Raw genomic sequence first — 55164 nt, 5'->3', positions numbered from 1 at the left:
CGGCTCCAACCTTGACGAGTTTTATACGGTGCGTGTCGCGGGCCTGCGTGGTTTGGTGCGCGCGGGCGTGGTCAAGCCAAGTGCCGATGGCCTGACCCCGGCAGAACAGCTTGCCCGCATTGACCGCACCGCGCGCGAATTGATGGCCGAACAGCAGGTCATCTGGACCGCTCTGCAAAAGGAGTTGCGCAAGGAGCGGTTTGAAATCGTCGGGCCGGAGGATTTGACCGGTGCGGATCGCGGGCGGCTTGCGGATGTGTTCATGGAGCAGGTCTTTCCCGTTTTGACGCCGCTTGCGATTGATCCCGCGCATCCGTTTCCGTTCATCCCCAACACCGGCTTTGCCATGGCGATCAAGCTGCGGCGGCGCGAGGATGGGGCACCCCTTGAGGCGCTGTTGCCCGTGCCAAATCAGGTCAGCCGCTTTATCAAACTTGATGGCGGGCGGCCCGGTGTGCAGCGGTATCTGCCGCTTGAAGGGCTGTTGGAAGTCTTTCTCAAACAGCTTTTCCCCGGATATGAGACCATGGGGCTTTTGACCTTCCGGGTGCTGCGAGACAGCGACCTGGAAGTGGAGGAAGAAGCCGAAGACCTCGTGCGGGAATTCGAGATCGCGCTCAAACGCCGCCGCCGAGGGGAAGTTATCCGCATGACCGTCTCTGCCGGTGCGCCGGAGGATTTGCGCGATATGGTGGTGGAGGAGGTCGGCTCCTCCCGCGATGAGATATTCGAGATTGACGGCATGATCGGCATGGCCGCGTTGAGCGAATTGATCGACGACAGCAGGCCGGACCTTTTGTGGCCGGCCTACAAACCGCGCGTGCCCGAGCGGGTGCAGGATTTTGAGGGCGATATCTTTGCCGCGATCCGGCAAAAGGACATGCTGCTGCACCACCCCTATGAGACGTTCGACATCGTCGTGCGCTTCCTGCAACAGGCCGCGCGTGACCCGAATGTGGTGGCCATCAAACAGACGCTTTATCGCACGTCCAAAAACTCGCCCATTGTCGCTGCTCTCTGTGAGGCGGCGGAGGACGGGAAATCCGTCACGGCGCTTGTCGAGTTGAAGGCGCGTTTTGACGAGGCCGCCAATATCCGCCAGTCCCGCGCGCTGGAGCGGGCCGGGGCGCAGGTCGTTTATGGCTTCATCGATTGGAAAACCCACGCCAAGATTTCCACCGTGGTGCGGCGTGAGGGCAGCGAGCTTGTCACCTATTCTCATTTCGGCACCGGCAATTATCACCCGGTCACGGCCAGCTTTTACACCGATCTGAGCCTGTTCACCTGTGACAAGGCGCTGGGCCGGGATGCGACGCGGGTGTTCAACTACGTCTCCGGCTATGCCAAGCCCGAAGGGTTGGAAAACCTCAAGATCAGCCCGCTGACCCTGAAATCCACGATCCTCGAATGCCTTGAAGAAGAGGCCGCCCATGCGCGTGCGGGCCGCCCTGCGGCCGTCTGGGTCAAGGTAAATTCCCTGATCGAGCCGGAGGTGATCGACGCGTTATATGCTGCGTCTCAGGCCGGGGTGAAGATCGACATGATCGTGCGCGGCATCTGTGGCGTTCGGCCGGGCGTGCAGGGATTGTCCGAAAATATCCGGGTGAAATCCATCGTCGGGCGGTTCTTGGAACATTCGCGGATTGCCTGCTTTGGCAATGGCCATGGCCTGCCATCGGCGGGCGCGCGGGTGTTCATGTCCTCCGCTGATTGGATGGGCCGGAACCTGAACCGCCGGATCGAGACGATGGTGGAGATACATAACCCCACCGTCCATGCCCAGATCGTGGAGCAGATCATGGCCGCGAACATGGCTGATGAAGCGCAAAGCTGGGTGCTGCGCCCCGATGGCTCCTTCATCCGCCCTGGTGCGGATCAGGGTGAGGCGTTCAACGCCCACCATTTCTTCATGGAGAACCCGTCGCTATCCGGCCGGGGGCGCGTGGGAACGGGCGATGCCCCGCGTGTGGCCCAAAGACGCGAAGAACCGACCTGATCCCCCGATCAGGCCGGCTCCGCCCCCACCCTCATGGGCTGGTCAGTTCAACTGCCTCAACATGATCTGACCATCTGCTCCGGCGGATCTGATCCAGTCCGCCTTGATTTGTTGGGCTGCATCCCGCAGCGCCTCGACGAGTTGCGGATCAACCCCGCGCATCTGCCCGCCGGACGCATCCGTCATCACCTCACTATCGGTGGTCAGGATTACCATGCCGTTGTCGAACAGCGTCTTGACCGCCTCAACCGCGTCCACCATGGATGAAAGCCAGCCGCGCTCTTCTGCGTTGCGGGCGGCGCGCAGGATGATGTTTTGAGTCTCCCGATCGAGTTTGTTCCACGCGTCGGCATTTACGAACACGATGTTCTTGGGCAGCCACGCCTGAATGTCATAGAACACATCCAGATAATCCCATGCCTGCGTGATGACACCTGTGGTGGCGGAGGTCAGCATCACGTCGATCCGCCCGTCGCGGAAGGCATCGGGGATGTCTTTCACTTCCACTTGCGTTGGCCGCGCGCCGACAGATTGGGCCAATTGGTCCAACATGGCGTTATAGGTCCGGAAGGACGTGCCGCGCAGATTTGCGCCGCTCGTCATCTCGTTGAGGGAATACAGCCCCTGCGGCGGCCATGGCACGGCATAAAGCGGGATCAATCCGCGCTCCCGCATCAGGCGGCTCAGAACGCCGCGCTCTTCTTCCCAAAGCGCGCTCGCCTCGGAATAGGTCGTGGCGACAAAAGGCAGGCTATCTGCGCCAAAGGCAGGATGCATGGAGGACAGGGTGGACAGCAACACCTCCCCGATCTGGGCATCGCCGTCCATCACCGCACGCGGGATATCGCCATGGGGATAGAGTGAGCCCGCCGGGTGCAGCGTGATCGTCACCGCGCCATTCGTCTCACGCGCCACTTCATCGGCAAAGGCCTGCGCGTTTTGGGTCTGGAAATTGCCCGCGCCATAGGGTGTCGGCATGATCCATTCCGCGGCGGATACCGACGATGTGGCCAGCGCGATGACAGCGGCGCACAGGGCTGAGCGGAAGTGAAGTCTCATCACGGCGGTCCTTTCGTTTTTCAAGCAGACATGTACGCCGGGATGGCGGGCGGGGTGGGGCGTGCTTGCGGTCGTTCCCACCCCGCCCCAACCTTCCCCTTTGACAGGGAAGCCGGCAGGGAGTCGGCAAGGAGAAGGATGACGATTCGTTAACAATTTGCAAGTGTAATATTATTAACATGGGAAAATCCTGTCGCGTTGACCCCGCCGCACTCCACTGTCACAACTAGGCAAACACATGATGGGCAGGGCGATCATGGCTGGCAAAAACGGCTTGAAAGACAGCATTCTAAACGGCGGATCGGCGCGCGTCGGCGTGGTCGATGTCGGCTCCAATTCCGTGCGTCTGGTGGTGTTTGACGGCCCGCTGCGCAGCCCCTCTTATTTCTTCAACGAAAAGGTTTTGTGCGGTCTTGGCGCCGGTTTGGGAAAGACCGGGCGCCTTGCCCCCGATGGGCGCGAGCGGGCGCTGGCCGCCATCATGCGCTTTACCCATATCGCGCGGACGATGCAGCTTGATCATCTGATGTGTGTCGCAACCGCCGCCGTGCGGGAGGCAGAAGATGGCGCGGAATTCGCCGCCGAAGTGCTTGCCGAAACCGGGCTGGAACTGCGCGTCGCCAGCGGCGAGGAAGAGGCGCAACTCTCTGCCCAAGGGCTGCTGATGGGCTGGCCAGAGGCCGAAGGGCTGATCGTTGATATTGGGGGCGCGTCGATGGAATTGGCGCGGGTCGCGGGCGGGCGGATCGGCCCGTGTGTGACATCACCGCTGGGGCCGCTTGCACTCAATGACGTGAAGGAAAAGGCCCGCGACAAACATATCGCGGAGGTGCTGACCCGGTTGCGCGCGCAGCTTCCCGGCCCGGTGCCGCGGCTCTACCTTGTTGGCGGATCATGGCGCGCGATCGCGCAGATCGACATGGCAAAGCGCGCCTATCCGCTGCATGTGCTGCATGGCTATCGGATGACGCCCGACGCGCTGAAAGAGACCAGCGCATGGATCGCCAGCCGCACGCCCGAGGAATTGCGCGAGTTCGCCACCAGCAGCATGGCGCGCCTGTCGCTGGTGCCGATGGCCGCGCGGGTGCTTGGCCCGCTCTTGGACGCGTTCACGCCTGATGATGTTGCGATTTCTGCCTATGGTTTGCGGGAAGGGGTGCTGTTTGACTTGATCCCCGACACGATGCGCAATGACGATCCACTCATCCTTGCCGCGCGCGCGACGGAGCAGGGCGCGGCCCGCTTTCCCGGCTTTGGCGACGCGCTCTATGAGTGGTTGCGCCCGATCTTCACGATGGAGGGCAGCGCGTCGCTGCGGCTGATCCATACGGCCTGTCTTCTGCATGACGTGACATGGCGCGCGCACCCGGATGTACGCGCATCTCTCGCATTCGAGACGGCGTGTCGTGCGAATTTTTCCGGTATTGACCATGCTGGGCGCGTGTTTATCGCAATGTCGCTGGCAAAACGGTACAAGAGCAGCGACCTGCCAGAGGCGAATGGCCCCTTGGCCTCCCTGCTAGACGAGCCGCGTATCACGCTTGCCGATCAGGTGGGGCGGGCGATCCGGTTGGGCGCGATGATGACCGGCTCCTGCGCGGAAACGCTGGCTGATACCAAGCTGGAATTCGGGGAGGCTGATACGCTGATGCTCACCCTCGGGCGGGACAGCGCACCCCTGTTTGGGGAGGCCGCGGAGAAGCGGCTCGCACGGCTCGCCAAATCCATGGGGCGCACCCATGTGGTGCAACGTCCAAAAGCGAAAAAGAAGGGGTGAAACGGAAAACGACCTGCCCGAAGGCAGGTCGCTTAGAAGTCTCCCCAGACTTGGGCCGTCTTAGCGGCTGCCTATCTTTTAACCAATGCGCGACCGGTTGTCACCCCCTGCCAACATCATTTTGTTGCGCCGTGAATCGTTGGTCGGGACAGATAGTTGCCCCCGTTTTGAAACTGTACCGTGGTATGCACAGACGCGCCATTGCGCGGACACACCCCTTGGCCTAAACACACAGGCAAAGTTTCCACCCGTTGACCGGAGCGCCGAAAAACATGCGTCTTTCCCGATACTTCCTGCCTGTCCTGAAAGAAAACCCTGCGGAGGCGCAGATCGTCTCTCACCGTTTGATGCTGCGCGCGGGCCTGATCCGGCAGGCGAGCGCCGGGATTTATTCGTGGCTCCCGCTGGGGTTCAAGGTGCTGCGCCGGCTTGAAGAAATCGTGCATGAGGAACAGCAGCGCGCCGGCCATATGCCGATGCTGATGCCGACGATTCAGTCTGCCGAGCTGTGGAAAGAATCAGGTCGTTATGAGGATTACGGGCAGGAGATGCTGCGCATCACCGACCGGCATAAGCGCGACATGCTATATGGCCCGACCAATGAGGAACTGATCACCGATATTTTCCGCAACGCGGTGAACAGCTACAAGGATTTGCCGCTGACGCTCTATCACATCCAGTGGAAATTCCGCGATGAGATCCGCCCCCGCTTCGGCGTGATGCGGGGCCGTGAATTCCTGATGAAGGACGGCTATAATTTTGACCTGACGATGGAGGACGCGCTCCACGCCTATAACCGTCACATGGTCACCTATCTGCGCACCTATGAGCGGATGGGGCTGAAGGCCATTCCGATGCGCGCCGATGGTGGCCCGATTGGCGGGGACTATACGCACGAATTCCTTGTGCTCGCCGAAACCGGCGAAAGCGAGGTGTTCTATGACAGCGCGGTCACGGACCTCACACTCGGGGATCGGGATATCGACTTTGACGATGTCGATCAGTGCCGCGCGATCATGGAGGAGTTCACCACCCCCTATGCCCGCACCGACGAGACCCATGACGAGGCGCTGTTTGGTGCCATCCCGGAGGAGCGCCGCCGCACCGCCCGCGGGATCGAGGTTGGGCAAATCTTCTATTTCGGCACCAAATATTCGGAGCCGATGGGCGCCACCGTCGTGACGGAAAACGCCGAGCGTGTGCCGGTCCATATGGGCAGCCATGGCATCGGCGTCAGCCGCCTTGTCGGCGCGCTTATTGAGGCGAACCATGACGAGAAGGGCATCATCTGGCCCGAGGGCGTTGCCCCCTTTCCGGTCGGGATTGTGAACCTCAAGCAGGGCGATGCCGGGACGGACGACGTGTGCGAAAGCCTTTATGGTCAGTTGATAAAAGCGGGGCTTGATCCGCTATATGACGACCGGAACGAACGGGCCGGATCGAAGTTTGCCACGATGGACCTGATTGGCTGCCCATGGCGCATCACCGTTGGCCCGCGTGGGATCAAGAACGGTGTCGTCGAAGTCACCTCCCGCCGCACCGGCGAGAGCGAGGAAATGAGCGCGGAGGCCGCCATCGCAAAACTCACCACGCTGCTCGCGGACAGGTGACGGATCGTGGCCTGTCGCGTACGGGCCAGCCGGGTTAGGCTGCGGTCATGTTGATCCGCAGCCTTGCCATGGCGATGGGGCTCACCGGGGCGGTGAGCTTCGCGCAATATCCTGAATACGCGCAGCAATATGTGCAGCGTCTGGGCGGTGCGGTGGATGAGCTTGCGGGGATCGCGATCCTGTTTGACGGGGCGGCCTCCGCAGCGGGTGTGACCCGCGCCGAGGCGCTTGCCGAATTGCAGGGCAGCGCGTTTCTTGATCAGCATGGGCGGGATATGGCCCAAACCCTTGCACGCTATGATGCGCTCAAGGCGGATTTGGCGGTTTTGCAGGGTGGCACCGCGCGCCGCCTTGCCCTTTTGCCCACCCGCATGGATACCGATATCGCCGCGCGCACATGGGCGGCGTTCCAACCGGCCGTTCCGGTCACGCCCACGGGCCTTGGATTTGCCGGGGGTGGGTTTGTGGCAGGCTGGGGATTATTTAGCCTGCTGACACTGCCCTTTCGCAGACGGAGACACGCATGACACCGCGCCCTTTCTCAGGTTTTGAATGGCTGATCGCATGGCGCTATCTGCGCGCGCGCCGGTCCGAGGGGGGCGTGAGCGTGATGACGTGGATATCGCTGATCGGCATAGCACTTGCGGTATTCGCGCTGATCGCGACGCTGGCGGTGCGGTCCGGCTTTCGATCCGAATTTACCGGCGTGATCCTTGGCGCGAATGCGCATGTCACGGTTTACGCGCAAACCTATAATGACGAATTTGGCCGCCCCACCCGCGCGATCCGGGATTTCGACGGCGTGGCGGAGCGGCTGCAAGCGGTCGAGGGCGTGACCCGCGCGGCCCCCATGGTGCGCGGTCAGGTCATGCTCGCCGCCAATGGGCGCAACAGCGGGGTGGAAGTGTTCGGCCAGCGCCCGGCGGATGTGCAGACCATCCCCCTCTTGGCAGAGCCAGAGCGCGCGCGTGGGGACATCGCTCGCCTTGCCGACGGCGTCGCCATCGGGCAGGGCGTCGCGCGGGAATTGAATGTCGGCGTGGGGGACAAGGTCACCATGATCTCCCCCAACGGGGTGCAGGGGCCATTTGGCACCACGCCGCGCATTTCGCATTTCGAGGTGGTCTATATCTTTGCCGTGGGGCGCTATGACATTGATCGCACGAGGCTCTATATGCCTCTCTCGGAGGCGCAGACCTTCTTCAACCATCAAGACACGGTGGATGAGATTGAGGTGCTGGTCACACGCCCCGATGACGTGGCCGCAATGATCGCGCCGATCCTAGACGCGACCGGGCCAGACTATTTCACATGGACATGGCGGGACAGTTCGGGCGGCTTTCTGCGCGCGCTGGAGATGGAGGACAATATCATGTTCGTCATCCTGTCCATCCTAGTGCTGATCGCGACGATGAACATCACCTCCGGGCTGATCATGCTGGTCAAGAACAAGGGCCGCGATGTGGGCGTATTGCGCACGATGGGCCTGAGCGAAGGGTCGATCCTGCGCGTGTTCTTCATCTGCGGGGCGAGCATTGGTGTGGCGGGCACGATCATCGGGGTCGTCGCCGGATCGCTGTTCGCCATCTATATCGACCCGGTGTTCGGGTTCGTGAATTGGCTGTTGGGCGGCGGGGTTTGGGACCCGTCTGTCAGGTTCCTGTCGGCACTTCCGGCGGAGTTGCGATGGGAGGATGTGGCAAAGGCCGTAGGTCTGTCGCTGGGCCTGTCGTTCGTCGTTACGATCTTCCCGGCGCGGCGGGCCGCGCGCCTCGATCCGGTGGAGGCGCTGCGCTATGAATGACGCCGTGCTGACCCTCAAGGGGATCGAGAAAACCTACAATATCGGCAAACCCAACGCGGTGCAGGTGCTCCATGGTGTGGACCTGACGTTGCAGCGGGGGGAGATCGTGGGGCTGATCGCGCCCTCCGGGTCCGGCAAATCGACGCTGTTGCATATCGCGGGGCTGCTGGACCGGTTCGATGCGGGGGAGATGATGATTTCCGGGCAGCCCGTTGCGGGGCTGAAGGACCGGGCGCGCACGCAAGTCCGGCGCGATCGCGTCGGGTTCGTCTACCAGTTTCACCACCTGCTGCCGGAGTTTTCCGCGCTGGAGAATATCGTGCTGCCCCAGCGCGCGGCGGGGGTCAGCGACGCGGCGGCAAAGGCGCGCGCGCTGGATCTGCTGTCCTCGGTTGGATTGGCGGCGCGCGCCAGCCACCGCCCTGCCGAATTGTCGGGCGGGGAGGCGCAGCGGGTCGCGGTGTGCCGCGCACTCGCCAACGCGCCGGACCTCCTGCTTGCGGATGAGCCGACCGGGAACCTTGATCCTGGCACATCGGATCAGGTGTTTGACATGCTGATGGCATTGGTGCGCGATACGGGGCTGTCGGCGCTGATCGCGACCCATAACATCGAATTGGCACATCGGATGGACCGGGTGATGCGGCTTGATGCCGGGCGGATCGTGCCGGCTTAACGCAGGATGCCCCGGCAAAGCGCGCGGGTATCGCGCAGCACCTGATCGCTGCCATAGGGCGCGTTGATCAGAACCAGCCCGCTGCCGATCATCCCCTTGCCGCCTTTCAGATCGAACGCGACCTCATCGACCGTTTTGGGCAATTTCAGCCCCTCGACCATCGCGACATGCCGCGCGGCGGGGAGGATCGGATACCAGATCATCACCACCGCCTCGGGCCATTTGGCGACAAGCCGATGGGTAAACTCGGCGACCCCCTCATATTCGCTTTTCACCTCATAGGACGGATCAATCAGCACCAGCCCGCGCCGCGGTTTCGGCGGAGAAAGGGCCAACACTCCCTCATATCCGTCGCGTTTGTGTATCTCGGCGGAGGTGCCGCGCAGGGCGGTGGACAGGGCGCGGTGTTCCTGCGGGTGCAACTCCATCAGGATATGCCGGTCCTGCGGGCGCAGTGCTGCTTGCGTGACCAAAGGGGAGCCGGGATAGGCCGCGTCCCCATGGGCGGTCCTGATCGCCGCGATCGCCTGCCACAGGGGGTGCGATGTGGGGTCAAGCCGGGCGATCCCCTCCGCCGCCTCACCGGTTTTGCGCGCCTCATCGCCCGAAAGATCATAAAGCCCGCGCCCCGAATGCGTCTCCATCACGGTGATCGCGCGCGGCTTGCGCGTCATCAGCGCCAACAGCGCCGCAAGGGTCGCGTGTTTATGAAGGTCAGCCGGGTTTCCGGCGTGATAGGCGTGTTGATAGGATAGCATGCCTCTGCCTTACCGCGACCGGCGCGGAAGGGCCAGCCGGATCAGACCCGCGCCTCGATATGCTGGGAGGCCGGGATCGGCGGGCCGAACAATTCACGCGCCAGCGCCTCCCCCTCAAACTGCCTGAGGGAAAACCGCGCCGCCGGGCCGTAGCATTGCTCGTCATGCTGAAGCTGCGGAAACAGCTCAAGGATTTCGGCGCGCATATATGGCTCCATCGCGTCGAGGCCCACTTGCCCGGGATGGAAACTTTCGGACAGCATCCCATCGGCATAGATCACCTGATGGGTGTCAAAGAGGATGTGGAAATATTCCACCTCCCGCATGCCACGCACCGGCACAATCGTCGTGCCATTGACGAGGAATTTGGCGCAGACCAGCACTTCATCCTGATCGAACAGCATCTGCGCTTCTGGCCCCTGTACGACCACGCGGTGCAGGGGTGACACCATCGTGTCCCGCTGCGGCGTGTTGGGGCCAAGCGCATGGGCGCGGATCAGCACGGGCGCGCGGCGGCTCAGCGCCTTGCCATCGCTTGCGCTGGCAAGCGTGCTGTCGACCCAGCGAATGGGTTGCAGGCCGTTGTCGCGGGTGATCACCAGATCGCCCTTCTTCAACTCTTCAATCGGTTTCGGGCCAGAGGGCGTGCCGATCAGCGTGCCACGGGTAAAGCAGACATCCGTGGTCCCGATCACTTCCACAGTCAGCGTCGTCGTCTTGACGGTGCCGTTCTCGGTGTAAGTGGCAGTGAAGGTTTCGGTGGTTTGCTGATCTCCGGGGGTGATGACGCCCGGATTTCCATCCCCGTCCAAGCTGTCGTAATAGGCTTCTGACCCGGTGAAGAACCAGATGCCGCAATTCAGCATCTCGAACGTATAGCCGCCCCCGCCGCCCACGAATGTGGTGGCAACCCAGACCTGTGCCCCAGGAGAGAGACTGTCAGGATAAACCTGTTCACCATCGAACATCGTGCCGGTGTTTTTGGTCCCGTCCTCGATAACCTGAAGATTTCTTACGCCATCAACACTCATCGTGTGACCTGCCTTTATCCATCACTGGCGGGACGCCCGCCGCCGCGCCGCATTATTACCGCGACTTTAAGGAGGAATTAAGCCCGTATGCGGGCATAAGGTGTTGAAATCTCGCAAATCGTGTCAAAAAGGACGATGTCGCGCCTGTCATTGTAGAGTGAGCGGGGTGTGGATCGCCCTTGGGTTGAGGGGCGGGCGAATTTCTCGCCATGTTCTTGACAGTTGGGGCGATTCCGTGTCTATCGCGCGCACCGCTGCTGTTGGGCAGTGGGTTTTTGGTGTTTGTGGTCCCCGCAAGGGGAGCCCTGTCGCCACTGGGGCACTGGCCCTCGTGGAAAGGAAAACGCCGGTTTTATTTATGAAGACGATCAAGGACGACACACAATGACCAAGCGTACCGCCGCGAAGTATAAACTCGACCGCCGCATGGGCGAAAACATCTGGGGCCGCCCGAAATCCCCGGTGAACCGCCGCGAATACGGCCCCGGCCAGCACGGCCAGCGCCGCAAGCAGAAGCTTTCCGATTTCGGTATCCAGCTGCGCGCCAAGCAGAAGCTCAAGGGCTATTATGGCGACCTGACCGAAAAGCAGTTCCGCCGCATCTATACCGAAGCAGAGCGTCGCCGGGGTGACACGGGTGAAGCGCTGATCGGCCTGTTGGAGCGCCGCCTTGACGCGGTCGTGTACCGCGCGAAATTCGTGCCGACCATTTTTGCCGCGCGTCAGTTCGTGAACCACGGCCATGTGTTGGTGAACGGCAAGCGGGTGAACATCCCCTCTTATCGTGTGTCCGAAGGCGACGTGATCGAAGTGCGTGAGAAGTCCCGCCAGATGGGTCTCGTGCTGGAAGCCGTGCAAAGCTCCGAGCGTGACGTGCCGGAATATCTGGAAGTGGATCACTCCAAGCTGACCGCGAAATTCACGCGCACGCCTGCGCTGTCCGATGTGCCCTATGCTGCACAGATGGAACCGAACCTCGTGGTCGAATTCTACGCGAAGAACTGATCCTTTTTGGGTCACCACAACCTACGGCAGGGCGTCCCATCGGGGCGCCCTGTTTGCATCTGCAAGGGGGCGCTCCCGCACGTCGCCGCCTCATCAAAGATGAGGCGGCACCCCTTGGGCCGTGCAGCGCCTGCGGCGCTGGGGCTTCGCCTGTCATGAGGTGTTTGAGGAACAGGTCTGTTCCTCAAATCACCTGCTCGATTGTGGGTGTCACGATTCGCCCGCGCGTCAAGGCCACTCGTTCCTCGGACCTTGACCCACGGCCGAATCGCGGGACGGTCAGGCGCCCCATGTGGCGCGCAAAACCCTTACCCAGTTGCCATGGCAGAGTTTGGTAATAAGGTCGGCCCCATAGCCCGCGTTTTGCATCGCGTCCCGCAGGGCAGGCAGGCCCGCGACATCCCCGATCCCATCTGGCACCACCGCGCCGTCGAAATCAGAGCCAAGGCCAACGCAATCCTCGCCTGCCTGCGCGATCATATGGTCAAGATGGCGGATCATCGTCTCAATGGGGGTTTGGGCGCGCATTTGCCCATCATCGCGCAGGAAGGCCGTGGCGAAATTCAGGCCGACCAGCCCACCGCTTTCCCCGATCACCCGCAATTGGTCGTCCGTCAAGTTGCGCGCATGGCGGGTGACGCTGACCGCATTGGAGTGGCTGTTGATGATCGGCTTGTCGCTGAGAGCGACCACATCGAAAAACTCCTTCATGTTCATATGCGCGGTATCCACCGCAATGCCGCGCGCAAGGCAGGCGCGGATCAGATCTTTCCCAGCCTCCGTCAGGCCTGGCCCGGTATCGCCGTCCGAGGGAAAGCGGAACGGTGCGCCCGTGCCGAACATGTTGGGCCGGGACCAGACCGGCCCGAGGGAGCGTAGACCAGCGGCATGGAACACGTCAAGCGCATGGAAATCGGGGTCGATCATCTCCGCCCCTTCGATATGCATTACGGCGGCGATCTGCCCATCGGTCATCGCGGCCTCAATCCCCGCAGCGCTGGTACAGATGCGCAGGAGGCCCGCGCGGTCCATGTCGATCAGCAGCGAGGCTTCGGCCAAGGCGCGGGGCAGGGCGCGGGCATGGGGCACTTCGGGCGGGTGCGGGATGTCATAACTCGGCTGAAGCATCGCCTCCATATCGAAGCCAACCTCGGGCGGATTGCTGATATAGATCGCGAACATCCCACCGCCAAAGCCGCCCGCCTTCATCCGGGGCAAATCGAGATGGCCGCTTCCGTTGCCGTTGCGCAACGCCTCCAGCGCCTCCGCGCGGGGGCGATCGACAAGGCGGCTGAGAATGTCGTTATGGCCATCAAAAATGAGCGGCGTCGTGTGCGGCATGGGGATGCTCCTTTATCCTTCGAAAATGGACGGTGCGCCGGAGGATCGGTTCCGTCAAGGAAACGATGCTCACACCACCCGAAGACTCGCCAAGCCCCTGAAACAGGCGTAAGGAACCCGCATGTCCTATTTTACGCCCATATCCGTAGAAGCGGCCAAGCGCCTGCCCGTGTGGCGCCAACCGGTTGCTTTGCTGGTTGTGATGGCCGCCGCGATGCCGCTCGCGTTTTCCACATGGAATGCGCTTTTGAACAATTTCGTCATTGAGGCGGCGCAGTTTGACGGCTCTGATATCGGGTGGTTGCAGACGTTTCGGGAAATTCCGGGGTTTCTCGCGATCGGCGTGATCCTGCTCATCATCCTTATCCGCGAGCAGGTGCTGGCGCTGATCGCGCTGGCTACTTTGGGCATCGGGGTGGCGCTGACCGCGCAATTTCCGACCTTTCAGGGATTGCTGTTCACCACCGTGCTCAGTTCCATCGGGTTTCACTATTACGAGACGGTCAACCAATCGCTACAACTGCAATGGCTTGATAAGGCGCGCGCGCCGCAGATGCTGGGCAATATCGTCGCCGTCGGGTCGGGCGCGTCCCTGCTGGCTTACGGCACGTTGGTGATCGGGTGGCAGGCGTTTGAGTGGTCCTATAACGCGGTCTATATCGCGGGTGGCGGCGCGACGGTGGTGATTGCGGTGGCCGCGTTCCTGCTGTTTCCGCAATTTGAAAGCCCGAACCCCCAGACCAAAAAGATGGTGCTGCGCAAGCGGTACTGGCTCTATTACGCGTTGCAATTCATGTCCGGCGCGCGGCGGCAAATCTTTGTCGTGTTCGCGGCCTTCATGATGGTCGAAAAGTTCGGGATGAAGGTGCATGAGGTCACGGCTCTGTTCCTCATCAACTACCTCGCGAATATGGTGTTTGCGCCGCTCATGGGCCGGTTTGTCGGCAAATTCGGGGAGCGGACGGCGCTGGGCGTGGAATATTCCGGGCTGATCTGCGTGTTTCTGGCCTATGGCGCGCTCTATTTTCTGGATTGGGGATTGGCGGCGTGGGGGCTCGTTATTGCCTGTGCGCTTTATGTGTTGGACCATCTGTTTTTCGCGCTGGCCTTTGCGCTGAAAACCTATTTCCAGAAGATCGCGGATCCAGCGGATATCGCGCCCACGGCGGCGGTGGCCTTCACGATCAATCATATTGCTGCGGTGTTTTTGCCGGCCTCGCTTGGGTATCTGTGGATCGTGTCGCCGGGCATGGTGTTTTGGCTTGCGGCAGGGATGGCGGCGGTGTCTTTTGGGCTGTCGCGCCTGATCCCGCGCCATCCCGAGCCGGGGAATGAGACGATTTTCGCCCGCGCCATTCGTCCGGTCGCGGCGGAATAAGCGTGGCGACCCCGGCGCGGCAGGCGCGTTTCACCACCGGTTCTACCATGCGCCATGTCGTCGTGATGACCCTGACCGGTTCGGTCGGGCTGACCTTCATGTTTCTGGTGGATGCAGCGACGCTGTTTTGGGTGAGCCAGCTTGGCGATCAGACCCTGATGGCGGCGGTTGGCTTTGCCTGGGTGATCCAGTTTTTCACCATCTCCGCCGGGATCGGGTTGGCGATTGCAGGCACGGCGCTGGTTGCGCGCGCCATCGGGCAGAACCGGTGGGAGGATGCGCGGCTTGACGCCACTGGCGCGCTCATCATTGCCTTTACCGTTCAGGCGGCTGTGGCGGCTGTGGTTATCGTGTTTCGCGATCCGATCCTGAGCCTGATCGGGGCAAGTGGTGAGGCGAAGGTCGTCGGCTCCCGCTTCCTCCTTTTGTCCGTGCCGTCGCTGCCGATCATGGCGCTGGGGATGATGGGCGGGGCGATCCTGCGCGCGGCAGGAGATGCGCGGCGGTCGATGCAAGTAACACTCGCGGCAGGCGCGATTGCCATCGTGCTCGACCCGTTTCTGATTTTGGATGTGAACACGCTCTTTGGATTTGACCTTGGCGGGCAGTATGGGCTTGGCCTTGGCGTGGATGGGGCGGCGATTGGCGTGGCGGTGAGCCGGAGCATCACGGGTTTTCTGGGCATCTGGTATGTGGTGCGGGTGCACCAGCTTGCCGCGCGGCCCCGCATTGCTTGCGTCACCCGTGTCGCGCGCCCCTTCGCCAAGATCGCAGGGCCAGCTATTGCCACGCAGATGTCCACGCCCGTGGGCAATTCGATCCTGACTGCGATGATCGCGGGCTATGGCGACAGTGCGGTGGCCGGATGGTCCGTCGTGTCGCGCCTGACGGTGGTGGCCTTTGGCGGCATCTTCGCGCTCTCGGGCGCCATTGGCGGGATCATCGGGCAGAATTACGGGGCCGCCGCGCTGGACCGGGTGCGCTCCACCTATCGCGATGCGCTCTTGTTTTGCACGATCTACACGCTGCTCACTTGGGGATTGATGTTCATCGGCACGGACCTGATCGTCGCCGCCTTCCAGCTTGAGGGGATCGGGGCCGATGTGACCCGCGCCTTTACCCAGATCGCGGCGGGCGTGTTCGTGTTCACGGGCGCGCTGTTCGTCGCGAATGCGGCATTCAACAACCTCAACCGACCCTTATGGTCCACCGGGCTGAACTGGATGCGGGATGCGATCGTGATCTTTCCTTGCGCGTGGCTCTTGGCCCAAGGCTTCGACGCGCCGGGCGTGGTCTACGGTCAGGCGCTGGCCGGGGTGATCGTCGGCACCATCGCGACGGTGATCGGCTGGCGCTATGTCAACTCTTTGTCAGTCCCGGTGGCGCAACCGGCCTGACCCTTGTCCTGACGCGGTAGGCGGCTTACCTCTGATCCAACAGATGCAGGAGGAGCCATCATGCTGTTTGGACTGGGCCGCAACAAATCCGAGATGATCACACCCGAGGCCGCATTGCCGGGCCGGGCAGAGCCGATCCCGACGGCAGACGCGCATTTCCTCAATGGCCGCCCCCTCAAAGGGCCGTATCCCGAGGGGTTGGAGACAGCCATGTTCGGCATGGGCTGTTTCTGGGGCGTGGAGCGGATGTTCTGGAAGCTTGATGGCGTTTATGTCACTGCCGTGGGCTATGCGGGCGGCTATACACCGAACGCGACCTATCATGAGGTCTGCACGGGTCAAACCGGCCATAACGAAGTGGTTTTCGTCGTCTATGATCCGACAAAGATCAGCTATGACGCCTTGTTGCAGGTGTTCTGGGAAGGGCACGACCCGACCCAAGGGATGCGGCAGGGCAATGATCGCGGCACGCAATACCGCTCCGGCATCTATGTCATGAATGCAGAGCAGAAAGCCGCCGCCGAGGCCAGCAAGGCCGCCTTCGCCCCGCGCCTGCGTGAGGCAGGGTATGGCGTGATCACGACGGAGATTGTGGATGCGCCCGAATTCTTCTTTGCGGAGGATTATCACCAGCAATACCTCGCCAAAAATCCGGGCGGCTATTGCGGCATTGGGGGCACCGGCGTGACCTGCCCCATTGGCACAGGTGCCTGATCCGGCTACCCTAAAGCGCGCGAAGGCCGACGCCTTTCGCGCGCTTCATGTGCGGGGTGCTGCGTTCCTGATGCCGAATGCGTGGGACGCGGGCTCTGCCCGGTTGCTGGCCAGTCTGGATTTCCCCGCCATTGCGACCACCAGCGCGGGCTATGCGTTTGCGGTGGGCAAGCGGGATTCGATGGCAGCCCTGAGCCGGGCGGAAATCCTCGACAACGCAGCCGCGATCGTTGCGGCAACGGACCTGCCCGTGTCTGCCGATCTGGAAGGCGGCTTTGGTCCTGCGCCCCAAGATTGCGCGGAGACGATCCGGCAAGCCGCCGGTATCGGGCTTGTCGGCGGCTCCATTGAGGACGCGACCGGTGATCCCGATGATCCGATCTATCCGTTTGAGGAGGCGGTCGCGCGCGTCGCCGCAGCGGCGGAGGCCGCGCGCGACCTTCGCTTTGTACTCACCGCGCGTGCCGAAGGGCATCTTTATACCGATGTCACAGTGGCGGAGACGATCCGCCGCTTGCAAGCCTTTGCCGATGCCGGGGCGGATGTGCTTTATGCACCGGGTTTGCCTGACCTTGACGCGATCCGCATGGTCTGCGCGGAGGTGGACAAGCCCGTGAACATCCTGATGGGCCTGACCGGGCCGCGCTACAGCGTTGCTGCGTTGGCGGAAGCCGGGGCCGCGCGGATCAGTGTTGGCGGGTCGTTCGCGCGCGCGGCATGGGGCGCATTGCGGCGCGCGGCACTCGAGGTGCCCGACGCGGGCACGTTTGACTATGCCGCCGATGCGATGCCGGGGGCAGAGATTGAGGCGCTGATGGCGGACCCCGCAGGCCACACGCGCTGATCCCTTGCGCATGGCCATGGTTTTCCGTATCGGAGCCTGATCCCAACGAAAGGCCCCGCCATGACCACCTGGACCGCCCTCACGACCCTGCGAGACAAAGCCGAAGCGGAGGCGCTGGGCCTTGCCCTCGAAAACATGGAACCAGAGCCGACAGGCGTGGGCGTGTTCGAGGTTGAGGATGGCTCCGGCACATGGGAGGTCGGCGGCTATTTCACCGATAAGCCGGACCTTGCGGGCCTTGCCCTTTTGGAAGCGATGCATGGGGCGCGCCCCTTTGCCGTCTCAAAACTGGATGATGTGGATTGGGTCGCACAGGTGCGCCGCGAATTGACCCCGGTTCCGGCGGGGCGGTTCGTGGTCTATGGCAGTCATGACCGGGACACGATCCCAGCGAACAAGATCGGGTTGGAGATTGAGGCCGCGATGGCCTTTGGCACCGGGCATCACGGCACGACGCAAGGCTGCCTTCTGTCGCTCGATAAGCTGCTGCAAAAAGGGTTTGTCGCGCGCAACGTCGCGGATATTGGCGCGGGCACGGCGGTGCTGGCGATGGCAGCGGTGGCGTCCATGCCGTGCCGGGCGATTGCCTCTGATATTGATCCGGTGGCGACGATGACCGCGCGGGCCAACACGGTGTTCAACGGCTATGGCGCGGATGTGCGCTGCGTGACCGCACCGGGCTTTCGCCATCCCGATCTGATCGCGCGCGCGCCCTATGATCTGGTGTTTGCCAATATCCTCGCCGGGCCGCTGAAACGGCTTGCCCCACAGATCGCCGCGCATACTGCACCCGGGGCCATTGTGATCCTGTCAGGCATCTTGCGCCGTCAGGGACCAGGCGTTGAGGCGATGTTCCGCGCATGGGGATTTGAGGTGGTGGACCGCCGCTATATCGACGCGTGGGTTACGTTTACCCTGCGCCGTCTCTAGCCAAACGCAAAGGGGCCGCCCGAAGGCAGCCCCTGTTCTGGCACTCCCGATGGGGAGATTTGCGCGTGAACGCCTAGCGCGCGGCGCGGCGGGTCATCGCCTTGGCCACCGGCTGAAGATCACCGCGGATCAGGCCAAGATCGGCCAACTCGCGGGTGGACAGGCGGCTCAGGTCATTCACGGTTTCGGTTTCGGCCTGCCATGCGCGCATTGCGCGGATGGGGGTCATGACACCGTCCATGATCCGGGTTGCAATCAGCGCGACAGAGACGCCGGTGGACGGAGAGTGGTGGATCATGGTCATGGCAGGTTTCCTTATATGTGAGCCAGAAAAGTGAACCGCACCTAGACGCGCCAAACCCCACTTACAAATGCTAAAATTGCCGTAGCTAAGTGCATGAAATGCATAGCTCGCCGGTGATGTCGCGGACGTAGGCGTAAGGGGTCGTTTCCAGATCATCCCCATTCGGGACTAGGCTTTGTTCACGCTTCGTGCTAACGATTTCGAAACCATAGAGCAGGAAAAAAATGCGTGTGTTGGGGATTGATCCGGGACTAAGGCGGATGGGCTGGGGCGTGATTGACGTCGCGGGCAACCGGATCACCCATGTCGCCAATGGTGTGTGTCAATCGACTGGCGACGATCTGGCGGAGCGTTTGCTGTCCCTGCACCGCCAATTGCACCGGATTCTGGCCGATCATGGCCCCAGCACCGCCGCCGTTGAGCATACTTTCGTGAACAAAGATGCCGCTGGCACGCTCAAACTGGGACAGGCGCGGGCCATCGCTCTGCTTGTCCCGGCGGAGCGGGGGCTGAGTGTTGCCGAATACGCGCCCAACGCCGTGAAGAAGGTCGTCGTCGGCGTCGGTCACGCGGCAAAACAGCAGGTGGATCACATGGTGCGGATGCAGCTTCCCGGGGTGGAGATCGCGGGGCCAGACGCCGCCGATGCGCTGGCCATCGCGCTGTGTCACGCGCATCACGCGCGATTCTCCGGGCGGCTTGACGCGGCGATTGCGAGGGCGGGCGTATGATCGGCAAAATCTCCGGGCGGCTTGCGTACCGACAGGCGGATCATGTGCTGATCGAAACACCGGGTGGGGTTGGCTACACCGTGCACTGCTCGGACCGCACGCTCGCACAGATGCCGGAGGAGGGCGGTGCCGTGGCACTCTTCACCGAATTGGTGGTGCGAGAGGATCAGTGGCAGCTTTACGGCTTCCTCACCTTGGCAGAGCGGGATTGGCACCGCTTGCTCACCTCCGTTCAGGGTGTGGGGGCAAAGGCCGCGATGGCGATCCTTGGCACATTGGGGCCGGAGGGCGCGGGCCGCGCGATCACGCTCGGGGATGCAGCCGCGATCAAGGCGGCACCGGGCATCGGGCCGAAGATTGCCGCGCGCGTCGTGAATGAACTCAAGGACAAAGCGCCCGCCATTATGGCGCTTGGGGCTGTGGGCGCGAAACCCGCGATGCCGGGCGTTGCGGTTGGCCCATCCTCCGCCCCGGTGGATGAGGTGATCGACACCAGCCCCGCAACAGCGCCCGAGGGCAGCGCCAATACACGGGCGGAGGCGCTGAGCGCGCTGGTCAACCTTGGCTATGGTCAGGGAGAGGCCGCGATGGCGATTGCCGAAGTGGGCGATGAAGCGTCAGACACCGGCACGCTGATCCGGCTTGCCCTGCGCCGTCTCGCGCCGAAGGGGTAAATGATGACCGACCCGATCGACATGACCCCGGCCCCTCGGCCCGAGGATCAGGACCGCGCCCTGCGCCCGCAAACCCTTGCCGATTTCGTGGGTCAGCGGGAGGCGCGCGCCAATCTGCGCGTGTTTATCGAAAGTGCCAAACAGCGCGGGCAGGCGATGGATCACACGCTGTTCTATGGCCCGCCCGGCTTGGGCAAGACGACGCTGGCGCAAATCATGGCTCGGGAGTTGGGCGTGAATTTCCGCATGACCTCTGGCCCGGTGCTGGCCAAGGCGGGCGATCTGGCGGCGATCCTCACAAATCTGGATGAGCGGGACGTGCTGTTCATCGACGAAATTCACCGGCTCAACCCGGTGGTGGAGGAAGTGCTTTATCCCGGTATGGAGGACTTCGCGCTTGACCTTGTGATCGGGGAGGGGCCAGCGGCGCGCACGGTGCGGATTGATTTGCCGCCCTTCACGCTTGTCGGGGCGACCACGCGGCTCGGTCTGTTGACGACACCGCTGCGCGACCGGTTCGGCATTCCGACGCGGTTGGAATTCTACGACGTGGCCGAACTGGTGCAGATCGTCGAACGGGGCGCGCGCCTGATGGGGGCTGCGGCAACGCCTGATGGTGCGCAGGAGATTGCCCGCCGCGCGCGCGGGACGCCGCGTATCGCGGGCCGCCTGCTGCGCCGGGTGGTCGATTTCGCAATCGTCGAGGGCGATGGCCGCGTGACACAGACCCTCGCGGATCGGGCGCTGACCCGGCTTGGCGTGGATCGGCTGGGTCTGGATGGCGCGGATCGGCGCTATCTGCGGCTTTTGGCGGAGCATTACGGCGGTGGGCCAGTGGGGGTGGAGACGATTGCCGCTGCCCTGTCGGAGGCACGCGATGCGATTGAGGAGGTGATCGAGCCGTTCCTCCTTCAGCAAGGTTTGGTCCAGCGCACCCCGCGCGGGCGGATGCTGGGCCAGCGGGCATGGACCCATCTTGGCCTCACGCCACCCAAACCGGCGGGGCAATCTGATCTGTTTGACGAGGGATGATGACACCAGAAGACGTGACAGCATTGTTCACCCGCAGCGATGGCAGCTATGCCTTTGCGCGCTGGGGTCGGCCCATTGTCCCGGTGATCTTCGGGGTTGAGGATGAAACCATCGCGGTGTTTAAGGGCGCGGCGGAGGCGGTCGTGACCCTCGCGGAGCACAAGATGGCCGAGACGGACCCGGAATTGGGCGCCAATCTGATGGTGTTTTTCCTGCGGGATTGGGCCGAGTTGACCGAAACGCCGCATCTGGATCGACTGGTGCCGGAACTTGGGCAATTGGTGCCCCGGCTTGAGGCCGCGGGGGCCAATCAGTACCGCCTGTTCCGCTTTGACGAGAGCGGCGGGATCAAGGCGGCTTTTGTGTTCCTGCGCTATGACGACAACCTCGCGGCAGTGTCGGCGCAGACCCTCGCGCTCAGCCAGATGGTGCAGACGATCCTTTTGTGGTCCGATCGCGCGTTCATGGACCGCTCCCCCCTTGTGGCTGTCGAGGGTGGGGAGCCGATCCTGCGGCGCGAGATCGCGGAGGTGATCCGCGCGGCTTATCAGCCGGTCATGCCGATGGTTGCACAGGATCCAAGCCATGCGCTGCGGCTTGCGGCCCGTGTCGGGCTTGCCGCGTCGAATTAAGCGTCCGCGATACCGCGATCCACGGCATCCATCTGGTTTTGGTTGTCGCGGTAGGCCCGTGCGGCATCGACCACGGCGCGGAACAGGGCGCGCTGACGACGCGCATACAAAAGATGCTCCGGGTGCCACTGGACGCCCATCAGGAACGGATCGCGCCGCCGCTCCACCGCCTGAATCATCCCCTCTTGATCATGTCCGACGGCATGAAGCCCCTCGCCCAGATCCTCGACCGATTGGGAATGAAGCGAGTTGACCTCCATTTCCTGCGGGCCCGCGATGCAGGCAATGCGGCTGTCCTCCACCAGATCGACCTGTTTGAGCGGCAGGATCGTCCATGGCCGCTCCCGGTTGCCATAGGTTTCATAGGCATTCTGGTTTAGATTGCCGCCCAAGGCGACGTTGATCATCTGCGCGCCCCGGCAAATCCCGAACACCGGCTTGCCGATGGCGAAGGCTTCCAGCACCAGCCGTTTTTCCAGCGCGTCGCGGTCTTGATCCAGCCGCGCCTTCGCAACGATGTCGCCGCCATAAAGATCGGGGGAAATGTCATCGCCGCCCCCGACGATCACGCCGTCCACCTTGGTGATGTCCGCATCCCGCCCGGTGACCCATCGCACCGCGCGGCCCCCGGCCAGAAACACGGCAAGCCACATGAGCGGGAAAATCCGCCAGCCGCTGCGTTTCGAGGTGGTGACGCCGATGATCGGGCGTGTCATTGGAATGCTCCCGTGTTGATGTCGTGATCGTCGAGTATGGTCTGAACGTCCTTGGCCCAGTCAGGGCGGATCGTGGTGAGGGCGTCGCGGTGGGCGGTCCATCCCTTGGCGAGGGCATCAAGGGCAGGGCCATTGCCCGCGACCGTCTCGATCACCGCCCATTTCGCGACCTCCCCTGCGATGGTCCATCCCGGCTCTCCGATCCGGCAATCGGGCAGTCGGTAATGATAGGTCGGACGCGCCGCGATCTTTTCCTCTGGCATGGCGGCGCGCACTTGGTCCTCATCGTGGAGCGCCAAAATCGGCAGCATATCAAGTGCGCGGTTCCGCGATGGATCATGGGTCAGATACAGAGCCGTCAAATCGTCAAGGGTCAGAGATGGCGTCTTGGCCAATGCATCGACAAGGCTGCGCGGAAACGGATCCACAAAGGGCAGCGCGCGGCGGCTCGGATCAATCGGATCAATGCCGCGCACCCAATCCTCAATCAGCGCAAATGCGCGAAGGATCGGCGTGATGTCATCGCCGGTCATGCCATGCACTTCCACATTGAGGTGCATGCCGAAGCCTTGAAGAACGCCACCGCCCGTGCCCTCCGCCCCTTTTGCGGCGAGAGCTTCGCAAAGCGTGTCGAGCGCCGTTAATGCCGTGATCGGGATTGGCGGGGCCACAATCTCAACGGGGATCAGCCCGCGCGACAGGTCAAGTGCCGTCTCTGTGAGGTCAGACAAATCATCCTGCTTGGCGAAGGCACTGTCGAGTTCGACCTCAAATGCGCCATGCTCGGCCGTGTCGATTTTGAACAGGTGCGGCCCGGCCTTCTCGACCTGCCCGCCGAACACGCCGGCCACACAATCGGCGGCCGCGCGCTCCGTCATCCCGCCAAATTCGAGCTCGACACCGATTGAGCGCACGTCGCCTTTAGCATTCCGCGGCTGCGGAATGCCCATATGATGATCCGTTGCGGGCATATGTTAGTTGGACAGGTCGCGTGCCGCGTCGGAAATAGCAGCGCCGCCACGGCGAATATCTTCGCCCGCGCCTTCAAGTGTGTTGCATGCGCTCAGCCCGAGTGCAGCAATCAACAAGAGGCCAGTAGCTTTGACAAAGGACATGCGGAACCCTCCGGTGTTAACGTATCTAAATGCTTAACGCAGGAAAGGCCGATCAGTTCCCTTGCGGCGCGTCCTCTTCGCTGAATTCGGCGCGCGCGAAAGTGAGCGCCACACGGTAAAGCCCGCCGGTTTTTTCCACATTCATCTCCGCATCCAATTGCTGGGCAAAGGCTTCGATCAGTTGGGAGCCGAGGCCATCGCTGGTCACGTCCTCCGCATCGTCGGTCCCCGTCGCCACCGGCAGGTTATGCAGGGTGTTGACGATGACGAGCGTGATCTGGTCCTCCGCGTCGAGCGTGAGGGAGATCGACAGGCGCGATGGCGCGTCGATGCTGGTCATGTGTTTGATGGCGTTCGTCGTCGCCTCCGACACCAAGAGTGCGAGCGGCATCGCCTGATCGGGATAGAGCGCGACAGGCTCCAACCGCGTCTCGACATGGATTTGTTGCCGCTTTTCATCGCCCAGCATGGACACCTGATTGACGATCACGTCGATCAGGTGATCCGCGCGGACCTGTGTGAGCGATGCGGCGGTGTAGAGCATCCGGTGCACCGCCGCGAGCGACAGCACACGCTCCTGCACGCGGGACAACGCGGCGCGGGCATCCGCGGTGTGCGCCAGCCGGATCTGCATATTCGTGATCGAGGAGATGAGTTGCAGGTTGTTTTTCACCCGATGGTGCACTTCCTTGAGAAGGACCGATTTTTCGTCCAGCGCACGCTCCCTGTCGGCCTCATCCTGTGCAACCTGCGCGATAAGGGTGCGCAGGCTTTCGCCGAGATTGCGCAATTCGCCGGGCGCGTCGTCCATCTGATTGGCGGGAGGTTCACGATCCCCGTTCGAATAGGCGATCACATAGGCTTCGAGCCGTTTGACATGGCGGATCACCAGACGGTCAACCGCCAGAAACGCCACGACGAGGCTGACGATCCACATGATGAGCGGGAACAGAACCGGCGCGAACCGCGTCGCAAGGATGCGTGCGTCCCCGGCAATGGGCATGCTCGCCAGCCCGGAAATCTGGTCCCCAAAAATCGGGATGATGGCGTAGAGCCGACGCTCCCCTCCCTCATCACGGGCGATGAAGGTTGAAGATCCGGTCCTGTTCCGGTCAAGAACGGAAAGATCGACAGGAAGCGGAAATGGTTCCCCACCAGCGCCACGGGGCGAGGCGAAAAGCCGGTCTTCCCGGTCCAGCAACGCAATTGTGACCATTTCAGAGCGTTCGCTCATTTCATCAAACAGGATTGTCGGAACAGAAATGGACAGATATCCCAAAAACACCCCATTCTCGCGCACCGGGGCGCTGATGATGGTGACAGGACGCCCGGTTTGTGACCCGGCGGCGCGCACGACAGCGCGCACGTCAGCTTCTTCCATGACCGCAGCAAAATTGGGAGAGGCCGAGAAATCCTGTGTCACCCCGTTCGACGAACAGGTCATCATTCCATCGAGCGGGATGAACCCGGCAAAGATATGCTCTGCACTCCCCTCGACAAAGGAGGCAAGGATCTCCCCGCAGCGGGCCGGGTTGTCGCGGTAATTGACGATGACATGACCCAAGGCAGAGGCCTGCCCGTAGGTTTTTGTAAGGAGGTTGCGCTCCTCCCGCGCGGCGCGTTCAGCCGCGCCCAGAAACGCGCTGCGTTCCAGCGCGCGGGTCTCTTCGACGGTTTGGTTCGTTTGATGGACCGCGATCAGCCCCAGCGGCAAAAGGGCAATGGCAAGCATTGCCACCACACGCGCGGTCAACGATAGCCCGGTGATCCAACGCGCCAGCCCGGTCATCGTGCTTACGCGACCGCCGAGCCACCAAGGGAGGCGAGGGCCGTGCCCTCCGTCGTGATGACATCCTCCCCTTCGTCGAGCTGCATCAATTCCGCCAGCTTGGTGCGGGCGCGGTTGACGCGGCTTTTCATCGTTCCGACGGCGCACTCACACATCTCCGCAGCTTCTTCATAGGAATAGCCGGATGCGCCGACGAGCACGAGCGCCTCCCGCTGATCCACGGGCAATTGCATGAAAGCGGTTTTGAAATCGTTAAAGATCATCGCAGAATCTTGCGGCGCTTTTTCGGCAAGTTTGGCCGCGTGGTTGCCGTCCACGTCCTCCACCTCGCGCCGATGTTTGCGCAGGTTGGAATAATGGGTGTTGCGCAGAATGGTGAACATCCAAGCCTGCAGGTTCGTACCGACCTTGTATTTGTCGATATTGGCCCATGCTTTCACGATGGCGTCTTGCACCAGGTCATCAGCGGCAGCGTGGTTTTGGGTGAGCGCACGCGCAAAAGCACGCAATGATGGGATATAATCCACCATTTCTTCGCGGGGATCGCGATGGCTCATTTAGAGGCTCCCTCACCTTGCGACTTCAGCTTTTGCAAGAGTTGGGCCATTTCGTCCGGGATCGCCTCTTTCAGGGTGTCTTCATATGCCCTGCGGAGGTTCTCCTCGATCTGGCGATCCAACTCGGACGCGCTGTTTCCACGCTTGTTTTTCGCCTCTGGCATACCGTGTCCCATGTTCGGTGATCGTGGGCAGCAAACGCGATGCTGCGCATTTAGTTCCATGAAGAAGGAAATAAAGCCTTCCGTTTGGAACTTAACGCCCGCGCCCGCGTTAGGTTCCAAACGAAATGACATTCCGTCGGAGAAAACTTGATGGCCCAGCCTTCCCCCGAAATCGACCTTCACGCGCTTGCGGTTCAGGAACTGCCGTATTTGCGGCGGTATGCACGGGCGCTTACCGGATCGCAGACCTTGGGTGATGGTTTGGCGACGGCAACCCTTGCACGACTGGTTGACGAGCCAAGTCAACTCCGCGCCGATCTCTCTGGCCGGGCCGCGTTGTTCGCGATTTTCCAAAAGGTTTGGGCCGGAGAGGGTGTGCATGGCGATCAGCCCGCACCAACGGAAGATGGAACGCTTGCGGCCCGCGCCTTCGACCGACTTTCCGCCCTCACCCCCAAAACCCGCGAAGCAATGCTCCTGTCCCGCATGGAAGGCTTCCGCATCGAAGACATTGCCGCCATTCTGGGCGTGAGCCGCGATGAGGCCGACCAATTGCTCACCATCGGGCTGAACGATATGGCTGACGGGATGCGCGGGCGGGTGATGATCATCGAGGACGAGCCGATCATCGCGATGGATCTGCGCTCCATCGTCACCACTCTTGGTCACAGCGTCGTTGGCGTTGCACGGACCCGCGATGCGGCCATCGCGCTGCAAAAACGCGAAGCGCCCGATCTGATCCTTGCCGATATCCAGCTTGCGGATGGGTCATCAGGGATTGATGCGATCAATGACATCCTGAGCCGGGAAAGTGAGACGCCAGTGATCTTCATCACCGCTTATCCCGAGCGTCTATTGACCGGGGAGCGGCCCGAGCCTGCGTTCCTGATCACCAAACCCTTCAGCGAAGAGCAGGTGCGCTCGTCGGTCAGTCAGGCGATGTTCTTTGCCAGCACCGAAAGCCTGTTGAACCAAGGTTAAGCATGGCCTTCCCCCGCACTCTCCGCCATGATGGGCGGGGGATTGGTGACGGGGGAGGGGTGCCTTGGCGTTCACATCGACATTTCGCGTCTATTATGAGGACACCGACATGGGCGGTGTCGTCTATTACGCAAACTACCTGAAATTCCTTGAGCGCGGGCGGTCAGATGCCGTGCGCGCGGCCGGCATTTCCCAGTCAGACATGAAAGAGCGGGACGGCATCGTGTTCGTCGTGCGCCGGGTTGAGGCGGATTACCTGCGCCCCGCCCGGTTTGACGATGTGCTGACGATCGAGACGGGCCTGTCGGACATGAAGGGGGCCAGTTTCGTGATGCCCCAGCGTGTGCTGCGGGGCGATACGGTTTTGCTGTCAGCGCGGATCGGGGTCGCCTGCATGACACTCGCTGGGCGGCCTGTCCGGATCCCGGCGGATATTCGCCATAATTTCATCGCTCTTTTAGGGGATGAGACGGCTTCGTGACGCTTTTCACGGTGGGCATCGGCGGAAATCCTTGCCAAACTTGAAACGGGCGTTGAAATACCTCAAAAAGCATGTGGGCGGTCAACAGAACCACAGACATACGGGCGATTTAAGATGGAAGCAGAAGCACTCGGCACCATTTCGGCAGCCGATTTTACCCTTACCGCGCTTTTCCTTCGGGCGACGCTGACGGTTAAGATCGTAATGATCATCCTTGTGATTGCATCCATATGGTCCTGGGCCATCGTGATTGATCGCACCATGCGCTACTCCAAGGTGCGTCGGGCGACCGCGCAGTTTGAAAAAGCGTTCTGGTCGGGGCAGATGCTCGACGAGATTTACGACCGGATCGGGGACAAGCCCCGCAACCCGGCCGAATCCATCTTTGCCGCGGGTATGCGCGAATGGAAAAAATCCGTCAGTGCCACCAGTCAGGGCATGATCGCGGGCGCGCAACAGCGCGTGGACCGGGCGATGAATGTGGTGATCGCGCGCGAGAACGAAAAGCTGACAAACGGGTTGGGCGTGTTGGCCTCTGTCGGCGCGACATCTCCCTTTATCGGTCTGTTCGGCACGGTCTGGGGGATCAAGCATTCGTTTGAGCAGATCGCCGTGATGCAATCGACCAACCTTGCTGTTGTGGCCCCCGGTATCGCTGAGGCGCTGGTGGCGACCGGGCTTGGCCTGTTGGCCGCGATCCCGGCGGTGATTTTCTATAACAAGCTATCCACCGACAGCGACCGCGTGGTGGGCGATTTCGAGAATTTCGCGGATGAGTTTTCCATGATCCTGTCCCGCCAGTTTGAACGGCAGGGCGCCTGATATGGGTGCGACGCTCCCCTCTGGCGGCGGATCGGGTGGCAGTCGTCGGCGGCGGTCGCGCCGGGGCGGTGGCCAAATGTCCGAGATTAACGTCACGCCCTTTGTGGACGTGATGCTGGTGCTGCTGATCATCTTCATGGTTGCGGCCCCGCTCCTGACCACGGGCGTACCGGTGCAATTGCCCGAAACCGCCGCAGGCCCGCTCCCGGCAGAGGAGGAGGCACCACTCGCGCTCACGCTCGGTGCGGATGGGGCGCTGACCTTGCAAGAGACACCGGTTGCCGATGACGAGCTGATCCCCCGCCTGCGCGCCATCGCGGCGCAGCGGACCGATGACAAACTGTTTTTGCGGGCCGATGGCGCGGTGTCCTATGCGCGCGTGGCGCAGGTGATGGGCGCGCTCAACGCCGCCGGTTTTAACGATATTGGCTTGGTAACAAGCACGGGCGGGCCGGATTTCGGCGCGTCCGCGGTGGAGTGAGCAGCGCGCGATGCGCACGGGCCTTGCCATATCGGTCGCACTTCACGGCGGGTTGATCCTGTTCGCCGTGTTTGACGGCATGTTCAACGCGCCGCCCTTGGACGAGGACCTGATCGAGGTGTCCGAGGTCGATATTCTGAGCGAAGCGCAATTCGACGCGCTCACCTCCTCCGCGCCCGAATTCGTACCGACCGAGATGCTCGCGCTCAGCACGCCGGAGGAGAGCATTCAGGACGCCAATACCGATGAGGTCGAAACGGAGGTCGAAGTCACCGACATTTCCGGCCCTGAGGATCCGAGCGAGGCAGATGCGCAGGCGGATTTGAGCGATATCCGCACCCGACCCACGGTGACTGCCAATGTGAATACGGTCGATCTGGCACAGCGACTGCCGCAGCAGAATGACCTCGCGATGGTGCGCCCGATGGCGCAGGCCGCTCCGACCAGCCGCCCGACGCTCAACCGCCCCACCATGTCACCCGCCGCCCCGCCGCGGCAGGCCCCCCGGATCACGACCCGCTCCAACCCGCGCCCGCCCGAGGATGTGCGCCGCGCCGACGAGCGGCAGGAAGAGGTCGCACAGGGGGAGACCCCAACGGAAACCCCGGTTCAAGAGCAGGACGCCACAGCGCCCGAGGAAAGCTCGGATCAGATCGTGCCAGAGATCACCGACACCGACGAAGCCCCGGCCCCGGAGACGACCGAGGAGTTTGCCGATGTGGACAACACCACCACGGCCCCCGTCGCCGCAGCCCCGCCGCCTGCGCGCCCGCAAAGCGTGGTTGAGGCAGCCGAGGCCGATCAGCCCGCTGATCCCGAACCGGCCCCTGCGGCACAGACTGAAACGGCGCAATCCGCCCCTGTTGGTGCGCCGCTCACCATTGGCGAAATCGACGGGTTCAAGGCGGCAATCCGCCAATATTGGAACCTCGCGATCCTTGATGGTCTGCCAAATTCCGATGAATTGATCGTTACCGTCTCTTTCCGGCTCGCGCAGGACGGGACGGTGGTCAATGGTGAAGTCCGCGCGGTCACGCCCGCCAATCCGCAGGGTGCGTTCGCACGCGCGTTTCAGGCCGCGCAGCGCGCCGTGCTTCAGGCCAGCTTCCGAGGCGACATTCGCCTGCCGGTCGAAAAATATGCCCGCTGGCAGGAGGTGGAAATCACCTTCGACCCCAGCACACAGCAGATAGGATTCTGATGATGAAACCGATCGCCGCTCTCGCCTTCGCGCTTTGCGCTGCCCTCGCGGCTCCGTCTTCCATGGCTCAAACGACACCTGCGGACGGGCCGGGGCCATTGCGGATCGTGATTGATCAGGGGGTTCGCGAACCCGTCCCCTTCGCCGCTCCGCAATTCATCGCGCTGGATGACGCAGCTCTTGAGTTTGCAGACCCGATCACGCGGGTGATGGTGTCGAACCTCGTGAGCACTGGGTTGTTTCGCGAAGTCCCGCGGGAGGCCCACATCTCTCAAGTGGGCAGCATCAGTGCGCCGCCTGCCTTTGCCGATTGGCAGGCGATCAACGCACAAGGGCTGATCGTGGGGGAGGCATCGACCACCGCAGATGGCCTGCTGCAGGTCGATTTCCGCCTGTTCGATGTGTTCATGCAGCGCGAAATTGGCGACGGCGTGCGGTTCACCGCCCCGCCTCAGGATTGGCGTCGGATCGCGCATAAGGTCGCGGATGAAGTCTATGGCCGTCTGACCGGCGAAGGGCCGTATTTCGACAGCCGCATCGCGTTTGTTTCTGAGAGCGGGCCGAAAGATGCGCGCGTGAAGCGGATCAGCATCATGGATCAGGACGGCGCGAATGTGCGCAACCTGACCGGGGGGGCTGAGTTGGTGCTGGCACCCCGTTGGTCACCCAATGGCCGCGATATCCTTTATACAAGCTACACCGATGGGGTGCCGCGCATCTATCTTCTGGACGCGGATACTGGCACGCGCGAGCGGCTCGACAGCCTTCCGGGCATGACCTTCGCACCGCGCTGGTCGCCCGATGGCAGCCGGGTGATTTTCTCCGCCGCGCAGAATGGCAACACGGACCTCTACGTCACCGATTTGGCCACCCGTCAGCGCCTGCGCCTGACGCGCAGCCCGGCGATTGATACGGCGGGCAGCTTCTCCCCCGATGGCAGCGAGATCGTGTTTGAGAGCGACCGGGGCGGCAGCCAGCAGATTTACACGATGAACGCCGATGGCACGAATGTGCAGCGCGTCAGCTTTGGTCAGGGGCGGTACGGCACACCGGTCTGGTCCCCGCGTGGTGACAAGTTCGCCTTCACCAAGATGGTCGGTGGGCGGTTCCATATTGGTGTGATGGACCGGGACGGCACGAACGAGCGGCTTTTGACCGCGTCCTTCCTCGATGAGGGGCCGACATGGTCGCCCAATGGCCGCGTTTTGATGTTTTTCCGCGAAACACCCGGCCCATTGGGGGCGGCTTCGGTGGTTTCTGTTGATGTTACAGGCCAGAACCTGAAATATGTGAACACGCCCGGCCCTGCTTCTGATCCAAGCTGGTCCCCGGTGCGACAGGATTGAGCAGGAATAACGGGTGAAGCGGGGCAGCCCGCAGCCAGACATAAAAAGGGAGTCTCCCAATGACCCAACTGATGACACGCCTTGCCGCGGTGGCCCTGCTGGCCGTCATGGCAGCATGTACGACCACCGCCGATACAGCCGGCTCGGGCGCTGCCGCACCCGGCGCAGGCAACACTGGCCCGAACGTGACGGTGGAGGAAAACACCGAAGCCTTCTTCATCGCCAATGTCGGCGACAAGGTCTTTTTTGATACCGACAGTTCGTCTCTCGATATCGCGTCGCAAACCACGCTGACCTTTCAGGCTGACTGGCTGCTGCGGTATCCCGACCGGACGGTCATCATCGAAGGCCACGCGGATGAGCGCGGCACGCGCGAATATAACCTTGCGCTGGGCGCACGCCGGGCACAGGCCACCTTTGATTTCCTCGTCGGACTTGGCGTTGATCCGTCCCGCCTGACTACGGTGACCTACGGCAAGGAACGCCCGGTGAGCCTGTGTTCCAACGAGACGTGCTGGTCCCAGAACCGCCGCACGGTCAGCGTTCTGGCGGGTGGCTTTAACAGCTGATGACCTTGGCGAAAGGGAGCGTGATGCGTCTCAAACTGCCATTTGCTATCGCATGTGTGACGGCCCTGTCTTTCGGGGCCGTCACTGCGCAAAGCCAGACCCCGGCTCCGGCCCCGGCGGCCACACCAGCGGGGACTGATCCCCTGCCGGATGTGTTGCCCGCTGATCCGGTCGTGGAGATGTCGCTTGAAGATATTCGGCGGGAATTGATCAGCCTTGGCGAAGTGCTTGAGGATTTGCGCAATGAATTGCGCCCCTCGGGTCAGTTCGCGCCAAGCACAGGCACGCCCCCCGATCCGTCCCTATTGGCGCGCCTTGATGGGTTGGAGGCCCGCTTGCGGGAGGCTACGGGTCGGATGGAAACGCTCCGCTTCGATCTGGAGCGGATCGCGGATGATGGCGGTCGCCGCCTGTCGGACCTCGATTTCCGGGTGACGATGATGGAGGGGGCGGACCCAAGTTTCGTTCCGCCCGCGACCCCGCTTGGCGGTGGTGTGACCGCCCCGACGGAAACGCCCGGCCTTGCCACCGGCGCGGCGCAAACAGCCGTGAGTGAACAGGCCGATTTCGACCGCGCGCTCGCGGCGTTCAATCAGGGAAATTTCGCGCAAGCGGTGCAAGGGTTCTCCAGCTTTCTGGAGCTTTACGGCGAAGGGCCGCTTTCGGCAGACGCGCGCTATTGGCTCGCGGAATCGCAATTTGGCAACGCACAGTATCAGCCCGCCGCGATGGGTTTTCTGGGCATTTTCAGCGGCGCGCCGAACGGCGAGCGGGCCCCAGAGGCGCTCTTGAAACTTGGTGGCGCATTGGCCCGACTTGGCCAGACCGAGGAAGCCTGCCTTACCTTTGACGAGGCATTGGCGCGGTTTGGCAATGCGCAGGGCGAAAGTTTCATCGTGCGGGCGCAAACGGAAAAGGGCCTGCACGGCTGCCCATGACCGATCCGTGGCGCGCCGGGATCGCCGGGCTTGAGGCGCTAGGGCTCTCTCACCTTGGTGTCGCGGTGTCGGGTGGCGGGGATTCGATGGCGCTCCTTGCCATGGCGCGGGACTGGCGCGATGCGCAGTCTGGGCGCGCGCTAAGTGCCGCCACCGTCGATCACGGATTGCGGGCTGAAGCCCGTGCGGAGGCGGAAACCGTCGCCGCCCTGTGCGCCCAATGGTCCATCCCCCACGACATTCTGACATGGCAGGACCGGCCCAAAGGTAACCTGCAAAACGCGGCACGACAGGCCCGCCGGCGGCTTTTGTCGGACTGGGGCCGGGCGCGGGCGGTGCCGGTGATCTGTCTGGCTCATACGCGCGATGACGTGGCCGAAACTTTCCTTTTGCGGCTCGCGCGCGGCTCTGGCGTCGATGGGTTGGCGCGGATGGCCGCGCGGTTTGAGGTGGCAGGACAGCCCTTCGCGCGGCCGCTTCTGGATCATGCGCGCGCTGATTTGCGCGATGCGCTAACCCGCCGGGGCATCGCGTGGATTGATGACCCAAGCAACGACGATCCGACATTTGACCGGGTGAACATGCGGCGCGCGTTGTCGCTGCTGGACGAGGTGGGGATCAGCGCGGACCAAATCGCGGCGACAGCCACGCGCCTGAGCAGCACGCGCCATTTCCTGTCCACGGAGGCGATGCGGCAGGCCGCGACGCTTCTCAGCATGGACCGATACGGCACCATTTCCATCGACCGTGCGGCCTTCCTTACCTGTCATGCGGAGGTGCAGGCCCGCATCCTTGCGCGGCTCTTTGAGGGGTTGAGCGACGATGCGTACCCGCCCCGCCGTGCCGCGCTTGACCGGGTGATCGGGCTGATCGCAGCGGGGCAGGGGCGCGAAACGCTTGCCGGATATGTGGTGACGGTGGGGGGGGATAGCGTCACGCTGCTGCGTGAACGCGCACGCCTGCCACAGCCGCACCCCTACGCTGACGGTGTGATCTGGGATGGGCGCTGGCGCATTGCCGGGGCGCTGGGGCAGGGAGCAATCCTGCGCCCCACCACCGAATCGGACCTCAAACCCCATGCGCTGCCATCCGCGCAAAAGGCGGCTTTGTTGACCGCTCCGGCGCTTGATATCGGCACAAACCAGCCCATCCTGCCCGCCTTAGAACCAGCGCACGGGGTGGATGCGACACTTGTTCCGCGCCTGCATGATTTGATCAGCCGTTGAAAGGTTTAACTCCGGCCTTATCTATGATCCCATAGACCCCGCATAAAATCAGACCGGCATCGCGGCCCGGTCAGGGAGAACGTTTTGGGCAATACCAAGAATCTGGCCTTTTGGGCTATTGTCATCCTGCTCGTCATGGCGCTGTTCAATGTGTTCAGTTCTGGCGGTAACACATCCAACGCGCAGACAGTCAGCTACACCGAATTTGTGAACCGTGTCGAAGCGGGGCAGGTGAGCCGCGTGACGCTGGATGGTGAGAATGTCACCATGCGCACCGCCGATGGCTCTGAACTGCGCACGATCCGCCCCGGCGACGACAGCCTCATGCCAATCCTGCGGGATGCAGGGGTGGAGGTTGTCGCAGTGCCGCAACAGCAGTCGGGCTTCATGTCCACGCTGATGGTGTGGTTGCCTTTCCTTCTGCTGATTGGCGTCTGGATTTTCTTCATGAACCGGATGCAGGGCGGCAAGGGCGGCGGTGCGATGGGCTTTGGCAAATCGCGCGCGAAGCTTTTGACCGAAAAATCCGGTCGCGTGACCTTTGATCAGGTAGCGGGCATTGACGAAGCGAAGGACGAGTTGGAGGAGATCGTGGAATTCCTGCGCGATCCGCAGAAATTCTCCCGTCTTGGTGGTAAAATCCCCAAAGGCGCGCTTCTGGTTGGTCCTCCGGGAACCGGTAAGACGCTTCTCGCCCGTGCGATCGCGGGGGAGGCGGGCGTGCCCTTCTTCACCATCTCCGGCTCCGACTTTGTGGAAATGTTTGTGGGTGTGGGTGCATCCCGCGTGCGCGATATGTTCGAGCAGGCGAAGAAAAACGCGCCCTGCATCGTGTTCATCGACGAGATTGACGCTGTGGGTCGCCATCGTGGCGCGGGCTATGGCGGCGGCAATGATGAGCGGGAACAGACGCTCAACCAGCTTTTGGTCGAGATGGACGGGTTTGAAGCGAATGAGGGCGTCATCCTGATCGCGGCGACCAACCGCCCCGACGTGCTTGACCCCGCGCTGCTGCGCCCTGGCCGTTTTGACCGTCAGGTGCAGGTGCCAAACCCGGACATCAAAGGCCGGGAGAAAATCCTCGACGTGCATGCCCGCAAAGTGCCGCTTGGCCCCGATGTGGACCTGCGCGTGATCGCGCGGGGCACGCCCGGCTTTTCCGGTGCCGACCTTGCCAACCTTGTGAACGAGGCTGCTTTGATGGCCGCGCGCACGGGCAAGCGGTTTGTCACCATGCATGATTTCGAATCCGCGAAGGATAAGATCATGATGGGCGCCGAACGTCGCTCCATGGTGATGACCGAGGACGAGAAAAAGCTGACCGCCTATCACGAGGCTGGCCATGCTGTCGTTGGCCTCAAAACCCCGCAGCATGATCCGATCCACAAGGCGACGATCATTCCGCGCGGGCGGGCGCTTGGAATGGTGATGAGCCTGCCGGAGCGGGATCAGCTTTCCGTCAGCTACACCAAATATCGTTCCATGCTGGCCATGGCGATGGGCGGTAAAGTGGCGGAAGAGCTGACCTTTGGCGCCGAAAACGTGACTTCTGGCGCGTCCTCCGACATCCAGCAGGTCACGCGGATCGCGCGGGCGATGGTCACGCAATTCGGCATGTCCGAAAAGCTGGGCAACATCAACTACTCGAACGAGCAGCAGACCTATCTTGGCACGCAGGGCAACGGCATGAACGCGTCGCCGGAGATTCAGGCTGTCATTGATGAGGAGGTACGCCGCCTTGTTGATGAGGGCTACGAGACGGCCAAGCGTATCCTGACCGATCACCGCGATGAGTTTGAGCGGCTCGCGCAGGGGCTTTTGGAATATGAGACCCTGACGGGCGAGGAAATCCGTCGCGTCATGGCCGGGGAGCCATTGCGCCGGGGTGAGGATGAGGACGACACGCCTGCGGGCGGAACGCCCTCCATCACCGCAATCCCGAAGCTGGGCAAGGGCAAGGGCGATGGCAGCATCGACCCGGAACCACAACCCACCTGATCCAGTGCATCACACCCCGGAGCCACGCTCCGGGGTGTTTGCGTTCGGGGGCACGACATGACTGGTAAAGAGTGGGACGTCGCAACCTATCAGCGGTTCAGCGACCTGCGCCTGCGCCCCGCGCGGGATCTGGCCGCAGCCATTGGCATCCTACCGCAGGGCGACATTGTCGATCTGGGATGTGGGGCTGGGTCCGCCGCCCCCCTGCTGCGCGCGCGGTGGCCGGACCGTCGCCTGATCGGGATGGATGCCTCCGAGGCGATGCTGACCAAGGCGGAGGGATATGACGATCTCAACCATGCGGATATCGCCAATTGGCGGCCCGATACACCCCCCGCGCTGATTTTTTCCAACGCGGTTTTGCAATGGGTGCCGGATCATTCGAGCCTTTTTCCGCGTCTTGTGCAGATGCTGCGCCCCGGTGGCTGGCTCGGTGTCCAGATGCCGCGCCAGACCGATGGGGCCTCCCACCGGTTGATCCGGGAGGTGGCCGCGCACCTGTTCCCGGATCGGTTCAATTACACCGACTGGCAGCCGCCTGTCGTCCCGCCTGAGGCGATCTGGCCCGTGCTGGCCTCGTTGGGTCAAGTGGACCTGTGGGAGACCGCCTATATCCAACCGCTCGCCGCACAGGCCAATGGCCACCCGGTGCGCCATTTCACGCAAAGCACGGCTTGCCGCCCCGTGCTGGACCAGCTTGACCCGTCGGAAACGGCGCGTTTCTTTGCCGCCTATGACGCGGCACTTGCGGTGGCCTATCCGGTGCAGTCAGATGGCCGCGTGCTGTTTCCGTTCCTGCGGCAGTTTTTCACCATTCAAGTGACCTAAGAGACCCTTCATGCCTGTTCTTGAGAAAACCGACCTTACCGGACGTGCCGCGTGGCTCGGCCTTGTTGCGGATCGTCCGACCAAATTATCCGCCGACCCGGTGGACCGGCTGGAGGCGCGCTTTGCGGGATTGGTGGGGGAGTATCATTCGGGCCTGACGCGCAAAAGCTGCTCGCGCGTGCGCACCCAATACCCCGTCGGGACGGAGATTCGAAACACACGTCAGGTCACGATCCTATCGGCGGAGGAGTTGGCGGCGACCGCGGCGGCAATGGGTTTGGAACACCTCGCCCCCGAATGGGTGGGTGCCAATATCGTGCTCACGGGCATCCCCGATTTCACGCTGATCCCGCCAAGCACCCGGTTGATCTTTCCCTCCGGGGCGAGCCTTGTCGTCGATATGGAAAATGAGCCCTGCCAATGGCCCGCGAAAGAGATTGAGGCGCAGCATCCGGGGCAGGGCAAGGGCTACAAATCCGCCGCGAAAGGGCGGCGGGGTGTCACCGCTTGGGTCGAGCGGGAGGGCGCTATCGTGCTTGGCGACAGTTGCACAGTGCATTTGCCGCCGCAGCGCATTTGGCCCCACGGCTAAGCGCCACGCGTTTCCGATCCGAAACCCCCGTCGCACAAAAAAGCGGCAGAGGTCGAAAACCGGCGCTTGGCGGTCGCAATCGCCATGGTGTGCGGCGGCATGCCGCGCTTTAGTGCCCCACAGAAACGCATACCCCCCTGTGAGGAACCCATGGCCCATAAGACAGATATCGAGATTGCCCGCGAAGCGCAGAAACGCCCGATCCAGGAGATCGGCGCAAAGCTCGGCATCCCGAACGAGCATTTGCTGCCCTATGGCCATGACAAGGCAAAGATCGGGCAAGACTTCATCGAAAGCCTGTCGGGCCAGTCCGATGGCAAACTGATCCTCGTCACCGCGATCAACCCGACGCCAGCGGGCGAGGGCAAGACGACAACGACCGTGGGCCTTGGCGACGGGCTGAACGCGATCGGGAAGAGGGCCGCGATCTGTATCCGCGAAGCCTCCCTCGGGCCGTGTTTCGGGATGAAGGGCGGGGCTGCGGGCGGCGGCTATGCCCAGGTGGTCCCGATGGAGGAGATGAACCTACATTTCACGGGCGATTTTCATGCGATCACTTCGGCGCATAACCTGCTCGCCGCGATGATCGACAACCATATCTATTGGGGCAACGCGCTGGAAATTGACCAGCGGCGCATTGTCTGGCGGCGCGTGCTCGACATGAATGACCGCGCGCTGCGCGACACGGTGACGAGCCTTGGCGGTGTGGCAAATGGCTTTCCGCGTCAGACCGGGTTTGACATCACGGTGGCGTCCGAAGTGATGGCGATCCTGTGCCTTGCCACCGATCTGGCCGATCTGGAAAAGCGGCTCGGCGATATCATCGTCGCGTACCGCCGGGACAAGACCCCGGTTTACGCGCGCGATATCAAGGCTGACGGCGCGATGACCGTGCTGCTGAAAGACGCGATGCAACCCAACCTTGTGCAGACATTGGAGAACAACCCCGCTTTCGTGCATGGCGGCCCGTTCGCCAATATCGCCCATGGCTGCAACTCGGTGATCGCGACCAAGACCGCGTTGAAGCTTGCCGATTATGTGGTGACGGAAGCCGGGTTCGGTGCCGATCTTGGCGCTGAGAAATTCATGAACATCAAGTGCCGCAAGGCGGGCATCGCGCCGTCTGCCGTGGTGCTCGTGGCGACGGTGCGTGCGCTCAAAATGAATGGCGGCGTGGCCAAAGGCGATTTGGGGACGGAGAATGTGGATGCCGTGACCAAAGGCTGCGAAAACCTTGGTCGTCATATCTCCAACGTTAAAAGCTTCGGTGTGCCGGTCGTGGTGGCGATCAATCATTTCGTCACTGACACGGATGCAGAAGTTGCAGCGATCAAGGCGTTTGCCGAGTCCCGCGGCACCGAGGCGTTCTTGTGCAAACACTGGGCCGATGGCTCTGCCGGGGTGACCGATCTGGCGACCCGCGTCGCAGAACTTGCCGATAGCGGTGTCGCGAATTTCGCCCCGCTCTATAACGATGAGAAGCCCCTGTTCGAGAAAATCGAAACCATCGCAAAGCGGATCTACCGTGCCGATGAGGTGCTGGCGGATGCGAAAATCCGCAACCAGCTCAAGGAATGGGAAGCCGCGGGCTATGGTCATCTGCCCGTCTGCATGGCCAAGACGCAATATAGCTTCACCACCGATCCCACCCGTCGCGGCGCGCCCGAGGGGCATTCCGTCCCTGTTCGCGAAGTGCGGCTCAGCGCCGGGGCGGGTTTCGTCGTCGTGATCTGCGGAGAGATCATGACCATGCCGGGCCTGCCGCGCGTGCCATCCGCCGAGGCGATCAAGCTAAATGCCGATGGGGATATTGAGGGCCTGTTCTAAGAGGTTTATGCCTCCGGCGGGGCATATTTGAAGAAAGTGAAACGCGCCTTGGCGCGAGAGGAGGCCACATGTCCGCGAAAATCATCGACGGGAAGGCATTTGCCGCAACAGTCCGCGAAAAAGTGGCAGGGCATGTGGCCCGGCTCAAGGCCGATCATGGCATCACGCCCGGCCTTGCCGTAGTTCTAGTGGGTGAAGATCCGGCAAGCCAGGTCTATGTCCGCAACAAGGGCAAGCAGACCATCGAGGTCGGCATGGCCTCTGTCGAGCATAAGCTGGATGCGGGGACGTCCGAGGCGGATTTGCTGGCCCTGATTGCAGAGCTGAATGCAGACCCCGCAATCCACGGTATCCTCGTGCAATTGCCATTGCCGGGGCATCTCAATTCCGATCTGGTGATCAACAGCATTGATCCGGCAAAGGATGTGGACGGGTTTCATATCTCCAATGTCGGGCTGCTGGGGACCGGGCAGAAAAGCATGGTGCCCTGCACACCGCTGGGCTGTCTGATGATGCTGCGCGACCATCACGGCAGCCTGTCGGGCCTCAATGCGGTTGTCATCGGGCGCTCGAATATCGTGGGCAAGCCGATGGCGCAGTTATTGCTTGGTGAAAGCTGCACGGTCACGATTGCCCATTCGCGCACCCGCGACATCGAAGCGGTGTGTCGTCAGGCGGATATCCTCGTTGCAGCCGTCGGCAGGCCAGAGATGGTCACCGCCGATTGGATCAAGCCGGGGGCCACCGTGATCGACGTGGGTATCAACCGGGTGCCCAATGGCGAGAAGCACAAGCTGGTCGGGGATGTGGACTTCGCCAGCGCCGTCGAGGTCGCCGGTGCCATCACGCCCGTGCCCGGTGGCGTTGGCCCGATGACCATCGCCTGCCTTTTGGCCAATACCGTCACAGCGGCCTGTCGCGCCAATGGGCTGGACGAGCCGGAGGGGCTGACCGCCTAACCCCCGAAAAGCACAAGATTCATGGTGCGGGTCGGCATCAGCGCCAGCCCGCCCGCGATCACCACGCCCCCGATCGTCATCTGGATCATGCCAGAGCGATGCGCGCGCCATTTGCCCGCGCGGGCTTCCCGTAAGGCCCCGGGCAGGCCAAAGATGATGGCAAAGCTCAGCAAGTGGATCGGCCCGAAATGCCAGTCGTAAAAGTCGCTGGAGATAAACAGGCTGCTCACCGCCCCGCCCATCATCATCCCCGCCCATGCCTTTCCAAGCAGTCGGTGATGCCGGTTGCCCTTGGGCAGCAGGAACATCACGGGGGTCAGGATCGTGACACCGGTCATCAGGATGACATGCACGATCACTGCGGGGCTTTGCGACAGTAGTGGTTCAAGGGACATGGGGCGTCTCCGTCTCATGGGGTTGGCAGATGCGCAAACGGATGCCAGAACAGGGGTTTAGGGGCGAGCGCGGCTGCGTGAGCGGCGCGTGTCCTTCGTGAACGGAGGCGATATGTCATTCACGCTTCGTGATTGGTGGGGGGAGGTGACCTCGCCCAAGACGCTGCTGATGGCGGCCGTTCTGACGGCTGGCTGTGTCATCGCTGGTCCCTTTGGCACTATTGACATGCCGTTCGGTGTGCGGGCGGTTTATTGGCCGATGGTGAATGCCGTGGCGCTGATGATGAGCCTTGCCGCGATGGGGATCGTGCATGAGACCCGCCGCTTTGCCCGCTGGCCGGTCACCGCCCGCAATGCCTTGGGTGCGGCGCTGTTTGCGGTGCCGTTCAGCATCGTTCTGCATGGCGTGACGCGGCTCTTTGTCGGGGCGGGGGACATCGCGCGGCTGTTGGTTTTCGTGCCGAGCGTGTTTGCCGTGGCGTTTTTGATCGCGATTGCCGTCACGACCCTCTCAAGAGTCGATCACCGCAAGCCCGCGGAAGGCGAAGGGCCATCGCGCCTCATGGCGCGTTTGCAGCCACGGATGCGCGGGCGGCTCATTCGGCTGGGGGTGCAGGATCACTATGTCGAAGTGCACACGGCGCAGGGCATGTCCCTCATCCTGATGCGGCTTGGCGATGCGGTGGAGGAGGTCGGCGGGGTCACGGGCCACCGGGTGCATCGCTCCCATTGGGTTGCCGAGCAGGCGATCCGTGACATCCAGCGCCGCGATGGCCGTGTTTTCCTCATGATGGAGGACGGTGCAGAGGTGCCGGTCAGCCGCTCCTACCAAAAAGCGTTGCGGGAAGCCGGGCTACTCTAGCCCCTCCATCACCATGATCGTGCCCAGCATGATCGCCACATGGGTCTCAACAGTGCCCGCCCGCGCGGCAATATCAGCGCGCACCACGATCAGGCGGCGGCCCGCGCGTTCAACCTTGCCGCGCGCGATCAGGCGCTCTCCCTTTGCGGGGGCAAGGAGGTTGATCTTCATCTCCGTGGTCAGGACGCCCTGTGTGGCTGTCAGAAGCGTCTGTGCGGCAAAGCCCGCCGCGCTGTCGCCCATGGTCCAGGTAAAGCCCGCATGGGCATAGCCATGCTGCTGGCTCGTCTCAGGCCGGATCGGGGCGGAAAGGGTCACGGCCCCCGGGGCGATTTCATCCACCTGCCCTTGGAGCGTCGCCATGATCCCCTGTTGCGCAAAAAGCCGCCGCCCGCGGGCAACATAATCCGGGTCGCTTGGGGTAAAGGGCTGGCTCATGGGCTGATCCTGTCGAAAGGAATGTGATGCTGCGGGGCGCGGGTGAGGATAATCCGCGTCTCCCCCTCGATCCAAGGGGCGAGCGCGTCATGGGTCACGGACAGACCGCCCGTATAGGCGCCAAAGGCGGGCAGGATCACGCGTGAGGGGGTCACGACAAAGCAGGATGAGCCGACGCGCCCGCGCGGCGTGCTCAGGCGTGCTTTCGGGTGCCAATGGCCAGAGATTTCGCCTGGCTCCGCGTCATGCTCCGCGATATGGCGAAAAGTCAGCGGGCCATGGCGGACCTCATCACGGTGCACACCTCCAAGGTCAACCGGACCGGGATCGTGATTGCCCTCGATCCAGATCCATTGCCGCCCGGCCATCATCACCGTCAGCGCCTGCCGCGCCTCTGCATCAAGCGCCTCTCCCGCGGCCAGATCATCGAAACTGTCGCCAAGGCAGATGACGACCGCCGGATCAAACCGTTGCACCGCATCGCGCAGCCGCGACAGGGTTTCGGCGGTGTCATAGGGCGGCAGCAGCGTGCCACCGCGCCGCGCGATCCGCTCCGACTTGCCAAGATGCAGATCGCTGACACACAAGACCCGCTCCGCCGCCCACCAGAGGGCGGCATCTGCGCAGGCGGTCAGCGTCGCCCCGTTGAACTGAAAATCACCCGTTTGCATGGGCGAAAACAAACCCGGAACATCGGGCCGGCGCAAGCGGAAAGATGAGCTTACTTGGGCTTATACCCAGCATAACAGTTATGCAGGCTCTGCTCTTTGTCGCGTAGCTTGCGTTTCGCTTTTTTCAGGGTATCGCGCGCCTTGTTCAGAACTGCGCCGGCCTCCTGATAGCGTTGCTTATAGTAAGCGATCTCTGCTGGTATCCCGCGACCTACGGCGAATTCCCATTCTTTATAGGCATGGGTACAAGCCGCTTCCGCTTGGCTGACATCGGACTTGGCCGTGCTGAGGTCATCTTTCGCCTCTTGCCATGCCTTTTCCTTCCAATAGCAATCCTTTTGCGCGCGGATCAGCGCATTATCATCCGCCACCAGCGCGGCGAGCCTCTCTTTTTGGGACATGAAAACCTCCTGACGCCTAACATGGGCAGTATTGAAGGGCGGTCATACGGAATCAAGCCCGGCTTCGGCGATCACGGCAGCGATGTCCTCATCCAGCAGGCGGGCTTCGGCCTCTCCCTTGATCGGCACGCGCCCCACTTCGAGCAGGAGTGGGGCAGCCATCGGGGTGACATGGGGCGCGTGCACCGTGTCGATGCGCCCCCCGATCCGGGACAACAACTCCTCCACCCGGTCAAAATCGACGAGACCGCGCATCGCCTCATCCCGCGTGATCCGCAGCATCAGGTGACCAGGATCATATTTGCGCAACGTGTCATAAAGGATATCGGTCGAAAATGTGGCCTGCCGCCCGGTTTTGCGCTGACCGGGCAGGGTCTGCTCGATCAATCCGGCGACGCGGGCGGGGATTTTGAACGTGCGTTTCATCACCGCGTTGCCCGCGAGCCAATGCTCCAGCCCGTCCCGCAGACCGCTGGCATCCAGGAGCGGCGCCGGGTCCGCTACCCGCTCCAGCCCCCAAATCAGAAGCGCGTAATCGTTGGCAACAAAGCCAAGGGGCGCAAGCCCTGCATCCTCCATCCGCTTGGTGACCAACAGGCCAAGTGTTTGATGCGCGTTGCGCCCTGCAAATCCGTAAAGGCACAGATGCGCCCGCTCTCCCCGCCAGAACGTTTCCGCCAATAGCCGGTCGGGGCAAGGCACGCGCGATATCCGCCTTTGGGTCGCGAGCCAGTCCTGCACATCCCCGGGCAGGCGACGCAGGGCCGCGGGATCGTTCAGATCGGCCATGACCCGATGCGCCAGCAGCGTGGACATGGCAAGCCGCGTGCCGCCAAACGCCGCGATACGGGGTGTTTTGCTCGCATCGGGGCTGACCTGCACCGTCATTTCCTTCAGCCCTTCATAGCGCACGACCTGCCCCCCGATCAGGAATGTGTCACCGGGCAAAAGCGTGGCGGCAAAGCTTTCCTCGATCTCCCCGATCGCGCGCCCGCCGCCGCCGCGCCAACGCACCTTCAGCGTTTCGGTGGCGACGATGGTGCCGATATTCATCCGCAGCGCGCGGGCGCGCCGGGGATCGCGCAGCCGCCACATCCCGTCCGTTTCGATCAGTCTTTGGTATCGGTCATAGGCGCGCAGGGCATAGCCACCCGTGGCGCAGTAATTCAGGCAATCGTCAAAATCGGCGCGGCTGAGCTGGGCATAGGGGCCGACCTGCCGGACCTCGCGATAGAGCGTATCGGCGTCGAATGGCCCGGCGCAGGCGGTGAGCAGGATGTGCTGGCACAACACATCGAGTGGCCCATCCGGGCGCGGCTCCCCGTCCAGATCACGCGCGATCACGGCATCAAGGGCGGTCTGACACTCGATAATCTCGAACCGGTTTGCGGGCACGAGCAGTGCCTTGGATGGCGCGTTATAGCGGTGGTTCGCGCGCCCGATCCGCTGGACCAGCCGCTTTACGTTTTTCGGGGCACCGACCTGAATGACAAGATCCACATCGCCCCAGTCGATCCCCAGATCGAGCGAACCGGTACAGACCACGGCGCGCAAGCGGCCCTCCGCCATCGCGGCCTCCACCCGTTCGCGCGCCTCGCGCGACAGGCTGCCGTGATGCAGGCCGATGGGCAATGCCTCCTCATTCAGTGACCAAAGCTCACGAAAGAACAACTCGGCCTGCGCGCGGGTGTTGATAAAGACGAGTGTGATCCGATGGGCCCTGATCTGCGCCATCACATCGGCTGCGGCGTAGCGCCCGCCTTGGCCCGCCCATGGCGCGGATGCGGTGGTGCGCAGCATCGCGATATCAGGCTCCGGCCCCGGATCGGCATGGAGGATCTCCGTCTCCGGCGCCAGAAACCGGGCGAGCGCTTGGGGGTTTTCGACCGTGGCACTCAGGCCCGTCAGGCGCAAATCCGGGCAAAGCGCCTGTAGCCGGGACAGCCCGAGCGCCAGTTGATCGCCGCGCTTGCTTTCGGCCAGCGCGTGGATTTCATCCACCACGACCCGGCGCAGCCCGGCAAAAATGCGCGGCGCATCCTCATAGGACAGCAACAGCGCAAGGCTCTCTGGCGTGGTCAGCAGGATATGCGGCGGATCGCGCCGCTGCCGTGCTCGCGCGGCTTGCCGTGTGTCGCCGGTGCGATCCTCGACTCGGATGGGCAGGCCCATCTCTGTCACCGGGATTTCGAGGTTGCGCCGGATATCTGCTGCCAGCGCCTTCAAGGGAGAGACATAGAGCGTGTGCATCCCCGTGCGCGGATCTGCGGCCAAATCCAACAGCGATGGCAAAAAACCCGCGAGCGTCTTGCCCCCGCCGGTGGGCGCGATCAACAACTGCGCCCGGCTTTGCGCGGTCAGCAAAGCCAGTTGATGCGGATGCGGGGACCATCCGCGCGCCGCGAACCATTCGGAAAAAGGGGAGGGCAATGTCATGCGATCAAACATAGGCCCGCGCCTGCCCCCTGACGAGCCACCCATACTTCGTTTTTCCACAAATACCTCCCGCCGGAGGCTCCCGCCCTATCCGCGCTTGGGTCGCGGGGGCAGGGCGCGGATGCTGGCCTGTATCGCCTTGGCAAGCGTCAGATCGGCCCCGTCGGGCGCACCATCCATCGCGGCCTGCACATCCTTGACGAGGATGCCGATCGTGTTGTCCGGCGCATAGCCATCCCGCGCGAATTCGATATCGTCGTAATGGGTGCCAAACCATGTCTGCCCGGTGCTGTCATGCATCAGCGCCCGCAACCGCCCCTCATCAAGTCCCAGCGCATCCGCCCAAGCAAGCGCCGTGCGCGTGGCCGCCGTGGAGCTTGCCGCGACAAGGTTGTTCAGCACTTTTGCCGTCGCGCCCGCACCAAAACCGCCCATCCGGTGGCTGACCCGCCCCATGGCGTCAAACAGGGGTTGCATCGCATCAAGTTCACCCTCCGCGCCACCCAGCATAAAGGATAGCCGCGCCTCATCCGCCGCAATCTGCGCTCCGCTCATCGGCGCGTCGATCAGCGCGATGTGATCCGGTACGCGCGCCCGGAGCGCTGTCACATAACGTGGCGACAGCGTGGAGGAAAGGATGATGGTGCGCAGACCCGGCGCATCACACAGCCGCTGCGCCCCGAACAGGACGTCCTCGGTCTGCGCCACATCGCGCACAACGCTGATCAACACGGTGATGTCTGCGCGGAAAGTGGCCAGCGGCACCATGAAGGGCGCGTCTTTCTCCACCACATCATAGCCGCGTACGGCAAAGCCAGCCTGATCCAGCGCGCGGGCCATTCCCATGCCCATGCGCCCGCAGCCAGCGACCCCGATGATCATGTGAACTTGGGCGGGCGTTTTGCCATATTGGCCATGACCGCCTCCATCTGATGCGGTTTGCCGATGAGGTCGCGCTGTTCTTGCGACTCCGCCATCAAAAGCGCGTCGCGCGCGCCATCATGCTGCAACAACCGTTTCGCCGCGCGTACAGCACTTGGGCTACGCCCTGCGATCTCTGAGGCGAGCGCCAGCGCGCGCGCCAGCGGATCGGCATCGCATTCGGTCACGAGGCCATAGCCAAGGGCCGCTGCCCCCTCAAACACCTCAGCCGTGTAGAAAAGTCTTGCCAGCACATCCATGGACGCCAGCCGGGGAAACGTGACCAGCCCGCCCATATCGGGCACGAGGCCCCATTTCATCTCCATGATCGACAGTTTCGTGTCGGGTGCGGCGACGCGGATATCCGCACCGCTCGCGATCTGCATCCCCGCCCCGAAACAGGTGCCATGCAGCGCTGCGATGACTGGCACGGGCATGTCATGCCAGACGAGCGTGGCGCGCTGAAACAGGTTCGCGTCGCCATGGGTGCGGGCCATGATGTCAAGCGTCGCCAGTTCTGCGCCGAAGGACATCACGTCCAACCCGGCGCAAAAGGCACGGCCCTCACCGCTCAGCACCACGGCGCGCAGGATGTCATCCTTTGCCAGCGCCTCCCCCGCGCTGACCAATTCTGTCAGAAGTGCTGGGTTGACCGCGTTCATCTTGTCGGGCCGGTTCAGGCGGACATGGGCGACGGGGCCCTCATGCGTGACGGTGATCAGGCTCACAGCGTGTTCTCCTCATCGGCAACAAACAGGTTGGCCCATGCCCGCTCGATCAGGGGGACGGACATTTGCGGCGCGATCCCCTCATAGGCACAGATAGAGGCCATCTGGTCGATCAGAAACGGTGCGTGGAAGGAGGCAAAAGGCGCGCCCACCGACGGGTAGAGTTTGCGGATCAGATGGGCGAGCGTCGTCTCATCGGGCTTCATCTTGTATTGCCGCGCGACCAGCAGAAAGATTTTGATGAAGTCATCGCGGCTTGGCCCGTCGATGCGGATCTTGTAGTAAATCCGGCGCAACGCCGCCCCGTCGAACAGCTTTTTCGGCGCGAAGTTGGTGGAGAAGATGACGAGCGTGTCAAACGGCACGCGGAATTTCTGGCCCGATTGCAGCGACAATAGGTCAAACTGCTCCTCGATCGGCACGATCCAGCGGTTCATCAGCGCCTGTGGCGCTTCGCGCTGACGGCCTAGATCGTCCACGATGAAGATGCCACCGGTCGCCTTCAACTGAAGTGGCGCCTGATAGGTCCGGCTCATCGGGTTGAAGCCAAGATCAAGCATGTCGATGGTCAGTTCGCCCCCGGTGATCACCGTGGGGCGGCGGCATTTGACATAACGCTGATCGAATGTGTCGCTGCGGCGCAATCCGTGCTCGCTCACCGGGTCGGTGATCGGGCGATGGACGGAAGGATCAAATACCGCGATCATCTGCCCGCCCACTTCCAACACGCGCGGGATATAAACGTGATCGGTTAACGCATCGCGAATGGCCGAGGACAGCACGGATTTCCCGTTGCCCGGCGGCCCGTAAAGCAGGATCGACCGACCCGAATTCACCGCCGGGCCAAGGTTTTCCAACAGCCCCTTGGGTAGGATCAGATGGGCGGAGGCTTTTTCCAGCGCATCGCGGGTGATCGTGGAATTGCGCAGCGATTGTGCCGAAGATTGGGCGGTAAATGCGTCAAGCGATACGGGAAACGCGCCCGCATATTCCGATTGCGCCAGCGCATCGAGCGCGCGCGCACGGCCCGTATCGGTCAACTGGTAGCGCAGTTCCGAGCCCGCTTCACCCTTCATCCCGAGGGTTTCGATCAGGCGTCCATCGCGGCACATCTGCACGAGGTCTTCGATCACGGGCGGCGTAACGGCGCAGGCTTTCGACATGTCCGACACGCTGGTGAGGTTGAGCCGGAAAATCGCCTTTAACAAAAGATCGCGCAGCAGGGTCGGCGCGATGCCGGTTTCCGCAACGGTGGTCGGGGCCTTGGGTGCGGGAACAGAGGTCATGTCAGGATCACAACAAGGCCAAGGTAGAACAGGATGCTGGCCGAGATCGACAGACCGAAGGGAAACTTCCCACGCTCGCCCCAACTGCCCCATTCGGGCACGGCATCGCGCACCGGGCTGACCCGTGCAAGCCCACGATGCACGATCACGCCAGCAAGGGACATCATGCCCAGAACCTGCAAATATAGGCTCAGGTGATCGGTGCTCGGATCGACGAACAGGATACCGGCAGACAACAGCTTCACATCGCCGCCGCCGATCAGCTTCAGCGCGTTGAGCACAAAGCCGGTGATCAGCACCGCCGCCCCGATGCCAAGCCGCCAGCCCATCTCAGGCAATCCAACGAGGAACGGGGCAGAGACGACAAACAGGCCCAACAGGGCCAGGGACACCTCATTCGGGATGCGCATGAACCGCAGATCGCTCCATGCCGCATAAAGAAGCGGGAGCGTGACGAGAAGGAGAAACACAAGCGGCGCCATGGCTCAACGCTCCACCACGGCTTCAAGCGCTTCGAGCTTATCCGCCGCTGCGGGGAAGAAGCGCGGATGGCTGTTGACGGCGGCGCGCAAAAGCCCCTTTGCCACGTCCTCCTCCCCCTGCCGCAGAGCCACGAGGGCAAGGTTGTGGTAAAGCTGCGCCCGCTCCTCTTCGGTCATCGGCACGACGGGCAGGGTGTAGATCTGCTCCAGCCCGCGCGTGATCGTCAGGTTGTTCTTTGGCCCGAACTGGCCCGGATCAAGGGCCACGGCCCGTTCAAACAGGTCCATCGCGCCGGGATTGTCGCCCCGTGACAGATGCGACACGCCCCAATTGTTCAAAACCGGTGCGGGGCGCGTGGTCAGGGATTGGGCCTGATCGTAATAGCGGTCTGAATCGGCCCAGCGGCCATAATGATCCGCGACAAGCGCGTTGAGCAGGTTGTAGCGATATTCATCCGTCAGCGTCGGAAGCAGCTCTAGCTGGATCGCGGCCTCCTCGAACCGGTTTTCGCGGATCAGCACCTCGGTATAGACAAGGCGGTCATTGGTTTCGGCCTGCCCGGTCGTGTTCAAATCCTCATAGATGCGCGCGGCCTCGGTATACCGGCCCGCGCGGGCAAGGGCTTGGGCATATCCGCGTTTGTAATCCACGCGCTGCGGCTCCCGCGTGAGGGCCGCCTCGAAATAGGACACGGCATCCGCCGGATCGCTCAAGGACAGCATCAGGTCGGTGAGGTTTGCCTCCTCAATGAGGTCAATTTCGTCAAACCCTTCATCTGCGTCCACCCGTGGGGCGGTTTCACATGCGGCCAGCGCCATCAGCAGGGCAGCAGCGGGTAGAGCCCATTTCATTATCCATCCCCCTCAGGATCACCTGTGGTTAAGAAATACCGACCATGCCCGAGCGGCACCAGACGGAAATCACCCTCAACCGTGGCCGGAGTCTCCCCCGTCTGCTCCAGGCTCGCAAGGGCCATGTTGAAGTTTCGCGTCACATCGGGGCTGGCACCGCTATCAAGCAGGAAGGCAAGGCGAAACGCCGCCTCCGCCCCAACGATATCGCCCTGTTCGTGCAGCACCACACCGAGATTATTCCACCCCACGATGGAGCGCGGATCGGCCTCGACCGCCGCGCGCAGGAACCGCTCTGCCTGTTTGAACCGGCCAAGCGCCTGATTGGCCGAGCCAACACCGACAAGCGCGCGGGGATCTTGCGGATTGTCGATCAGCGCGCGCGCGAAACTGCGCCGCGCCAATTCATGCTCGCCCGCATTCATCAAGGCGTGCCCGGTTTGCAGGGGATCGACCGCCCGGTCCACATCCAGCGTAAGAGGACGCTCCCCCGTCGGGCGCAGGTCGGCAAATCCATCCGGCCCCGCACATCCCGCGAGCAGCAGTATGGCCAGCAGGGCGCGCATGGGCATCAGCCCCCCGAAAGGGTCTGCATCACCTCGTACACCGACGGCCCAACCAGCAAAAGCAGGAGCGGCGGCACGGTGAACATCATGGTGCCAAGTGTCAGTTTGGTGGGCAGCACGTTCGCCTTTTCCTCAGCGCGCATCACGCGCTTGTCCCGCATTTCCGCGGAATAGACCCGCAGGGCGGAGGCGATGCTTGTACCGAAACTGGCAGATTGGATCAGCACCGTCACGAAGGAGGACACATCGGGCACGCCGCACCGCTCCGCCATGTCGCGCAGGACGGTCACACGCTCTTTCCCGGCGCGGACTTCGTTTGCCACGATCTCGAATTCTTCGGCCAGCACGGGATAGCCCGATTTGATCTCCCGCGCGACGCGCATGATCCCCTGATCGAGCGACTGGCCCGCCTCCACACAGACGAGCATCAGATCGAGCGCGTCGGGAAAGGCGGTCGCGATTTCTTCCTTGCGGCTCTCCACCCGGCGCGTCACCCAATAATCCGGGCCGAAATACCCGATCAGACCGGGGATGAGGACGGTCATGATCGTTTTCATCACGTCCTCTTGGGTGTTGAAGATGAACACACCCAACAGCCCCACGCCCAACATGCCAAGGCCAAGTGCCACGCGCAGGAAGTGATAGGTCGACACCGCAGAACGGCTGCGATAGCCCGCCTGGATCAGCTTGAGCCGCACCGCGCCGAATTCTTTCTGGTCCTGCGGTTCCAGATAGTTGGCGAAGGCATCAAGCCCCAGTCCGTTCGGCTCTGCACGCAGTTTAAGCGCCTCGCCCCGGTTCTGGTTCAACTGGGGTCGCGCGGTTTTCGGCGCGGGGGCGGATTCCGTCAGTCGGTCCAGCGGATCAACGGGTTTCTTGAGCGCAAAGGGCGCGGACAGCGCGATGAGAAACAGCCCTGCCGCGCCCAAGGCATAGAGCGGCCCGAACGGGCCGAATGCGGCGACCAGCACGTCCCAAACGGTATCCAGCGTGTTGAGTATCATGTCCATGGCTGCATCATACCTTGATATTCACCATGGCGCGCATGAAAACCATGTTCACCACCAGCATGACCGCCACGAAAATGGCTCCGGGCAAAAAGACCGAGCTTTGCTGGACTTCATCGTAATAATTCGGGTCCACAAGGTTGATCATGATGATCGCCATGAGCGGGAACATGGACAGGAACCAGCCCGACCATTTCGCTTCTGCGGTGATCGCCTTCACGCGGCGGAACAGCTTGAACCGGGCACGGATCACGGCGGCAAGCCCTTCGAGCACTTCGGCAAGGTTACCGCCCGATTGCGCCTGAATGCTGACCGCCACCGCGAGAAAGCGCAAATCCTGCACGTCAATCCGCTCCGCCATCTGGTTGAGCGAGGTGGTGACGTCCATGCCGTAGGTCGCCTCATCCGCGATCATGCCGAATTCGGTGCCAAGCGGATCAGGCATTTCCTGCGCCACGATGGCAACGGAGCTGGAGAAAGGATGCCCGACCTTGAGCGAGCGCACGATCAATTCCACCGCATCCGGCAACTGCTCTTCAAACAGTTGCAGCCGGGCTTTCGCCTTGTTGTTGAGCCACAGATAGACGGCGGCATACCCCATCAGGATGCCGATCATCAGCCGCAAAAACAGACCGGCGGTGGAAAAGATCGTCAATAGGATGAACACCACAGCCGCCATCGCGATGATCACCACGATCAGCGCCTTGGGGCTAAAGGCGATATTCGCTTGGGCAGCGCGTTCATAGAGGGGGGCAAAAATGGGGATGCCGGTGTTCTTTCGGTGGCGATCCCGCTCCGTGCGGAGGGTTTCGAGCACCTCTTCGGGGTCTTCCCCTTTCTCCAGCAATTCCAACCGGCGGTTGACCTTGGATTCCAGCCGCACGGAATGCCCGAAGATGACAAGGTAAATGCCCTCGACCAGTGCAAGCACTGCGACAAACACAATCGCGTAAATCAGTGGCTCGAACGACATGCGCCCGGCTCCCCCTCGACAATGGTCTTACGCCGATCCCCCCCGGGTCGGTGTATAGATGCTGTTTGGCAGATCGTAGCCCCATTGGGCAAAGCGTTCCGCATAATGCGAACGTAGCCCGGTTGCGGTGAAATGCCCAATAATCTTTCCGTTTTCACTAACACCTGTGCGCTGGAAACGGAACACTTCCTGCATAGAGACGATATCCCCCTCCATCCCGGTGATTTCCGTGATCGACAGCATCCGGCGGGAGCCATCCTGAAGGCGGCTGACCTGCACGACAAGGTTCACAGCCGCCGCGATCTGGGCGCGCATCGCGTTGATCGGCATCTCCACCCCGGACATGGCGATCATGTTTTCAAGGCGGCTGACAGCATCGCGGGCGGAGTTGGCGTGGATCGTGGTCATGGACCCGTCATGGCCGGTGTTCATCGCCTGCAACATGTCGATCACTTCGTTGCCGCGCGTTTCCCCAACGATGATCCGGTCCGGCCGCATCCGCAACGCGTTGCGCAGCAGATCACGCTGGGTCACCTCACCGCGCCCTTCCACGTTGGGCGGGCGGCTTTCCATGCGGCCGATATGGATCTGTTGTAACTGAAGTTCGGCGGTGTCCTCAATCGTCACGATCCGCTCGGAATTGTCGATGAAGGAGGACAGCGCGTTGAGCGTCGTGGTCTTACCCGACCCGGTTCCGCCTGACACGATCACGTTGATGCGCGATGCCACGGCAGCCTGAAGATAGGCGGCCATTTCCTCGGTAAACGCGCCGAAATTGATCAATTCGTCGATCGAGAGCTTCTCCTTGGAGAATTTACGGATCGAGACGAGCGCGCCATCCACCGCACAGGGCGGTACGAGCGCGTTAAAGCGCGAGCCGTCTTGCAGGCGGGCGTCCACATAGGGGTTTGATTCGTCGACCCGGCGGCCCACGGCGCTCACGATCTTGTCGATGACACGCAAGAGGTGCTTGTCATTGCGAAACACCGTATCGGTCAATTGCAGTTTGCCGCCGCGTTCCACGAACACCTGATTTGGGCCGTTGACGAGAATATCGTTGACCGTTGGGTCTTTCAGCAGCGGCTCCAGCGGCCCAAGCCCGGTCACTTCGTCATAAAGGTCGCTGTTGAGTTGTTCCGTTTCGGCGGCGGTCAGCACCACGCTCATTTCGCGCAAGCCCTCGCGCGCGATGACGCTGATTTCGCGCCGCAACTCGGCCTCCGGCACCCGGTCAAGAACGGAAAGATTTAGTGTTTCCAGTAGCTTACGATGCAGGTCCATGCGGATATCGAGCAGGCGCTCGCGCCGCTTGCGATCCCGTTCCGCATCGGGGGACTGCTCGACCACCGCCTGTGCGCGCACGATACGCGGCGCGACCTCTTCTTCCTGTTGCCGCGGGGGGGCGACTGGATCAGGGGCAGAGGGCGCGGGGCGGACGGCAGGTTTCGTGATCTTTGGCGGGGCAGGGGCCGACGGCACCGCACCCGGTTTTTGATAACGTGAAAACATGCTCAGAGCCCCCCTTGCTCAGACCGATGAATTGTCCCTCAGATCGTACCGCTTTTTTGCGACTCCACCAGTTTTATCAGGGAGATCGCGGTTTTGTTAATCTCTTTACGCAGCGGATTGCGCGCCGCGGCCTCAGCGAGGGGTTTGCCGTGGTCGCACGCATTCGGAATGGCGCTGCCGCCATCAGGAAGCATGACGTTAAACTCAATACCGAGCGTTTCCGCGAGCCGTTTCATCCGGCTCCGACGCCCCGACATATCTGTCAGGCCGGGTGCGCGGTTCAGCACATACTGGATTTTCTCAAACGGCAAATCCTCGGCCTTCAACGCGCGCAGGAAGCGCAGCATGTTGTCGGCGGAACGCATATCGGTTTCCATTACGGCAAAATAAGTCTCCGCCCGGGTCAGCACGATATCGGACCACCGCGTCAGCGCGCTGGGCACGTTCACCACAATGAAATCATAGCCTTGCACCATGAAATCCAGAATGGTGTTCAGCGTTTCCGGCTCCATGAAATCAAGCGGCAGCGCATCCGGGGGCGCGGTAAACACATCAAGCCGCTTGTTGAAGGTCTGGATCGCCTGTTTGACGCTGTCGCGGTCCATGTTTTCGGGGGAGGAGAGCAATTCGTAGATCGCCTCCCGCCGCTGAAGCTCCAGATAGGTCGACACGGTGCCATATTGCAGATCAAGGTCGATGATCGCGACGCGCTTATCGGTTTTGCGCAATTCCAGCGCAATTTCCCAAGCAAGGTTCACGGCGAAAGTGGTCGCGCCCACGCCACCGGCCACGCCATAGACGGGCATTATCACGCCTTGCCGCATCTCGGTTGCGGCTTTCGCTTCCGCCACCTTTTGGGACACCTTACCCCGCATCGAGCGGATGGTTTCGGACAGCACCCCTTCGGGCAGCGGGTAGGGCGTGAAATCGTCGGCCCCGGCGCGCATCAACGTGTGCATGGCGCGCGGGCTGACCTCATCGACGACCAATAGCACCGCCATGCCCTTCTGCTGGCCCGCTTTGATCAGGTCGGCAAAGGTGCCAAAGGCCGGTTCGTCATCGGGCTCAACCGCGATGACGAGGATTTCGGTTTCCTCCGGGTTAACCTCAGCGATCCGGTCAAAAGCCGCGCCTACGGCAACGGATTGCCATGCTGTCCCGAATTCTTCGTCGAGATCCTCCATCAGGAGGTCAAAATCTTCCAGATGTGTTGCCACGGCGAGCGCTTCTGGCGCGGGCGTGGACTTACCTCTCAACAACGCCATTAGCGCGACTGCCCCTTGATCCCTAGTCCCGCAGGTCCTCGGCAACCAATGAGGAGGACACAGCGGGCAATCTCGTCTCTGTTCCGAAC

Annotated in this window: 58 protein-coding genes (2 of these 58 cut by a window edge); 31 read left to right on the top strand and 27 right to left on the bottom strand. The window is 62.4% G+C overall.

Going from position 1 to position 55164, the window contains the following annotated elements; genetic code table 11:
• On the top strand, nucleotides 1–1996 hold the 3' portion of the coding sequence (locus tag FHS89_RS10000) for an RNA degradosome polyphosphate kinase (protein WP_184011163.1). The gene continues 185 nt to the left of window position 1, outside the view; only the last 1996 of its 2181 coding nucleotides appear in the window; its start codon lies beyond the left edge, outside the window; the stop codon is at nucleotides 1994–1996.
• Between the two features lie 42 nt (nucleotides 1997–2038).
• Here the strand turns inward: FHS89_RS10000 and FHS89_RS09995 are convergent, their stop codons facing one another.
• Nucleotides 2039–3055 (bottom strand): TRAP transporter substrate-binding protein, encoded by a 1017-nt coding sequence (locus FHS89_RS09995; RefSeq protein WP_184011161.1) that lies wholly within the window; start codon nucleotides 3053–3055, stop codon nucleotides 2039–2041.
• A gap of 256 nt (nucleotides 3056–3311) precedes the next feature.
• Here FHS89_RS09995 and FHS89_RS09990 point away from each other — a divergent pair, with 256 nt between their 5' ends.
• From FHS89_RS09990 to FHS89_RS09970, 5 genes are all read left to right on the top strand, one after another.
• Entirely contained in the window at nucleotides 3312–4832 is a 1521-nt protein-coding gene (locus FHS89_RS09990; RefSeq protein ID WP_184011160.1) for a Ppx/GppA family phosphatase, read from the top strand.
• A 272-nt stretch (nucleotides 4833–5104) separates the two neighbouring features.
• Nucleotides 5105–6442 (top strand): proline--tRNA ligase, encoded by a 1338-nt coding sequence (proS, locus tag FHS89_RS09985; protein WP_184011157.1) that lies wholly within the window; start codon nucleotides 5105–5107, stop codon nucleotides 6440–6442.
• Nucleotides 6443–6489: 47 nt separating this feature from the next.
• Nucleotides 6490–6969 (top strand): DUF2937 family protein, encoded by a 480-nt coding sequence (locus FHS89_RS09980; RefSeq protein WP_184011155.1) that lies wholly within the window; start codon nucleotides 6490–6492, stop codon nucleotides 6967–6969.
• Entirely contained in the window at nucleotides 6966–8246 is a 1281-nt protein-coding gene (locus FHS89_RS09975) for a lipoprotein-releasing ABC transporter permease subunit (RefSeq protein WP_184011153.1), read from the top strand. Before FHS89_RS09980 ends, FHS89_RS09975 begins: the two co-directional genes overlap by 4 nt.
• Entirely contained in the window at nucleotides 8239–8922 is a 684-nt protein-coding gene (locus FHS89_RS09970) for an ABC transporter ATP-binding protein (RefSeq protein ID WP_184011151.1), read from the top strand. Before FHS89_RS09975 ends, FHS89_RS09970 begins: the two co-directional genes overlap by 8 nt.
• Here FHS89_RS09970 and rlmJ read toward each other — a convergent pair.
• Together rlmJ and FHS89_RS09960 are read right to left on the bottom strand one after the other, a co-directional pair.
• A complete protein-coding gene (gene rlmJ / locus FHS89_RS09965) occupies nucleotides 8919–9680 on the bottom strand; it encodes a 23S rRNA (adenine(2030)-N(6))-methyltransferase RlmJ (RefSeq protein ID WP_184011149.1) in 762 nt (253 codons plus the stop codon). The genes FHS89_RS09970 and rlmJ overlap by 4 nt on opposite strands.
• Before the next feature lie 41 nt (nucleotides 9681–9721).
• Complete coding sequence (locus FHS89_RS09960) at nucleotides 9722–10711, bottom strand: Hint domain-containing protein (protein ID WP_184011147.1); 990 nt, start codon at nucleotides 10709–10711, stop codon at nucleotides 9722–9724.
• 384 nt (nucleotides 10712–11095) lie between these two features.
• Between FHS89_RS09960 and rpsD the strand changes: the two genes are divergently transcribed.
• Nucleotides 11096–11716, top strand: a complete 621-nt coding sequence (gene rpsD, locus FHS89_RS09955; protein ID WP_184011145.1) for a 30S ribosomal protein S4 — start codon at nucleotides 11096–11098, stop codon at nucleotides 11714–11716.
• A 279-nt stretch (nucleotides 11717–11995) separates the two neighbouring features.
• Here the strand turns inward: rpsD and FHS89_RS09950 are convergent, their stop codons facing one another.
• Nucleotides 11996–13057, bottom strand: a complete 1062-nt coding sequence (locus FHS89_RS09950; protein WP_184011143.1) for a dipeptidase — start codon at nucleotides 13055–13057, stop codon at nucleotides 11996–11998.
• A gap of 121 nt (nucleotides 13058–13178) precedes the next feature.
• Between FHS89_RS09950 and FHS89_RS09945 the strand changes: the two genes are divergently transcribed.
• The 5 genes from FHS89_RS09945 to FHS89_RS09925 all read left to right on the top strand — a co-directional run bounded on the left by FHS89_RS09945 (nucleotide 13179) and on the right by FHS89_RS09925 (nucleotide 18320).
• The gene (locus FHS89_RS09945; RefSeq protein ID WP_184011141.1) at nucleotides 13179–14435 is read left to right on the top strand and encodes an MFS transporter; all 1257 of its coding nucleotides are present in this window, start codon (nucleotides 13179–13181) and stop codon (nucleotides 14433–14435) included.
• A 47-nt stretch (nucleotides 14436–14482) separates the two neighbouring features.
• Nucleotides 14483–15832, top strand: a complete 1350-nt coding sequence (locus FHS89_RS09940) for an MATE family efflux transporter (RefSeq protein ID WP_184011139.1) — start codon at nucleotides 14483–14485, stop codon at nucleotides 15830–15832.
• Nucleotides 15833–15895: 63 nt separating this feature from the next.
• The gene (msrA, locus tag FHS89_RS09935) at nucleotides 15896–16546 is read left to right on the top strand and encodes a peptide-methionine (S)-S-oxide reductase MsrA (protein WP_221229378.1); all 651 of its coding nucleotides are present in this window, start codon (nucleotides 15896–15898) and stop codon (nucleotides 16544–16546) included.
• A complete protein-coding gene (locus tag FHS89_RS09930; protein WP_343051417.1) occupies nucleotides 16539–17390 on the top strand; it encodes an isocitrate lyase/PEP mutase family protein in 852 nt (283 codons plus the stop codon). Before msrA ends, FHS89_RS09930 begins: the two co-directional genes overlap by 8 nt.
• A 60-nt stretch (nucleotides 17391–17450) precedes the next feature.
• The gene (locus tag FHS89_RS09925; RefSeq protein WP_184011135.1) at nucleotides 17451–18320 is read left to right on the top strand and encodes a 50S ribosomal protein L11 methyltransferase; all 870 of its coding nucleotides are present in this window, start codon (nucleotides 17451–17453) and stop codon (nucleotides 18318–18320) included.
• A gap of 73 nt (nucleotides 18321–18393) precedes the next feature.
• Here the strand turns inward: FHS89_RS09925 and FHS89_RS09920 are convergent, their stop codons facing one another.
• Nucleotides 18394–18624: a DUF1127 domain-containing protein gene (locus FHS89_RS09920; RefSeq protein WP_246413743.1), complete on the bottom strand. Its 231-nt coding sequence runs from the start codon at nucleotides 18622–18624 to the stop codon at nucleotides 18394–18396.
• 224 nt (nucleotides 18625–18848) lie between these two features.
• On the opposite strand from FHS89_RS09920, the gene ruvC reads away from it, so the two are divergent.
• From ruvC to FHS89_RS09900, 4 genes are read left to right on the top strand one after another with little or no spacing between them, the layout of a single operon-like run.
• Nucleotides 18849–19355, top strand: coding sequence for a crossover junction endodeoxyribonuclease RuvC (gene ruvC, locus FHS89_RS09915; RefSeq protein ID WP_184011133.1), 507 nt, complete (start codon nucleotides 18849–18851; stop codon nucleotides 19353–19355).
• Nucleotides 19352–20029, top strand: a complete 678-nt coding sequence (gene ruvA / locus FHS89_RS09910) for a Holliday junction branch migration protein RuvA (RefSeq protein ID WP_184011131.1) — start codon at nucleotides 19352–19354, stop codon at nucleotides 20027–20029. Before ruvC ends, ruvA begins: the two co-directional genes overlap by 4 nt.
• 3 nt (nucleotides 20030–20032) lie before the next feature.
• On the top strand, nucleotides 20033–21061 hold the full coding sequence (gene ruvB, locus FHS89_RS09905; protein ID WP_184011129.1) for a Holliday junction branch migration DNA helicase RuvB: 1029 nt from the start codon (nucleotides 20033–20035) through the stop codon (nucleotides 21059–21061).
• Entirely contained in the window at nucleotides 21061–21693 is a 633-nt protein-coding gene (locus FHS89_RS09900; protein ID WP_184011127.1) for a hypothetical protein, read from the top strand. The genes ruvB and FHS89_RS09900 overlap by 1 nt, the downstream gene beginning before the upstream one ends.
• On the opposite strand, the gene FHS89_RS09895 is transcribed toward FHS89_RS09900, so the two are convergent.
• The 6 genes from FHS89_RS09895 to FHS89_RS16290 are packed head-to-tail and all read right to left on the bottom strand — an operon-like array spanning nucleotide 21690 to nucleotide 26166.
• Nucleotides 21690–22409, bottom strand: a complete 720-nt coding sequence (locus FHS89_RS09895; protein WP_184011126.1) for a gamma-glutamyl-gamma-aminobutyrate hydrolase family protein — start codon at nucleotides 22407–22409, stop codon at nucleotides 21690–21692. The two genes, FHS89_RS09900 and FHS89_RS09895, sit on opposite strands and share 4 nt — an antisense overlap.
• Complete coding sequence (locus FHS89_RS09890; protein WP_184011124.1) at nucleotides 22406–23359, bottom strand: amidoligase family protein; 954 nt, start codon at nucleotides 23357–23359, stop codon at nucleotides 22406–22408. The genes FHS89_RS09895 and FHS89_RS09890 overlap by 4 nt, the downstream gene beginning before the upstream one ends.
• Nucleotides 23360–23383: 24 nt before the next feature.
• A complete protein-coding gene (locus tag FHS89_RS09885; protein ID WP_184011122.1) occupies nucleotides 23384–23524 on the bottom strand; it encodes an entericidin A/B family lipoprotein in 141 nt (46 codons plus the stop codon).
• A 52-nt stretch (nucleotides 23525–23576) separates the two neighbouring features.
• The gene (locus tag FHS89_RS09880; RefSeq protein ID WP_184011119.1) at nucleotides 23577–25313 is read right to left on the bottom strand and encodes a sensor histidine kinase; all 1737 of its coding nucleotides are present in this window, start codon (nucleotides 25311–25313) and stop codon (nucleotides 23577–23579) included.
• Between the two features lie 5 nt (nucleotides 25314–25318).
• On the bottom strand, nucleotides 25319–25870 hold the full coding sequence (locus FHS89_RS09875) for an RNA polymerase sigma factor (RefSeq protein ID WP_184011118.1): 552 nt from the start codon (nucleotides 25868–25870) through the stop codon (nucleotides 25319–25321).
• The gene (locus FHS89_RS16290) at nucleotides 25867–26166 is read right to left on the bottom strand and encodes a NepR family anti-sigma factor (RefSeq protein ID WP_246413741.1); all 300 of its coding nucleotides are present in this window, start codon (nucleotides 26164–26166) and stop codon (nucleotides 25867–25869) included. Before FHS89_RS16290 ends, FHS89_RS09875 begins: the two co-directional genes overlap by 4 nt.
• Nucleotides 26167–26184: 18 nt before the next feature.
• Here FHS89_RS16290 and FHS89_RS09865 point away from each other — a divergent pair, with 18 nt between their 5' ends.
• From FHS89_RS09865 to folD, 14 genes are all read left to right on the top strand, one after another.
• Nucleotides 26185–27015, top strand: a complete 831-nt coding sequence (locus tag FHS89_RS09865) for a response regulator (RefSeq protein WP_184011116.1) — start codon at nucleotides 26185–26187, stop codon at nucleotides 27013–27015.
• Nucleotides 27016–27079: 64 nt separating this feature from the next.
• On the top strand, nucleotides 27080–27496 hold the full coding sequence (gene ybgC, locus FHS89_RS09860) for a tol-pal system-associated acyl-CoA thioesterase (RefSeq protein ID WP_281376679.1): 417 nt from the start codon (nucleotides 27080–27082) through the stop codon (nucleotides 27494–27496).
• Between the two features lie 114 nt (nucleotides 27497–27610).
• On the top strand, nucleotides 27611–28318 hold the full coding sequence (tolQ, locus tag FHS89_RS09855; protein ID WP_184011114.1) for a protein TolQ: 708 nt from the start codon (nucleotides 27611–27613) through the stop codon (nucleotides 28316–28318).
• A gap of 1 nt (nucleotide 28319) precedes the next feature.
• Nucleotides 28320–28799 carry an ExbD/TolR family protein gene (locus tag FHS89_RS09850; RefSeq protein WP_184011112.1) on the top strand — a complete coding sequence of 160 codons (480 nt, stop codon included), beginning with the start codon at nucleotides 28320–28322 and terminating at the stop codon, nucleotides 28797–28799.
• Between the two features lie 10 nt (nucleotides 28800–28809).
• Nucleotides 28810–30000, top strand: a complete 1191-nt coding sequence (locus FHS89_RS09845; protein WP_184011110.1) for a hypothetical protein — start codon at nucleotides 28810–28812, stop codon at nucleotides 29998–30000.
• Nucleotides 30000–31346, top strand: coding sequence for a Tol-Pal system beta propeller repeat protein TolB (gene tolB, locus FHS89_RS09840; RefSeq protein WP_184011108.1), 1347 nt, complete (start codon nucleotides 30000–30002; stop codon nucleotides 31344–31346). The genes FHS89_RS09845 and tolB overlap by 1 nt, the downstream gene beginning before the upstream one ends.
• Before the next feature lie 59 nt (nucleotides 31347–31405).
• Nucleotides 31406–31915, top strand: a complete 510-nt coding sequence (gene pal, locus FHS89_RS09835) for a peptidoglycan-associated lipoprotein Pal (protein WP_184011106.1) — start codon at nucleotides 31406–31408, stop codon at nucleotides 31913–31915.
• A gap of 23 nt (nucleotides 31916–31938) precedes the next feature.
• Nucleotides 31939–32853 (top strand): tol-pal system protein YbgF, encoded by a 915-nt coding sequence (gene ybgF / locus FHS89_RS09830; protein ID WP_184011104.1) that lies wholly within the window; start codon nucleotides 31939–31941, stop codon nucleotides 32851–32853.
• Nucleotides 32850–34079 carry a tRNA lysidine(34) synthetase TilS gene (gene tilS, locus FHS89_RS09825; RefSeq protein ID WP_184011101.1) on the top strand — a complete coding sequence of 410 codons (1230 nt, stop codon included), beginning with the start codon at nucleotides 32850–32852 and terminating at the stop codon, nucleotides 34077–34079. Before ybgF ends, tilS begins: the two co-directional genes overlap by 4 nt.
• Before the next feature lie 84 nt (nucleotides 34080–34163).
• Nucleotides 34164–36077, top strand: coding sequence for an ATP-dependent zinc metalloprotease FtsH (ftsH, locus tag FHS89_RS09820; protein WP_184011100.1), 1914 nt, complete (start codon nucleotides 34164–34166; stop codon nucleotides 36075–36077).
• A gap of 57 nt (nucleotides 36078–36134) precedes the next feature.
• Complete coding sequence (locus FHS89_RS09815) at nucleotides 36135–36905, top strand: methyltransferase domain-containing protein (RefSeq protein ID WP_184011098.1); 771 nt, start codon at nucleotides 36135–36137, stop codon at nucleotides 36903–36905.
• Between the two features lie 10 nt (nucleotides 36906–36915).
• On the top strand, nucleotides 36916–37497 hold the full coding sequence (locus tag FHS89_RS09810) for an MOSC domain-containing protein (RefSeq protein ID WP_184011096.1): 582 nt from the start codon (nucleotides 36916–36918) through the stop codon (nucleotides 37495–37497).
• 150 nt (nucleotides 37498–37647) lie between these two features.
• On the top strand, nucleotides 37648–39324 hold the full coding sequence (locus FHS89_RS09805; protein ID WP_184011094.1) for a formate--tetrahydrofolate ligase: 1677 nt from the start codon (nucleotides 37648–37650) through the stop codon (nucleotides 39322–39324).
• 68 nt (nucleotides 39325–39392) lie between these two features.
• Nucleotides 39393–40283, top strand: a complete 891-nt coding sequence (gene folD / locus FHS89_RS09800; protein WP_184011092.1) for a bifunctional methylenetetrahydrofolate dehydrogenase/methenyltetrahydrofolate cyclohydrolase FolD — start codon at nucleotides 39393–39395, stop codon at nucleotides 40281–40283.
• On the opposite strand, the gene FHS89_RS09795 is transcribed toward folD, so the two are convergent.
• Nucleotides 40280–40678 (bottom strand): DUF2306 domain-containing protein, encoded by a 399-nt coding sequence (locus FHS89_RS09795; RefSeq protein WP_184011090.1) that lies wholly within the window; start codon nucleotides 40676–40678, stop codon nucleotides 40280–40282. The genes folD and FHS89_RS09795 overlap by 4 nt on opposite strands.
• A 112-nt stretch (nucleotides 40679–40790) precedes the next feature.
• On the opposite strand from FHS89_RS09795, the gene FHS89_RS09790 reads away from it, so the two are divergent.
• Nucleotides 40791–41540, top strand: a complete 750-nt coding sequence (locus FHS89_RS09790; RefSeq protein ID WP_184011088.1) for a LytTR family DNA-binding domain-containing protein — start codon at nucleotides 40791–40793, stop codon at nucleotides 41538–41540.
• Here FHS89_RS09790 and FHS89_RS09785 read toward each other — a convergent pair.
• The 15 genes from FHS89_RS09785 to FHS89_RS09715 form a co-directional block, all read right to left on the bottom strand.
• The gene (locus tag FHS89_RS09785) at nucleotides 41532–41978 is read right to left on the bottom strand and encodes a PaaI family thioesterase (RefSeq protein ID WP_184011086.1); all 447 of its coding nucleotides are present in this window, start codon (nucleotides 41976–41978) and stop codon (nucleotides 41532–41534) included. The two genes, FHS89_RS09790 and FHS89_RS09785, sit on opposite strands and share 9 nt — an antisense overlap.
• Nucleotides 41975–42649 carry a ligase-associated DNA damage response endonuclease PdeM gene (gene pdeM / locus FHS89_RS09780; protein WP_184011085.1) on the bottom strand — a complete coding sequence of 225 codons (675 nt, stop codon included), beginning with the start codon at nucleotides 42647–42649 and terminating at the stop codon, nucleotides 41975–41977. Before pdeM ends, FHS89_RS09785 begins: the two co-directional genes overlap by 4 nt.
• Nucleotides 42650–42699: 50 nt before the next feature.
• Nucleotides 42700–43050: a hypothetical protein gene (locus FHS89_RS09775; protein WP_184011083.1), complete on the bottom strand. Its 351-nt coding sequence runs from the start codon at nucleotides 43048–43050 to the stop codon at nucleotides 42700–42702.
• Nucleotides 43051–43092: 42 nt separating this feature from the next.
• Nucleotides 43093–45486 carry a ligase-associated DNA damage response DEXH box helicase gene (locus FHS89_RS09770; protein WP_184011080.1) on the bottom strand — a complete coding sequence of 798 codons (2394 nt, stop codon included), beginning with the start codon at nucleotides 45484–45486 and terminating at the stop codon, nucleotides 43093–43095.
• Nucleotides 45487–45573: 87 nt separating this feature from the next.
• Complete coding sequence (locus FHS89_RS09765) at nucleotides 45574–46368, bottom strand: NAD(P)-dependent oxidoreductase (protein WP_184011078.1); 795 nt, start codon at nucleotides 46366–46368, stop codon at nucleotides 45574–45576.
• Nucleotides 46365–47135, bottom strand: a complete 771-nt coding sequence (locus FHS89_RS09760; protein WP_184011076.1) for a crotonase/enoyl-CoA hydratase family protein — start codon at nucleotides 47133–47135, stop codon at nucleotides 46365–46367. Before FHS89_RS09760 ends, FHS89_RS09765 begins: the two co-directional genes overlap by 4 nt.
• Entirely contained in the window at nucleotides 47132–48421 is a 1290-nt protein-coding gene (locus FHS89_RS09755; protein WP_184011075.1) for a P-loop NTPase family protein, read from the bottom strand. Before FHS89_RS09755 ends, FHS89_RS09760 begins: the two co-directional genes overlap by 4 nt.
• The gene (locus FHS89_RS09750; RefSeq protein WP_184011073.1) at nucleotides 48418–48903 is read right to left on the bottom strand and encodes an A24 family peptidase; all 486 of its coding nucleotides are present in this window, start codon (nucleotides 48901–48903) and stop codon (nucleotides 48418–48420) included. Before FHS89_RS09750 ends, FHS89_RS09755 begins: the two co-directional genes overlap by 4 nt.
• 3 nt (nucleotides 48904–48906) lie before the next feature.
• Nucleotides 48907–49755, bottom strand: a complete 849-nt coding sequence (locus FHS89_RS09745) for a tetratricopeptide repeat protein (RefSeq protein WP_184011071.1) — start codon at nucleotides 49753–49755, stop codon at nucleotides 48907–48909.
• Complete coding sequence (locus tag FHS89_RS09740; RefSeq protein WP_184011068.1) at nucleotides 49755–50327, bottom strand: tetratricopeptide repeat protein; 573 nt, start codon at nucleotides 50325–50327, stop codon at nucleotides 49755–49757. Before FHS89_RS09740 ends, FHS89_RS09745 begins: the two co-directional genes overlap by 1 nt.
• On the bottom strand, nucleotides 50327–51331 hold the full coding sequence (locus FHS89_RS09735; RefSeq protein ID WP_246413739.1) for a type II secretion system F family protein: 1005 nt from the start codon (nucleotides 51329–51331) through the stop codon (nucleotides 50327–50329). Before FHS89_RS09735 ends, FHS89_RS09740 begins: the two co-directional genes overlap by 1 nt.
• 7 nt (nucleotides 51332–51338) lie before the next feature.
• Nucleotides 51339–52301, bottom strand: a complete 963-nt coding sequence (locus FHS89_RS09730; RefSeq protein WP_184011066.1) for a type II secretion system F family protein — start codon at nucleotides 52299–52301, stop codon at nucleotides 51339–51341.
• A gap of 27 nt (nucleotides 52302–52328) precedes the next feature.
• Nucleotides 52329–53810, bottom strand: coding sequence for a TadA family conjugal transfer-associated ATPase (locus FHS89_RS09725; RefSeq protein ID WP_184011065.1), 1482 nt, complete (start codon nucleotides 53808–53810; stop codon nucleotides 52329–52331).
• Between the two features lie 38 nt (nucleotides 53811–53848).
• Complete coding sequence (locus tag FHS89_RS09720; RefSeq protein WP_184011063.1) at nucleotides 53849–55075, bottom strand: CpaE/TadZ family protein; 1227 nt, start codon at nucleotides 55073–55075, stop codon at nucleotides 53849–53851.
• A 22-nt stretch (nucleotides 55076–55097) separates the two neighbouring features.
• Nucleotides 55098–55164, bottom strand: the 3' end of a protein-coding gene (locus FHS89_RS09715) for a TadE/TadG family type IV pilus assembly protein (RefSeq protein ID WP_184011061.1). Its footprint extends 548 nt past the window's final position; 67 of the gene's 615 nt are visible here — the last part of the coding sequence; its start codon lies beyond the right edge, outside the window; the stop codon is at nucleotides 55098–55100.

The organism is Rubricella aquisinus (assembly GCF_014199445.1).
Lineage (GTDB): Bacteria > Pseudomonadota > Alphaproteobacteria > Rhodobacterales > Rhodobacteraceae > Rubricella > Rubricella aquisinus.
This window is presented reverse-complemented; position numbering and strand designations above follow the sequence as displayed.

What these genes read in the sequence shown, in the direction of transcription:
- FHS89_RS09995 (WP_184011161.1), bottom strand. Translation starts at nt 3,055, where the DNA reads ATGAGACTTCACTTCCGCTCAGCCCTGTGCGCCGCTGTCATCGCGCTG.
- FHS89_RS09990 (WP_184011160.1), top strand. Translation starts at nt 3,312, where the DNA reads ATGGCTGGCAAAAACGGCTTGAAAGACAGCATTCTAAACGGCGGATCG.
- proS (WP_184011157.1), top strand. Translation starts at nt 5,105, where the DNA reads ATGCGTCTTTCCCGATACTTCCTGCCTGTCCTGAAAGAAAACCCTGCG.
- FHS89_RS09980 (WP_184011155.1), top strand. Translation starts at nt 6,490, where the DNA reads ATGTTGATCCGCAGCCTTGCCATGGCGATGGGGCTCACCGGGGCGGTG.
- FHS89_RS09975 (WP_184011153.1), top strand. Translation starts at nt 6,966, where the DNA reads ATGACACCGCGCCCTTTCTCAGGTTTTGAATGGCTGATCGCATGGCGC.
- FHS89_RS09970 (WP_184011151.1), top strand. Translation starts at nt 8,239, where the DNA reads ATGAATGACGCCGTGCTGACCCTCAAGGGGATCGAGAAAACCTACAAT.
- rlmJ (WP_184011149.1), bottom strand. Translation starts at nt 9,680, where the DNA reads ATGCTATCCTATCAACACGCCTATCACGCCGGAAACCCGGCTGACCTT.
- FHS89_RS09960 (WP_184011147.1), bottom strand. Translation starts at nt 10,711, where the DNA reads ATGAGTGTTGATGGCGTAAGAAATCTTCAGGTTATCGAGGACGGGACC.
- rpsD (WP_184011145.1), top strand. Translation starts at nt 11,096, where the DNA reads ATGACCAAGCGTACCGCCGCGAAGTATAAACTCGACCGCCGCATGGGC.
- FHS89_RS09950 (WP_184011143.1), bottom strand. Translation starts at nt 13,057, where the DNA reads ATGCCGCACACGACGCCGCTCATTTTTGATGGCCATAACGACATTCTC.
- FHS89_RS09945 (WP_184011141.1), top strand. Translation starts at nt 13,179, where the DNA reads ATGTCCTATTTTACGCCCATATCCGTAGAAGCGGCCAAGCGCCTGCCC.
- FHS89_RS09940 (WP_184011139.1), top strand. Translation starts at nt 14,483, where the DNA reads ATGCGCCATGTCGTCGTGATGACCCTGACCGGTTCGGTCGGGCTGACC.
- FHS89_RS09925 (WP_184011135.1), top strand. Translation starts at nt 17,451, where the DNA reads ATGACCACCTGGACCGCCCTCACGACCCTGCGAGACAAAGCCGAAGCG.
- FHS89_RS09920 (WP_246413743.1), bottom strand. Translation starts at nt 18,624, where the DNA reads ATGACCATGATCCACCACTCTCCGTCCACCGGCGTCTCTGTCGCGCTG.
- ruvC (WP_184011133.1), top strand. Translation starts at nt 18,849, where the DNA reads ATGCGTGTGTTGGGGATTGATCCGGGACTAAGGCGGATGGGCTGGGGC.
- ruvA (WP_184011131.1), top strand. Translation starts at nt 19,352, where the DNA reads ATGATCGGCAAAATCTCCGGGCGGCTTGCGTACCGACAGGCGGATCAT.
- ruvB (WP_184011129.1), top strand. Translation starts at nt 20,033, where the DNA reads ATGACCGACCCGATCGACATGACCCCGGCCCCTCGGCCCGAGGATCAG.
- FHS89_RS09900 (WP_184011127.1), top strand. Translation starts at nt 21,061, where the DNA reads ATGACACCAGAAGACGTGACAGCATTGTTCACCCGCAGCGATGGCAGC.
- FHS89_RS09895 (WP_184011126.1), bottom strand. Translation starts at nt 22,409, where the DNA reads ATGACACGCCCGATCATCGGCGTCACCACCTCGAAACGCAGCGGCTGG.
- FHS89_RS09890 (WP_184011124.1), bottom strand. Translation starts at nt 23,359, where the DNA reads ATGGGCATTCCGCAGCCGCGGAATGCTAAAGGCGACGTGCGCTCAATC.
- FHS89_RS09885 (WP_184011122.1), bottom strand. Translation starts at nt 23,524, where the DNA reads ATGTCCTTTGTCAAAGCTACTGGCCTCTTGTTGATTGCTGCACTCGGG.
- FHS89_RS09880 (WP_184011119.1), bottom strand. Translation starts at nt 25,313, where the DNA reads ATGACCGGGCTGGCGCGTTGGATCACCGGGCTATCGTTGACCGCGCGT.
- FHS89_RS09875 (WP_184011118.1), bottom strand. Translation starts at nt 25,870, where the DNA reads ATGAGCCATCGCGATCCCCGCGAAGAAATGGTGGATTATATCCCATCA.
- FHS89_RS16290 (WP_246413741.1), bottom strand. Translation starts at nt 26,166, where the DNA reads ATGTCATTTCGTTTGGAACCTAACGCGGGCGCGGGCGTTAAGTTCCAA.
- FHS89_RS09865 (WP_184011116.1), top strand. Translation starts at nt 26,185, where the DNA reads ATGGCCCAGCCTTCCCCCGAAATCGACCTTCACGCGCTTGCGGTTCAG.
- tolQ (WP_184011114.1), top strand. Translation starts at nt 27,611, where the DNA reads ATGGAAGCAGAAGCACTCGGCACCATTTCGGCAGCCGATTTTACCCTT.
- FHS89_RS09850 (WP_184011112.1), top strand. Translation starts at nt 28,320, where the DNA reads ATGGGTGCGACGCTCCCCTCTGGCGGCGGATCGGGTGGCAGTCGTCGG.
- FHS89_RS09845 (WP_184011110.1), top strand. Translation starts at nt 28,810, where the DNA reads ATGCGCACGGGCCTTGCCATATCGGTCGCACTTCACGGCGGGTTGATC.
- tolB (WP_184011108.1), top strand. Translation starts at nt 30,000, where the DNA reads ATGATGAAACCGATCGCCGCTCTCGCCTTCGCGCTTTGCGCTGCCCTC.
- pal (WP_184011106.1), top strand. Translation starts at nt 31,406, where the DNA reads ATGACCCAACTGATGACACGCCTTGCCGCGGTGGCCCTGCTGGCCGTC.
- ybgF (WP_184011104.1), top strand. Translation starts at nt 31,939, where the DNA reads ATGCGTCTCAAACTGCCATTTGCTATCGCATGTGTGACGGCCCTGTCT.
- tilS (WP_184011101.1), top strand. Translation starts at nt 32,850, where the DNA reads ATGACCGATCCGTGGCGCGCCGGGATCGCCGGGCTTGAGGCGCTAGGG.
- FHS89_RS09815 (WP_184011098.1), top strand. Translation starts at nt 36,135, where the DNA reads ATGACTGGTAAAGAGTGGGACGTCGCAACCTATCAGCGGTTCAGCGAC.
- FHS89_RS09810 (WP_184011096.1), top strand. Translation starts at nt 36,916, where the DNA reads ATGCCTGTTCTTGAGAAAACCGACCTTACCGGACGTGCCGCGTGGCTC.
- FHS89_RS09805 (WP_184011094.1), top strand. Translation starts at nt 37,648, where the DNA reads ATGGCCCATAAGACAGATATCGAGATTGCCCGCGAAGCGCAGAAACGC.
- folD (WP_184011092.1), top strand. Translation starts at nt 39,393, where the DNA reads ATGTCCGCGAAAATCATCGACGGGAAGGCATTTGCCGCAACAGTCCGC.
- FHS89_RS09795 (WP_184011090.1), bottom strand. Translation starts at nt 40,678, where the DNA reads ATGTCCCTTGAACCACTACTGTCGCAAAGCCCCGCAGTGATCGTGCAT.
- FHS89_RS09790 (WP_184011088.1), top strand. Translation starts at nt 40,791, where the DNA reads ATGTCATTCACGCTTCGTGATTGGTGGGGGGAGGTGACCTCGCCCAAG.
- FHS89_RS09785 (WP_184011086.1), bottom strand. Translation starts at nt 41,978, where the DNA reads ATGAGCCAGCCCTTTACCCCAAGCGACCCGGATTATGTTGCCCGCGGG.
- pdeM (WP_184011085.1), bottom strand. Translation starts at nt 42,649, where the DNA reads ATGCAAACGGGTGATTTTCAGTTCAACGGGGCGACGCTGACCGCCTGC.
- FHS89_RS09775 (WP_184011083.1), bottom strand. Translation starts at nt 43,050, where the DNA reads ATGTCCCAAAAAGAGAGGCTCGCCGCGCTGGTGGCGGATGATAATGCG.
- FHS89_RS09770 (WP_184011080.1), bottom strand. Translation starts at nt 45,486, where the DNA reads ATGACATTGCCCTCCCCTTTTTCCGAATGGTTCGCGGCGCGCGGATGG.
- FHS89_RS09765 (WP_184011078.1), bottom strand. Translation starts at nt 46,368, where the DNA reads ATGATCATCGGGGTCGCTGGCTGCGGGCGCATGGGCATGGGAATGGCC.
- FHS89_RS09755 (WP_184011075.1), bottom strand. Translation starts at nt 48,421, where the DNA reads ATGACCTCTGTTCCCGCACCCAAGGCCCCGACCACCGTTGCGGAAACC.
- FHS89_RS09750 (WP_184011073.1), bottom strand. Translation starts at nt 48,903, where the DNA reads ATGGCGCCGCTTGTGTTTCTCCTTCTCGTCACGCTCCCGCTTCTTTAT.
- FHS89_RS09745 (WP_184011071.1), bottom strand. Translation starts at nt 49,755, where the DNA reads ATGAAATGGGCTCTACCCGCTGCTGCCCTGCTGATGGCGCTGGCCGCA.
- FHS89_RS09740 (WP_184011068.1), bottom strand. Translation starts at nt 50,327, where the DNA reads ATGCCCATGCGCGCCCTGCTGGCCATACTGCTGCTCGCGGGATGTGCG.
- FHS89_RS09735 (WP_246413739.1), bottom strand. Translation starts at nt 51,331, where the DNA reads ATGGACATGATACTCAACACGCTGGATACCGTTTGGGACGTGCTGGTC.
- FHS89_RS09730 (WP_184011066.1), bottom strand. Translation starts at nt 52,301, where the DNA reads ATGTCGTTCGAGCCACTGATTTACGCGATTGTGTTTGTCGCAGTGCTT.
- FHS89_RS09725 (WP_184011065.1), bottom strand. Translation starts at nt 53,810, where the DNA reads ATGTTTTCACGTTATCAAAAACCGGGTGCGGTGCCGTCGGCCCCTGCC.
- FHS89_RS09720 (WP_184011063.1), bottom strand. Translation starts at nt 55,075, where the DNA reads ATGGCGTTGTTGAGAGGTAAGTCCACGCCCGCGCCAGAAGCGCTCGCC.